This is a genomic window from Actinoplanes sp. NPDC051346, from assembly GCF_040682215.1.
Lineage (GTDB): Bacteria > Actinomycetota > Actinomycetes > Mycobacteriales > Micromonosporaceae > Actinoplanes.
This window is the reverse complement of record NZ_JBFBAJ010000007.1, coordinates 265,686-323,121: the sequence shown is the minus strand read 5'-3', so window position 1 is coordinate 323,121 and position 57,436 is coordinate 265,686. Positions and strand designations below refer to the sequence as shown.

Genomic DNA, 57,436 nt, shown 5'->3' with positions numbered 1-57,436 from the left:
TCACCACCCTCAACCTGCAAGGCGTGCTGAGGGTCCGCGACCGACTTCCCGCCGACTTGCGCGAGCGGATCGAGGTCGCCACGTACGACCAGACCATCCGCTTCAACATCACGATCATCGACCAGAAGCTCTGCGTCGCCCAGCCATACCTACCTCATGCCCGAGGCGTCGAGTCCCCGACATTGGTGATCAAGAGGCGGTCGCCCACCGGAGGTCTCTACTCCGTCTTCGAGCGCACCTTCGACGAGCTTTGGGACGGTGGACAGCCCAGATGACCGACTACGCCGACCTGCTCCCCATCGCCCACCAGGCCGTCGATCTTGCCCACAAGATCATGACCACCATGCAGCCTGGCGTCCTCACCGCCAAGGGTGATCGAGACATGGCCTCCGAGGTCGACTACGCCATCGAGGAGCGGATCCGCGCCTTCCTCAGCCAGAAGACCCCCGACGTCGGTTTCCTCGGCGAGGAGAACGGCATCAGCGGAGCGACGGATGGCCCGATGTGGGCGCTCGACCCGGTGGACGGCACGGTCAACTTCGTCCATGGCTCGCCCCTGTGCGCCATATCGCTGGGCTTGATCGTTGGTTACCGACCCGTGCTCGGTGTCATCGATCTTCCCTTCCTCGGTGAGCGGTACTCCGCCTTCGAAGGCGGCGGAGCCACGGTAAATGGCCAGCGCGTCAACGTCAGCCTGGTGTCGAAGGTTTCCGATGCTGTAGTGGCCATCGGGGACTACGCCGTGGGTGACAGGGCTGCGCAGAAGAATAGCGAGCGGTTCGCGATGACTGAACGACTCACCGCGAACGTCCAGCGGATCCGCATGCACGGATCGGCCGCCATTGACCTGGCTTGGCTGGCCGCTGGCCGGGTAGACGCCATCGCGATGTTGTCCAACAAGCCCTGGGATACCGCAGCAGGAGTGGTCATTGCCCGCGAGGCTGGAGCGCAGGTGGTCGACCGCGACGGCGCCTTCCACGACACCCGCGTCCAGTCGACCGTCGCCGCGCACCCTATTCTGCTGCCGACGATTCTTGCCCTGGTCTCTGGCGCTTGAACGGTCAGACGGCAGCGATTCGGAGCCCGATCGCTGTGAAGCTGGTGCCTGCTCGTGAGCACGCCGCCGTTGGTTCGAAGTTTCTATTCCTAGTCAAGGGCGGCCGGCGGCCGCCGCGCGAGCCATCTCGCCGGCCGTCCGCGCCTTGCCGCTTCGCTCCCGGCGCGGGCCGGCGGTGGCCACCGCGAGTCCGGCGGACAGGCGGAAGCCCCGATCACCCGCACGAGCGCTGACCGGGGCTGAGACAGCGTTACTACAACGACGGACCAGCGGTGCCCCTGGAAGGCGCTTGGCGACTTAGCGGGCGACCCCCAGCGTGAAGAGCTCCGCCTGCACCGGTGGCGGGGAACGTGTCTCGACGTAGATCCAGCCGCCCAGTATCAGCGCCACCAGCAAGATTGCACCGCCGATCAACAGCGGGCGCTTTCGGTCCCTCGGCTCCAGGTCCCGCACATGGCGCGCGAAGCGCCGGATCCATAGCCCGGCGACAACCATGGCCGCCGGCATCAGCGCTAGACCGGTCTCGACGGCACGGGCCTGCCACCCGTCGGCCGACAAGCACACGAACGCGACAGAGGTCAGGTAGGCACCGACCAGAGTGTGTCGCAACGCAGCAGCGATCGGGCCTCTGTGTGCCTGACTGACCGCGTGCATCCGGCAAGTACACCACGCCGTAGAACGCGCTCCTACAGCCGAAGGGCCAGCTCACAGACGACTCGGCGGTGGTCGGCGCTGTGCATCGGCGGCGCCGAGCACGTACGAGAGTGCCTCCGGCGGGTAGGGCCTCCGGCCTACGACCTGGACCCAGCCTCCAGCGGCCGGGGTTCCGCCCCTGGACCCGGGCGAATCCGGGATGCCCGGCCCGGCACCGCGACCCATCGCCGCGCGGTCAGCACCTAAGTGGGAGACCGACGCGCGGGATCGCGTCCGAACGGCCGTCCGGCGCTTCAGCAAACCCCTTGCCGATCTGTCTTGAAAGCCGGTGCAGGGTTCCTGTATGTAGGGAAGGCGGCCTTGGGGCCGCAGGCCTGAGCCGCTTCGTCGGTCGGTCATGCTTGCCACTTCGCTCCCGGCTCAGCCGGGATGCGCGATGCCCGAGGGACGCGGCTCGCGCCATTGGCATGCCCTTAGGTCGGGCCGCCGGGGGGGCACTCCAGGCCATTCGGTGCTGCCCCTGCCCGACGAGGCGGCCCGGCTCATCTCGGGCCGTGCCGCCTCGTGGACGTGGTCGAGATCAGATGACGGTGGTAGCACGCCGGCGACGTACCAGCACGAGGCTGGCGGTGCCCGCGCCGATCAAGGCCAGGCCGGCGGCGATGTACAGGGCGATGCCGGGGCCGGTGAGCGGCAGGCCGGTCCCCTTGTCGTCGTCTCCGCCCGTGGTGTTCGAGACCGGGGTGGTGTCCGTGTCGGTCGTCTCGCCGCCCGTGGTCGGAGTGGTAGCACCGTTGCCGGGCGCCGTGCCCGGGTTCGTTCCGGTACCCGGGTTGGTTCCGGTGCCCGGGTTGGTTCCGGTGCCCGGGTTCGTTCCGGTACCCGGGTTGGTCCCGGTACCCGGGTTCGTGCCCGTGCCGGGGTTCGTGCCCGTGCCCGGGTTCGTGCCCGTGCCCGGGTTCGTTCCGGTGCCCGGGTTCGTTCCGGTGCCGGGGTTCGTGCCCGTACCCGTGCCCGGGTTCGTCCCCGTGCCGGGGTTCGTGCCCTTCGGGGCCACGCACACGCCCGTGATCTTCAGGGCGATCGGCTTGACGGCCTCCTCGAGGCTCTCGCCGTCGGCGAGGTTGCGGTTGTCGAGAGCGGCGTTCGCCCCGGCGAGGGTCCAACCGGTCGGGAGGGTCAGCGCGACGGCGTCTCGATCGGCGCCGAAGGTGAGCGTCATGGCACCGTTGAGGGCCAGTTCGGCGGGGAGCGCGCCGAGGTCGCCGGTGAAGATGACCTTGCCGGGTGTGGTCGGGTCGATGCCCCAGCCCGCCGCCGCCACCTTCGTGATGTCGGTGGCCTTCACGAAGGAGGCGCCGAAGGTCTTGAACTTGCCGTTCTGCGCGGTGTCGAACTTCCAGGTCTCGAATCCGGCCTTGGGTGCCGCGACACCCGAGCAGTCGGCGGGAAGGTCCGTGGCCGCCACGGGTTTGGTGCTCGCGAAGACCGCGAACACGGGCACCTCCGGGCCGGCAGCGGCCGCCGCCGACGCGGAGAGGGACATACCTCCGGCGATGGCGACGCCTGTGGTCCACGCGAAAGTGCCGAGACGGCCGAACTTCATGATTCCTCCGTGACATCGATGATCATGCGCAATTTGGCAGTGTGGCCGCACTGGCGCAAGACCCGCAACCGTCGGCGATAAGCTGCGAATCGGATCAAGGTGGACAGGGTCAATGCACCGTCCGATACCTTGACCGACGTGCGAAAGCACTGGTCAGTCCCCACACCGGGAGCCCACTAGCCGGAGCGCGATCGTCCATGCACGGCTGGCTCCGCCCTTTCGGTTCGCCGGAACTAATAGGCGAAGCCCCTATGCTCGCGGCGCGCGACGGGTAGGGCGATCGCTACGCCCCAGTCGAAGGGCCGACCCCCGAAGTGAACACATGACCCGGTCGCCCGTGCCAGGCGCCGGCAACGACTGGGTCGAGGGCGAGCTCGGCAACGACCTGGTCTACGGCGGCCCAGTCCTGATGCCCCGGGTTCAGCCGATCGAGAGGAAGACGTTGTCGATCTGGCCGGCGTACTGGTCGTTGCCCTTGTTGGCGCCCTTGCCGCCCACGCGCAACGGTTCCGCGTTGGCGATCGACAGGCCCGGCGGGACGGGCACCGAGGCACGTCGCACTCCGTCGACCGCGAGTTCGAGGCGGTTCGCCGTGCGGGTGCAGACCAGTTGGTGCCACGTTCCGTCGGCCACGTCGATCAGGGGTTCCGCGCGGAAGATGCGGTTGCGGCCGGCGATCACGCAGCTGGGGTGGCCCTGCCGGTGGTCGACCTGGAGCTTGAACTGGCTGATGCCGCCTACCGAATAGCCCTTCTGGAAGACGTTGGCGCCATCCGCGAGGTCGCTGTGGGTCATCAGGATCGACGCACCGTACTGCATCGGGCGGGTGCCGGGGTTGAGGCCGTCGTCGCGGATTCCCTCGAGGATCGCTCGGGGGCATTCGCGTTCGCGGATCAGCGTGCACCGGTTCGGGTACTGCACGGCCAGGCCGGCGCCCTGCGGCACGAGGCTGAGGGTGCCGCCGTTCTGGCCGAGGGGGCGCAGCTCGAAGCCGCCGCGTACGTCGGTGATCGGTTCCGTCACGCCACCGTCGAAGGTGTATCGGACGGTGACCGGGAGCACCGCCACGCCGATTTTGCCGGGCTGTGGCGGGGCCGCGAAGCCGAAGGGGGCGGGGGCCAGGACGCCTCCCGACGGGCGGGGCATGACCATCGGCGCGAGCCGGGGTGCGGCGGCGCTGCGCTGGGCGAAGTGGGCGACGGCCAGCAGGCCCGCGCCGAGGACGGCGGCGGCCGTGAGCGCGCCGAACGGGCTGAACCATGACCGGCGAGTGTCGAACATGCGGTTATTGTCCGAAACTCGGGGGAAAGTAGTGCGTCCAAACTCCGGGTCGGCGCAAAAGTGGCGGAAACCACCCCAGAGGGGGTAAGCCGAACGGCCCACATACCGGCCGTACCCGTAACGAAGTCAGGCGGCTCGCGGAGCCGCGGCTTCTCCGATCACGGCGTGCAACACGTCGTCCAGGGCGATGACGCCGAGCGGCCGACGGCCGTCGCTGACCAGCACGATGTGGCGTCGGTCCCGGCGCATGGTCAGCAGCAGATCGGCGAGGTTGCGGTCGGGCGGCACCACGGCCAGCGGTCGGATGATCTCCGCCGGAATGGGCAGGCGGCGCTGCGCGCCCGCATAACCCAGAACATCCTTGACGTGTACGAAGCCGAGCACGCGCCTCGTCTCGCGCTGCACTACGGGGAACCGGGACCGCCCGCTGCGGGTCGCCACGGCCTCGATCGTGGCCGGCGACGCGTCGTCCGCCACCGTCGTCACCCCGGACCACGGCCGCAGGGTGTCGGCCGCCGTCCGCTCGCCGAGGCCCAGCGCCGCGTGGATGCGCTCGTACTGTTCCGTGCCGAGCAGCCCCTCCGCCCTGGCCTGCGTGACCATGCCCGCCAGTTCCTCGGCGGTGAACACCGTCTTGACCGCGTCCGTCGCCTCGATCTTCCACAGGGCGAGCACCATGCGCGACGCCCAGCGCATCGCGCTCAGGACCGGTCGGGTCGCCGTACAGAAGGCAAGCATGAACGGGCCCAGGATCAGCGCCGAGCGTTCCGGGCCGGCCAGGGTGATGTTCTTCGGCACCATCTCGCCGACGACGGTGTGCAGGAAGACCACGACGCCGAGGGCGAGGACGAATGCGACCGGGTGGATCGCCTTCTCCGGCAGGCCCGCCGCCTCGAACGGGCCCTCCAACTGATGCGCCAGGGCCGGTTCGGCGATCGCGCCGAGGCCCAGTGAGCAGATCGTGATGCCGAGCTGCGCGCCCGCGATCATCAACGGGATCTGGTTCATCGCCGATAGCGCCCAGCGCGCCGGGCGCGAGGTCTCCGCGAGCGGCTCCAGGGCCGTACGCCGGGACGCGATCAGCGCGAACTCCCCGCCGACGAACAGCGCGTTGCCCAGCAGCAGAACCACCGTGATCACCAGCTCAGCCATCGGACGGCTCCGGCGGCGCGTCCACCCGCACCTGCTCGATCCGGTGCCGATCCACCTGCATCACGGTGAACTCCCAGCCCTCGTCCTCGAGCGATTCGCCCGCCTTCGGGATGTGACCCAGGCGGGCGAGCAGAAATCCGGCGAGGGTCTCGTAGGGGCCCTCGGGCAGACGGAACCCGGTCTGCTCGGAGAGCTCGTCCTCGCGCAGCACCCCGTCGACGAGAAATGTACGGCCACCGTCGGGCGCGGTCAGGTCGACGCTGCCGGCCTCGGCGACGTCCACGTCGTACTCGTCGGCGATCTCGCCCACCAGTTCCTCGATGAGGTCCTCGACGGTGACCACGCCGTCGGTGCCGCCGTACTCGTCGACCACGATCGCCAGGTCCGCGTCGGCGGCCCGCAGCGCCGCGAGGACCTTGTCCAGGCTGAGGCTCTCCGGGACGTACACCGGCTCACGGGCCACCGCCGACACCGGCGTGGCGGCCCGATCATCGGGTGCGACCCCGAGCGCGTCCGGCACGCCGACGACGCCCACGACGAGATCGAGCGTCGACTCGTACACGGGGAAGCGGGTGTGTCCGGTCTCGCGCGCCACCATGATCAGATCCTCGACGCTCGCGGTGGTCTTGAGGCCGACCACGTCGACGCGCGGGGTCATCGCCTTCGCCGCGCGTTTCTCGCCGAAGCGGATGGTGCGGCGCAGCAGCGTCGCGGTCTCGTCCGGCAGGGCGCCCGCGCGGGCGCTGATCGCGGCGAGCAGCCCCAGTTCCTCGGGCGAACGGGCGCTGGCGAGCTCCTCCTGCGGCTCGATCCCCATGCGACGGACCAACCAGTTGGCGGAGCCGTTGAGCGCGCTGATCAGCCATTTGAAGAGCTTGGAGAAGGCACGCAGCGGGGCCGCGGTCGCGAGGGCCACCTTCATCGGGCGGGCCAGGGCGGCGTTCTTCGGTACGAGCTCGCCGAAGAGCATCGACACGAGCGTGGCCAGCACCAGCGCGAGCAGGTGGGTGATCGTCTCGGTGTGCCGTCCGCCGATCGGCGCGATGGCCGGCGTGAAGAGCCGCGACAGCGCGGGCTCGGCCAGGTAACCGGTCAGCAGAGCCGTCAGCGTGATGCCGAGTTGCGTGCCGGAGAGCTGGAAGGAGAGTTCATGCAGCGCGTCACGGACGGTTCCGGCCCGGCGGTCGCCGGCGTCGGCGCGCTTGGCGATCTCCACGCGATCGACGGTGACCAGCCCGAACTCGGCGGCCACGAAGAACGCGTTGCCCAGGGTGAGCAGCGCGAAGGCAGCCAGCGGGAGCACCGCGGTCAGGATCAGGCCGTCCATGATCGGTTCACCTCGGCCCTCATTGTGCCGGAACCTCCCATCCCGCAATCGTCCGCGGTGCCCGGATGCGCGCCGGAGTTAGCGTGGACGCATGAACATCGCCGAGGAATTCACGTTGCTCGCCTATCGCAACGACGGGTCTCCGGAGATCGACTCGACCCGCCTGAACTACGGGCTGGGTGGGGCGTTGCTGCTGGAGCTGGCTCTCGCCCATCGGATCGACGCCGAGGACAAGAAGGTTGTCGTCCGCGATCCGGCTCCGCTCGGCGATCCGCTCCTCGACGAGGCGCTCGGCCGCATCGCCGCCGAGCCGAAGGTCCGCAAGCCGGGCCACTGGGTCTCGGCGTTCGCCAAGGACACCCGCCGGCGGACGCTGGACGCTCTGGTGGACGCCGGGGTGCTGACGCGGCAGCAGGACAAGGTGCTGCTCGTCTTCGACCGCACCCGCTATCCCGCGACGGACGGCGTGGAGCCGGTGCCCGAGACCGAGGCCCGGCAGCGTCTGGTCGCCGCCGTCTCCGGGACCGGGCCGGTCGAGCCGCGAACGGCCGCCCTGTGCGCCCTGGTGGGCGCGACCGGCATGGACCGCAAGGTATTCGGCGACCTCAACCGTCAGCAGACCAAGAAGCGCCTCAAAGAGATCTCCGAGGACTCCTGGGCCGCGACGGCCGTCAAGAAGACGATCGAGGAGATCCAGGCCGCCGTGGCGCTCTCGGCCTCGATGACGGCAACGACCGTCGTCCTCACTGCCTCGTGAGTCGGCCTAAGCCTGCGCCTTGTCGCCCTTGATGCTGCGGAGCAGCACGCTGGCCACGTCGACGACCTCGACGTTCTCCTGCTCGCCCTTGCCGGTGACGCCGTCGCCGATCATCGTGTAGCAGAACGGGCAGCCGACCGCGATGGTCTTCGCGCCCGTGGCCAGCGCCTCCTCGGTGCGCTCCACGTTGATCCGCTTGCCGATCTTCTCCTCCATCCACATGCGGGCGCCGCCGGCGCCGCAGCAGAAGGAGCGCTCCGAGTTGCGCGGCATCTCCGTGAGGCCGCCCTCGATGGCGCTGCCGAGGACCTCGCGGGGCGCCTCGAAGACCCGGTTGTGCCGGCCCAAGTAGCAGGGGTCGTGGTAGGTGACCCCGCCGTCGACCGGCTGCACCGGGGTGAGCTTGCCCTCGGCGACCAGGTGGGCCAGGAGCTGCGTGTGGTGCACGACCTCGACCTTGAGGCCGAGCTGCTCGTACTCGTTGCCGAGGGTGTTGAAGCAGTGCGGGCAGGTGGCGACGATCTTCTTGACCTGGGCTTCCTGCAGCGTCTCAACGTTCTGCTGGGCCAGCATCTGGTAGATGAACTCGTTGCCGATGCGTCGGGCCGGGTCGCCGGTGCAGGTCTCGCCCTCGCCGAGGATCGCGAAGTCGACGCCGGCCTCGTGCAGCAGCGTGGCGACCGCGCGGGTCGTCTTCTTGGCCCGGTCCTCGAACGCTCCGGCGCAGCCGACCCAGAACAGGTACTCGAAGTCGGCCTCGCCGACCCGCTTGACCTCGAAGTCGAGGCCCTTGGTCCAGTCCTCGCGGGTGTTCTGCGGCGCACCCCACGGGTTGCCCTTGTTTTCCAGGTTGCGGAGCATGACGCCGGCCTCGGCCGGGAAGTTCGACTCGATCAGCACCTGGTAGCGGCGCATGTCGACGATGTGGTCGACGTGCTCGATGTCCACCGGGCACTGCTCGACGCAGGCGCCGCAGGTGGTGCAGCTCCAGAGCACGTCGGGGTCGATGATGCCGTTCTCGTCGGCGCCGCCGATCAGCGGCCGGTCGGCCTCCGCGAGCGCCAGCACGTCGACGCCCCTGAGCTGCTCCTCGGTGGCCTTCTCCTCGCCCGTCAGGTCCTTGCCACCGCCGGCGAGAAGATAGGGCGCTTTCGCGTACGCATGGTCGCGCAGCGACAGCACCAGCAGCTTGGGCGACAGCGGCTTCGCGGTGTTCCAGGCCGGGCACTGCGACTGGCAGCGGCCGCACTCCGTACACGTGGAGAAGTCAAGCAGGCCCTTCCAGGTGAACTGCTCGACCTGGGCGACGCCGAACTGGTCCTTCTCGGGGTCCGCCTCCTCGAAGTCGAGGGGCTTGCCGTCGCTCATCATCGGCTTCAGCGCGCCGAGGCCGGAACCGGCCGGCTTCTCCGGGCTGCGCTTGAAGAAGATGTTGAAGAAGGCCAGGAACCGGTGCCAGGCGACGCCCATCGTCACGTTGAGCGAGATGGTGATCAGCCAGCCCATGGAGATGCAGATCTTGACCAGGCCGACCCAGGTGGGTCCGTCTTTCGCCGCGGGCAGCAGCGCGCCCACGCCGTGGCTGAGCGGGGCGGCCCAGGCGGGGTATTCGAAGTGGTCGTTGGCGACCTTGAAGCCGCGGATCAGGAAGCCGCAGATGAGGACTCCGACGATGATCGCCTCGACGAAGTACGCCTGCCACATCGTGGAGCCGGAGAAGCGGGACAGCTTGCGGCGGCCCGGCTTGTTCAGCTGGCGGATCACGATCAACACCAGGATGCCGGCCAGGCCGAGGATGCCGATCCACTCGGTGACCAGTCCGTAGACGACCCAGTGGCCGACGAGCGGCAGGCCGCCCTCCGGGTCCACGATCTCGAAGTACGCCTCGACGACCAGCAGGAACAGGATCATGAAGGAGACCATCACGAACCAGTGCGCCGCGCCGACCACGCCCCACTTGAGCATCCGGGTGTGGCCCAGCGTCTCGACGAGCATCGTCTTCGTCCGGGTGCCCTTGTCGTCGAAGCGCGACGGGTCGGGCTTGCCCTGACGGATCACCGCGGTCATGGAGATGACCGCCCGCACCGCCAGGACGACCGCCACGAGGGTGACGACGCCCGCCAGGACGGTGGCGACGATCTGCGCGATGCCCATCTGCCTTGTGCCTCCTCGGTCGGTGGTGCCGACCTATGTTACCCACGGGTAATCACTCTGCATGCGGGTGTGGACGGTTGAGTTCGTCTCACCCGGCGCCCCGCGGGCCTGTCGATGCCAGCCCAGCCGAAAGCGCACCCCGCGGGCAGAACGGCCCTGGGGGTGCGCTGTCGTGCTGAAGCAGACTTTACGGCGACTATCGCCAGCGGGAGAGAATTCCCAGAGAGGCCACCATGCAACCGAAGCCGACGGCCAGGTTCCAGAACTCCCAGGCGGCGACCGGGTACTGCTGGCCCGAGAGGTAATAGACCACCAGCCAGGCGATGCCGAAAACGATCAAGAAGACCGCCGAGGCGGGCACCCAGACCGGGCTCGGCTTCTTGGACGCGGCCGCTACAGCCGGGCGGACATCCGTCGGCGGCGTGTAGACCTTCTTCTTGCGAACCTGTGACTTCGGCACGGCGCTCTCCTGAGGGCGACAAGTGGTGAACAACCCACCCCTGAGCGGCTCCGGGGACCCCGAACGCTGCCCGTGGCGAATACTGTTCGACAGCTAGCGTAGTCAAGCCGGCGCGCACGCAAGCACCCGCCGGTGGGTTTTTCGGACCAACACGAGAGGAAGACCGACGTGGAGTACACCACGGGGACGCCCTCGTGGCGACTTGTCCTGCGCCGAGCCCTCGGCGGGCTCCGGCCGCGGCGGCGGGGACAGCGGCAACGGGGATGGTCGGTGGGCGTCCCGCTGATCGCGCTCGCGGCCGGCTTGCTCTTCACCACGTCCGCCACCACCGCCGACGGAACGGCCCTGCGCGACGATCGCAGGCCGCAGCTTGCCCAGCTCATCACGGACAAGCGCGTACGCCTGGACACCCGCGAGCGGCAGGCCGCGACCCTGCGTACGGCGGTCGACCAGGACGCCGCCCGGCTGGCCGACGTCGACGAACCGGTCAAACAGGCCCGTCAGCGCGCCGACGGCATGCGGCAACCGGCGGGCTTCACCGGCCTGCGGGGCCCCGGCCTCACGGTGACGCTCAACGACTCGGCCCGCCGAGCCACCGACGGCGGCACGAACGCACCACAGAATGACGATCTTGTCGTCCACCAGGGTGATGTGCAGGCGGTCGTGAACGCCCTCTGGGCTGGTGGGGCCGAGGCAATGGCGATCATGGATGTCCGCGTCATTTCCACGAGCGCGGTACGCTGTGTGGGCAACACGCTGCTCCTACACGGCCAGGTTTTCTCGCCGCCGTTCAAGATCACGGCGATCGGCGAACCCACGGCGATGCGTCGGGCGTTGGAGTCCGCAGAGGGAGTCCAGCAATTTCGCGCCGCCGTCGCCGATTTTGGCCTCGGCTACACGGAGACCGTCGAGAGGAACGTGACTGTGGGGGCTTACGACGGGTCGAGTGACCTCCGATCCGCCGAGGTCACCGAGTGATGGTGCCGCCGGACAACCCCGAGAGCACGGCGAATTCGGGTCGGCACCGCGCACCGGACGGCGACGCACAGACGGCATTCATCCCCCGCATCACGGACGCCTCCGCCGACGGCGTGCCCGGCGGACCCCTGGAGCCGCCGGTGGGCCTGGGAAGCCCGGCCATCCGCGCCGAGGCGCCCGGCAACGGCGTGGCCCGGGCCACAGCGCGTCAGCAGGCTCGGTCGGCTCGAGCGAGCGCGCGCCCGGCCGCGGCGGGTGCCGCGGCCGGTGCGGCCGACCAGTTCGCCGAGCACGGTCAGCGCGGCAATTCCCGGCGCGGGGCCCGGCAGGAGCCGTCGGAACGGCACGAGGCCGGCACTCGGCCGCGTCGCAACGACCACCTGAGTAGCGCCCCGCAGAGCCCGGTGGGCGGCCGGGGCGTCGCTCCGCAGCGGCGGGTGCCCGCTCAGGCGAACGGCGGCGCGCTGGAATCCACCGGCGCCGCGCAGGACCCGGCCGCGACCGCGGTGATCCGCTCCGACGACGTGCCGACCGGCATGCTGCCCCCCGTACGGGAAAAGGCACCGCGGGCGACGGTCCCGGTGGTCGCCGCGGCCGTGCCGGGCGTCGGGGCCGGAACGGCGGCGGAACAGGCCAAGCCCAAGCGGGGCGAGAAGGTCGTCAAGCTGCGGCCAGAACAGACCGACGAGGGCTACAAGAGCGTGTATTCCGAGTTGACCCGACCGACGCTCGGCTCACGGATCCGCGCCGGCGTCCGCGTCACCGGCGAACTGATGATCACCTTCGGGTTGGTCGTGCTGCTCTTCGCCGGATACGAGGTGTTCGGCAACTCGGCCAAGGTCGAGAACGAGCAGGACACCCTCGCCAGCCAGCTCGACGAGCAGTGGAACGATCCGACGGTGGCGCCGAGCGCCGGGCCGACCGCGAAGGCACCCGCGGCGCCGGGCAAAGACCTGGTGGGACGTCTCTACATTCCCAAGTTCGGCATGAAGTGGGTCGTCGTCGACGGCGTACGCCCCCAGGACATCCGCTACGCCCCCGGCCACTACCCGGACACCGTCCAGCCCGGCAAGATCGGCAACTTTTCCGTGGCCGGACACCGCATCCGCAAGATCTTCTGGCGGCTGGACGAGCTCAAGCCCGGCGACGTGATCGGCGTCGAGACGCGCAACAACTGGTACGTCTACAAGGTCACCCAGAGCGAGGTCGTCAAGCCGAGCCAGGTCGAGGTGGTCGCTCCGGTGCCCGGCCAGCCCGGCAAGAAGCCCACCAAGGCGCTCCTGACGCTCACCACGTGCAATCCGAAGTTCGACAACTATCAGCGGCTCATCGTGCACGCGGAGCTGGTGGACACCGTCAAACGGGACCCCAAGCTGCCCGACGCCGGCAAGCCTGCCGAGATGAAGGCGTAGGGAGGGCCCATGTACGCCTGGATCTGGCGCAAACTCCCCTTCGGCCTGTGGGGCAAGCTGACCGGCTCGCTCGTGCTGACCCTGACGGTCGGTGCGCTGCTCTGGTATGTCATCTTCCCGTGGGCGACCCCGCTGCTGCCCTTCGACGACGTCCAGGTCGGCACGGGCACGGAACAGCAGGGTCCGAACTCGGTGCCGGGTGGCGGCGCCGACCTCGGACCGGACGAAATCCCGTACAACGAGCACACGAACAATCCCGAACCGTCGGCGAGCTAGGTGGTCCGCTTGCGCATTCTCGTGATCGACAACTACGACTCGTTCGTCTACAACCTCGTGCAATACCTCGGCCAGCTCGGCGCCGAGTGCGAAGTGCGGCGCAACGACGAGATCTCGGTCGCCGACGTCGGCGACTTCGGCGCCGCGGGGGTCCTGCTCTCCCCCGGACCGGGTACGCCCGAACGCGCCGGCATCACCATGGACGTGATCCGCGAGTACGCCGGCAAGCTGCCCATGTTCGGCGTCTGCCTCGGCCACCAGGCGATCGGTGCGGCTTTCGGCGCCACGGTCACCCGCGCCCCGGAGCTGCTGCACGGCAAGACGTCGACCGTGCGCCACAAGGGTGAGGGTGTGCTGGCCGGGCTGCCCGACCCCTTCACCGCGACCCGCTACCACTCGCTCGCGGTGGTGCCGGAAACCCTGCCCGACGAGATCGAGGCGACAGCCTGGACGGAGTCCGGCGTGGTGATGGCGATGCGCCACCGCACGCTGCCGATCGAGGGCGTCCAGTTCCACCCCGAGTCCGTGCTGACCGAGGCCGGGCACACCATGCTGGCGAACTGGCTGGCCGCGTGCGGCCTGCCACAGGCACTGGAACGGGCCCCCGAGCTGGCGGCCGAGGTCGAGACCCGCCGGCGGGCCGCTTTCGCCTCCGCCTGAACCGCACGTGCGAAAGGCCCGGACGCTCCAAGGAGAGTCCGGGCCTTTCGCCGTACGGGTCTAGTTGCGACCGATGATGTCGCCGAGGCCGCCGCCGGTGCCGGTCCCGGGCTCGTCGGGGTTCGGCGACTCCGAGCCGTCCGGGTCGGGCTCCTTCTCGGCGGCGATGAACAGCGTGATCGTCGTCGACTTGGGCTTCTTCTGCTTGGCGTCCGGCGTCTGACGGACCACCTTGCCCGGCTCGCCGACCTCGTTCGTGGTCTCCACGTTGACGTTGGTGAATCCGCTGTTCTTGAGGACCGCCCTGGCGGCGTCCTCGCTCAGCGTCCGCACGTCCGGAACCTCGACCAGATTCCCCCGGGACACCTTCACGGTGATCCTCGTGCCGGGGTCGACCCGCTTACCCTCGGACTCGACCTCGAGCACCTCGCCCTCGCGGCGGGTGTCGTCGACCAACACGATGACCGGTTCCAGCTCGAGTGCTTCCAGTGCCTTCTTGGCGCCGTCCGCGAAGCCTCCCACCAGATTCGACGGGACTTCGACCTGGTCGGGGCTCGCGCACATGGTGATGGTGACGGGCTGATCGACCGCCAGCGAGCTGTTCGCCGACGGGTTCTGCTCCTCGACCTTCTTCTCGCAGTCGTTCGTCGTCTTCGGCGTACCGAGCACGATGTTGTTGAAGCCGGCCCCCTTCAGCCTGACCTTGGCCTCATTCTCGGACAGACCGGTTACCTTCGGCACGGGCTTCACCGCGGCCGGCGTATTCTCGTTGCCTTTGTCCTTGTTGTAGGACAGGGCCAGGCCGACGCCGAGCGCGACCACGGCGAGAACGCCGAGGGCCGCCAGCACGGCCATCACCCACGACGACGTCTTGCGCTCCGGCGGCTGCGGGCCGCGGGGTCCGGCCGCCGCGGCCGGGATCGGGCGCGTCATGGCGGTCTGTTGACCCATCGAGCCGGTCATCGCCATGGTCTCGGCCTCGTTCATCACCGGCGTCGCCATGACGGGACGGCCGGAGACGGCGCGCAGAGCGTCCGCGCGCATCTCCTGCGCGCTCTGGTACCGGTTGAGCGGGTTCTTCGCCAGCGCCTTGAGGACGATCGCGTCGACGTCCGGGGACACCTCACGGTTGATGTCGCTGGGCGCCTTCGGATCCTCACGGACGTGCTGGTAAGCCACGCTGACCGGGCTGTCGCCGACGAAGGGCGGGTGTCCGACGAGGAGCTCGAAGAGCACGCAGCCGGCCGCGTACACGTCGGAGCGGGCGTCGACGGACTCGCCGCGAGCCTGCTCCGGGGAGAGGTACTGGGCCGTGCCGATGACGGCGCTGGTCTGCGTCATGGTGGTGGCGCCGCTGGCCAGGGCCCGGGCGATGCCGAAGTCCATCACCTTGACCTGCCCGTTCTGCGTGATCATCACGTTGCCGGGCTTGATGTCGCGGTGGATGATGCCGTGCCGGTGGCTGAACTCCAGCGCGGCGCTGATGTCGGCGATGATCTCGAGGGCGCGGCGCGGCTGGATGCGCTGCTCGGCCGCGAGCACCTCCTTCAGAGTGCGCCCGTTGACGAACTCCATGACGATGAACGGTTGCTTCTCACCGGTGGACGACGTCTCCTCGCCGGTGTCGTAGACGGCGACGATCGCCGGGTGGTTGAGCGCCGCGGAATTCTGCGCCTCCCGCCGGAACCGCTCCTGGAAGGTGGCGTCGCGGGCAAGATCGGAACGCAGCATCTTGATCGCCACGTCACGACCGAGCCGGAGGTCACGGCCGCGGTGCACCTCGGCCATGCCGCCGTAACCGAGCAGCTCGCCGACCTGATACCTGCCACCCAGCAGGCGGGCCTGCGCCGTCATAGCGTCTGTCGTCCTTCGGTCGCGGGATTCGGGCATTGCGGAACGCAAGCCTGCTTCGTAAGACGGTACGACGATGCCGCCCCATGTGGTTCGACGGTTCCCAGGGAGGAAGCGTTCCCCTCCCTCAGCAGGAAGGAGATCACACCGGCGCAGAGCAGGACCAACAGTGCCAACACGACAGCCAGCACGATCAGAACCTGTCGTCCGCCCGAGTTGTCGGCCTGCTTGCCCGGCACCATCGCGGGATGCTGCATCGGCGGTGCCGACGGATGCCGGTACGGCTGCTGGGCCGGCGGCACGGACGCCGCCCCCCGCGCGCCCTGACCGCCCGACACCGGCCGGGGCACCGGCGGGTACGGCGGTCGCGCCTGGCCCGAAGCCGGATGCCCGGGAGGGCCGGACGTCGGTGCGCCCATCGGTCGGTTGGCCACCGCTGGACCGCCGGACTGCGGCCGGTTCTGCATGGGTCCGGGCGACATCGGATGGCCGGGAGGGGCGGAGCCGTTGATGGGCGACTGATGCACCTGAGTGGTCAGAGACGACGCGGCCTGCCGCGCCACCGAGGCCATCGCCGACGCCGTGGGCCAGCGCGCGCCCGGATCCTTGGCCATCGCCCGGTCGACAATCGCGCGTACGGCGGGCGGGATGTCGCCCGGCAGCGGCCGCGGGTTGTCCCGCACGTGCTTCATCGCGATCTCGATCGGCGTGGCACCGTCGAACGGCCGGTGCCCGGAGAGGCACTGGTACGCGACTACGCCGAGCGCGTACACATCGGACGCTGCCGTCGCCGTGGCGCCGGAGGCCTGCTCAGGAGAGATGTAGGAGGCGGTGCCCAGCACCGAGCCGGCCACGGTCAGCTGCCCGACGAGCGCCGACCGGGCGATGCCGAAGTCGGTGAGCACGAGCGTGCCGTTCGGGCGAACCAGCAGGTTGCCGGGCTTGACGTCGCGGTGCACGATCCCGTTCGCGTGCGCGGCCTGCAACGCGTCCGCCGCCTGGGCGACCAGCGCCATGGTGCGCGCCGGGGTGAGGCGACCGACCCGGCTGAGGGTCCGCGAGAGCGCGTCACCCTCGACGTACTCCATGACCAGGAAAGCGAGCTGCTGGTCGCTGCCGTAGTCGTAGACGTCCACCACGCCGGGGTGGTTGATGGTGGCCATGGTCCGGGCCTCGCCGCGGAAGCGCTCGGCGAAGCCGGGCTCGTCCAGCAGGGCGGGCAGCAGGATCTTCACGGCGACCGTACGGCCGAGCACCTCGTCGGTGCCGCGCCACACGTCGCCCATGCCGCCGCCGGCGATCCGCTCGTCCAGGCGATAGCGGCCACCGAGGGTCACCCCAGGGCTGATCATCTCAGTCCCCTCCTCCGCCGGCAGCGGCCTTCATGATGAGGCCGCCGATCCGGGCGGCCTCGCCGCTGCCATGGGCGGCAGGGACCCGCTCCATCATGACGCACACCGCGGAGACCGCCTGACCCTCGTCGTCGAAGGCGAAACCGATGAACCAGCCGTGCGGGTCCTCGCCCTCGCCGTTCTCCGCCGTACCCGTCTTGCCGCCGACCTCGAACCCGTCGATCTTCGCCTGGATGCCGGTGCCGTTCTCGACGACGCTGACCATCATGTCCTTGAGATCGCCGGCGACCCCGTCGTTGATCGGCGTCCGCAGCGTCTCCGGGTTGGCGTTGTAGATCGCCCGCCGGTCAGCACCCAGGAGCTGCTGGACGAGGAAGGGCCGCATCTGCCGACCGCCGTTGGCGACCGTTGCGGCCATCAGCGCGCCCTGGACGGTGGTCATCCGGACCTCGTTCTGCCCGATCGACGACTGGGCGAGAGCCGCCTGGTCGACGCTGCCGTCCGGGTTCCGCATCTCACCCATGCGGCTGGCCGCCACCGGCAGCCCGCCGCCCTTCAGGTTGCCGATCGACAGGTCGTCCTGCTCGAAGCCCCAGTCCTCGGCTTCCTGCTTGACCTTGTCGCCGCCGAGCTTGACGCCCAGGCGGGCGAAGCCGGTGTTGCAACTCTCGGTAAGCGCCTGCTTGAGGGTCACCTGGTCTTCGGGACACACGCTGGGAGCGGCGTTGCGGATCGGCTTGCCCGCCCCCGGCGCGGTGTACTCCGGGCCGGCGTCGATCGCGGTGCCCGGCTTGTAGCCGTTCTTCAGCGCCACCGACGACATGATGACCTTCATGGTGGAACCGGGCGGGTAGTTCTCGGAGGTCGCCCGGTTGAGCAGCGGCTTGTCCTTGTCCTTGAGGAGCTCGTTGTAGGCCGCCGCCGCCGCTTTGTTGTCGTGGGAGGCCAGGGGGTTGGGGTCGAAGCTCGGCATCGACACCATGGCCTGGACGGCGCCCGTGCGCGGGTCGATCGCGACCGCGGACCCCTTCGTGGCGCCGGACTGGTTCTTGGTCAGCTGCTTCCAGGCGACTTCCTGCGCCTTCGGCTTGATCGACAGCAGGACGTTGCCGCCGCCGGGCTGCTCGCCGGTGAACATGGCGCTGATCCGATCGGCGAGAAGCTTGTCGCTGGCGCCGGAGAGGAAGTCGTTCTCGCTGCGCTCGATGCCGACCTCGCCGATGTTGACCGGCTTGTAACCGACGATCGGCGCGTACACCTGCTTCTCCGGGTACACCCGCAGGTACTTGAGGGTGCCGTCGGTCGGCTTGCTCGAGGCCAGCGGCCGGCCGCTGGCCTCGATCACCCCGCGGGGCACCTCGTACTCGGCGACCTGCACCCGGCCGTTGTAGTCGCTGGTGCGGTAGTCGTCCGCCTTGTAGGCCTGCACCCAGTTGAGATTGGCGAAGAGCAGGCCGAAGAGGACGAGGATGACCACGCCGGCCTTACGCAGGGGAGCGTTCACGGCTTGATCACCTCCGTCATGGCGCCGTGCAGCTGAGCGGGCGGCTTCTTCGGCCCGGCGGGCTGTGCCGCCGGGCCTCCGGTGACCGGCTTGCGACCGGCGTCCGAGATCCGCAACAGCATCGCGACGAGCAGCCAGTTGGCCATCAGGGACGAACCACCAGCGGACAGGAACGGCGTCGTCTGGCCGGTCAGCGGGATCAGACCGGTGATGCCACCCAGGATGACGAAGACCTGCAACCCGAGCGTGAACGCCAGGCCGCCGGCCACCAGCTTGCCGAAGGAGTCGCGTACGCCCAGGGCCGCCCGCAGGCCGCGCTCGACGAGGAGCAGGTAGCAGACGAGCAGGGCGGACAGGCCGAACAGGCCGATCTCCTCGCCCAGGCCCGCGAAGATGAAGTCGGTACGCACCTCGGGCACCAGCCACGGCGAACCCGCACCCGGCCCGGAGCCGAACATCCCGCCCGTTCCGAGGCCGAGCAGGCCCTGCACCAGCTGGAAGCTGCCGCCGAACTCCCGCTCGTAGAACTCCTTGGCGAACGGGTCCAGCCAGACCGAGGCCCGGTCGTAGAAGTTGAGGAAGGGCCCACCCACCGACTCGCCCAGCAGGTAGGCCACGTAGACGCCACCGAAGAACATCAGCAGACCGATGATCAGCCAGCTCGCGCGTTCGGTGGCCACATAGAGCGTCACCACGAACAGCCCGAAGTACAGCAAGGCCGTACCGAGGTCCTTCTCGAAGACGAGGACCAACAGCGACAGCAGCCAGACGGTGACGACCGGACCGAGGTCGCGGCCACGAGGAAAGTCGATGCCAAGGAACCGGCGGCTGGCGAGCGAGAGCACCTCACGCTTGCGGACCAGGTAATACGCGAAGAAGGAGACCAGCGCCAGCTTCGCGAACTCACCGGGCTGGATCGAGAAGGAGCCGATCCGGATCCAGAGGCGCGCGCCGTTGATCTCGGAGATGCTCGCCGGCAGGATCGCCGGCAGCATCACCAGGACGATACCGACCAGGCCCAGCGTGTACGCGTAGCGCGAGACGACCTTGTGATCACGGATGATCAGCAGGAGCCCCGCCGCCAGGATCAACGCCAGGAGCGTCCACATGAGCTGCTTACCGCCGGTGCCGGAGAAGATGCCCGGAATCGGCAGCTTCCGGGCGATCGCCTGCTCGATGTCCATGCGGCGCAGGAAGGCGACGCCCAGGCCATTGATCAGAGCGACGGCCGGAATCAGCACCGGATCCGCGTGCACCGCGGTGAACCGCACGACGAAGTGCAAGCCGACGAAGAGGATGCCGAGCAACACCGGCGGCACCCAGAACGTCGAGGTGAGAGTGTCGAGCTGATGAGCCTCGACGGTGGCGCCGAAGAGCGCCACGATCACCATCGCGAACAGGAGCAGACCGAGTTCCGCGTTGCGTCCCGTACTCGTGCCCGAGATGCGCGGCATCTCACCCGTGGCAGCGGGTGTGGGTGCCGGGAATGCGGGCGCGGTCAAGAGGTCCCCAGACTTCAGTCAGGCGGGCGCTCAGTCCACGGGCCGGCACCCGACCGGGTCGTTGGTGACCGGCGGGGGCGAGTCCGAGGGCTGGGCATCCGGAATGGTGGCAGGCGCGAGGGCGGGCGCCGACGAGGCGCCGCCGCGGGCAGGAGCCGAGGGCTTGGTCGTCGGCGTCACCGAGGGGTTCGCCGCCGTCGGGGTAGAGGACGGCACGGCGCTCGGAGCGCACACCGGCTTGAGGTTCGGGTTGGACGCGTCCTCGCTGGTCAGCTCGAGCAGGCGGCGCTGCGCGTCGGGCTTGTTGTCGGCGTGGATGCCCTGCTTGACCCGGTCCTGCGCGACCGTGGTGAGGTCGTCCAGACGGGCGGTACTGGTCTCGTCGACACTCGACAGGTCGAGGCCCGCGATCTGCCCGGGCACGCCCTGGAAAATCGCGAGCTGTCCCTGGTCTGTGGCGCCGACGTAATACTGCTCCTGGGTGTACTTCCAGCCCGTCCAGAGGCCGCCGCCCAGAAAGGCGAGAAGCAGCAGGACCAGCATGGCGGTACGCACCGGGTGCCGCTTGGGCCGCTCCGGCTCGTCACGTTCGTACGCCGCGCCCTCGGGCTGAGCCGGACGGGGCGGCGCCTGCAACGCGGCCGCACGGGCCGCCGCACTGGAACTGTCAGCCACGGTCGAATTGCCGCGATCGCGGGCGGCCGCGCCACCGACGATGGGCGCCTGCTCGACGATGTCCGCGTCAGTCGCGTCGGCGACCACCACGGTGATGTTGTCCGGGCCGCCACCGCGCAACGCCAGCTGCACGAGCCGTTCCACGCAAACCTGCGGATCCGGGATGTCCCGCATGCTCTCGCCGATCGTCTCCGCACTGACCACGCCGGACAAACCGTCGCTGCAGATCAGATAACGGTCGCCCTTGAGCACCTGGCGAACCGAATACTCCGGATCGATGTCGCGGCCGTCGAGGGCACGCGTAAGCAGGGAGCGCTGCGGATGGCTGCTCGCCTCCTCCGGACTGATCCGGCCCTCGTCGACGAGCATCTGGACGTACGTGTCGTCCTTGGTGATCTGGGAGAACTCACCGTGACGCAACAGGTAGGCACGGGAGTCACCGATGTGCACCATGCCGATCTTGCTGCCGGAGAACAGCACGGCCGTCAGCGTCGTGCCCATCCCCTCCAACTGAGGATTGGCGTCGACGGTGTCCCGCAGCTGCTGGTTGGCCGCCCCGACCGCGCCGCGCAAGGCGTCGACGAGGGCATCGCCCGGCACGTCCTCGTCCAGCGGAGCCATGGCGGCAATGACGATGTTGCTGGCGACGTCACCGGCGGCCATACCGCCCATGCCGTCGGCGACGGCGAGCAGCCGCGGTCCGGCGTAGACGGAATCTTGATTTCCGTCTCGGATCAGACCGCGGTCACTCTGGGCGGCATAGCGCAGGGTCAGGGTCATGGCCGTAACTCGAGAGAAGTGCGGCCGATCCGGATCGGCACGCCAAGGGGGACGGGAGTAGGTCCGGAGACCTTACCGCGATCGAGATAGGTCCCGTTCGTCGAGCCGAGATCCTCGACGAACCACTGCCCGTCGCGCGGAACAAGCCGGGCGTGCCGAGCGGACGCGAAGTCGTCAGTGATGACGAGCGTGGAGTCCTCGGCACGCCCTATCGTGATTTGCGCCTCACCGAGCGTGATCCGCGTGCCGGCCAACTGCCCGGCGGTCACGACCAGCTGCCGCGCCGCCTTACCCCGCTTCGCCTTCGCCGGCCGGCCGGGACTCATCACCCCGCCCACCCCGCGGGGCGAAGCGACGATGCTCTTGGACCGGACGCCGGCGAAAAGATCCTTCCGGATGACCCCGACCACCGTGAACACGAAGATCCACAGCAGGATGAGGAACCCGAAGCGGGCGACAGTGAGGACGAATTCGGGCAAGGTGACTAGCCGTCCACTCGGAACGTCAACGTGGTCGTGCCCAGCTGAATCATGTCGCCCGGATTCAACGCCACCGCCGACACGCGCTGGCCGTTGACCATCGTGCCGTTGGTCGAACCAAGATCGGTCAACACCACCTGGCTGCCGTCATAGTCCAGCCGGGCGTGGCGACGCGAAATGCCGACATCCGGCAGGCGCAGATTCGCCTGATCACCGCGACCGATGACCGTCGAACCCATCTGCAACGGATAGGTACGCCCATCGCCCGACACCAGGCCGACATTTCGGCCATTGTGCCCGTGCTGCTGGTACCCACCCTGCTGCTGCTGGTCATACGGCGAATACGCGGGCTGGGCGTCATACGCCGGCTGCTGCACCGGAGCGACCTCGCCGCCCGTATACACCTCCGCCGTCACCCGGAACATGCCCGTGTCGAGCCCATCGCCCCGCTCGATCTCGACGATGACATCGCCATAGACCGTCCAAGCCTGCTCGCCGATGAACTCCGCCTGCGACTGGGCCAACTCCTGGGCCAACGCGGCGGCATACGGCGCCAGCCTGCTGTGGTCGTACGGCGAGAGATCGATCACGTAGCGGTTAGGCACCAAGGTGCGGCCACCCGCGAGGATAGCCTTGTGCGCCTCGGCCTCCCGCTGCATGGCATTCAGAATCTCCACTGGGTGCACGACACCCTTGAACACCTTCGCGAAGGCCCCCTCGACCAGGCCTTCCAACCGCTTCTCAAAGCGCTGCAGCACGCTCACCGGCTCCTCCTCGGGTTCCGAGGACATGATGGTATCCGGCCGCCGCTTGCGCATCTTCGCGACGAGCGACCGGTCGCTCCTGACCCTCGTATAACGGCCCACACCGCCGTGCTAATCTTCCCTGGCGTCACGGGCAGTACCTGCTCGCGATGTAACGAGGGACAGCGTAATCTGTTCCGGCTGATGCAGTGCCACGGGGATGTGGCGGAATGGCAGACGCGCACGGTTCAGGTCCGTGTGTCCGAAAGGACGTGGGGGTTCAACTCCCCCCATCCCCACGAGCGACAGGCGACCTCTGTCCGCGGAAAGCGCGGACCGGGGTCGCTCTTTTTGTCTGCTCCGGGGGCCGAGCCCCCGGAGGCCCCACGGTGCGGTGGTTGCTGTGGGTGGGTTTCTTGCGGTTGGTGACTTGTGCGGCTGCGCCGCCCTCGATTTGCGGGGGCGGCTTCGCCGGGTGGGGTGGGGCGGCTCGCTTCGCTGCGCCTGGCTACGCGTCGCTGCGCCTGGCTACGCGTCGCTGCGCCACGCTGCGCATCACCCCCGCCTAGCTGCGCACCACCCTGCCTAGCTGCGCACCACTCCGCCTTGCTGCGCACCACTCGCTTGGTGCGCACCGTTGCGCCTGGCGGCGCGTCGCTTCGCTTGGCTGTCGGCTTCGGTCGCGCTGGGTTGCCCTTGCCTTGGCCCCGCCGCTTTGGCGACCCGTCTTGCCCTTGCCTTGCCCTTGGACCTCGCATTGGCCCCTCGCCGTTGATCTCTCGCCCTTTTGACACCTCCCTCTCGACGCCCCCCTTCACCCCTCCGCCTCGACCCCTGTGCCTTTGGCCCTTCCGCGTCGACTCTTTTGGGGGGTGGGGTTTGGGGGGGTTGGGGGGACTTCGTTTGGGTGACAAGGGGGTGGGGGGTGGGGGCGGGTTATGCTCTCGACTGGTTTTTTGGTGTCGAGATCTCTGGAGATTCGCTCGTGGCCGTTGCTCTTGTTACCGGATCAGGTGGGCTCATCGGGTCCGAGGCGGTGCGGCACTTCGCCGGGCTGGGTCTCGATGTGGTCGGGATCGACAACGACATGCGGCAGGAGTTTTTTGGGGCTGAGGCCTCTACCGCGTGGAATGTGCAGCGGCTGACCGCTGATCTCGGGGGCGCCTACGAGCACCATGGGGTGGACATCCGGGACCGGGACGCGGTGGCGCGGATCTTCCAGCGATACAGCAAGGACATCGCGGTCGTGATCCATGCCGCGGCGCAGCCTTCGCATGACTGGGCGGTGCGGGACCCGTACACGGACTTTGATGTCAATGCCGGTGGCACGCTGACGATGCTGCAGAACACGCGGGAACACTGCATCGAGGCGCCGTTCATCCACTGCTCCACCAACAAGGTGTACGGCGACACCCCGAACCGGTTGCCGCTCGTCGAGCAGGAGACGCGGTGGGAGCTTGACCCGGCGCATCCCTACTACGAGGGCATCACCGAGGACATGTCGATCGACGGGTGTCTGCACTCGATCTTCGGCGCTTCCAAGGTCGCGGCCGATGTCATGGCCCAGGAGTACGGCCGGTATTTCGGAATGAAGACGGCGATCTTCCGGGGTGGCACGCTCACCGGGCCGGCCCACTCCGCGACCGAGCTGCACGGCTTCCTCGGGTACGTCATGCGCGCCAACATGGAGCGGCGCACGTACCGGATCTTCGGCTACAAGGGCAAGCAGGTCCGCGACGCCATCCACAGCCACGACGTGCTCAGCGCCTTCGAGGCGTTCTTCCGCAACCCCGGCTCGGCCAAGGTCTACAACCTCGGCGGCGGCCGCCACTCGAACTGCTCCAACCTCGAGGCGTTCGCCATGGCGGCGAAGATCAGCGGCACCGAGATGATCACCGAGTACGTCGACGACAACCGCATCGGCGACCACCAGTGGTGGATCGGCTCGATGGCCGCCTTCCAGGCCGACTACCCGGACTGGAAGCAGGTCTACGACGTACCGATGATCCTTCAGGAGATCTACGAGGCCAACGTCGACAAGTGGGTCCCGGGGTCATGATCGATCGGGGCAAGCAGAACGTCCTCGGCGTCCTTGTCGACGCCGTCGACTACGACGCTGCCACCGCCAGAATCATCGAGGCCGCCCGGGAGCGCCGGCACTACGCCGTCACCGCGCTCGCCGTGCACGGGGTGATGACCGGCGTGCAGGACAAGGCGCACAACGCCCGCCTCAACTCGTTCGACCTCGTGACGCCCGACGGCCAGCCCGTCCGCGGCGCACTCAACCTTCTGCACAGGGCCGGCCTCGGCGATCGTGTCTACGGCCCGGAGCTCACCCTGCGGGTCCTGCGCCAGGCGGCGGAAGAAGGCCTGCCGATCTACCTGTACGGGTCGACCGACACCACCCTGGACAAACTGGTCCCGGCGCTGGAGAAGATGTTTCCGGCCCTGAAGCTCGCCGGCGTCGAGTCCTCCAAGTTCCGCACCAACCGCCCCGGCGAAGAGGTGGAGATCGCCGACCGGATCAAGGCTTCCGGTGCCCGGATCGTCCTGGTCGGCCTCGGCTGCCCACGGCAGGAGATCTGGGCGCACGCCATGCGCCCGTTGCTGGACATGCCGCTGCTCGCGGTGGGTGCGGCCTTCGACTACCACGCTGGCCTGCTGAAAAACCCGCCGCCGTGGATGCAGAAGTACGCACTCGAGTGGCTGTGGCGGCTCGGCCTCGAACCCAAGCGGCTGTGGAAGCGCTACATCCTGCTGAATCCGGCCTACGTGTCGCGGCTCGCCGTGCAGAAGGCGGGCGTCTGGAAGGCGGCGCCGCCGGCCGCGTCGAGCGAGCCGGTCCAGAACTTCGCCGTCTGAGGACGGCGCTCTCGCCGTGACCGGCGGTGCCGGCTAGCGGGGAGGTTCGCGATAGCGGGCGTGCCGGGCGGCTAGGCAGCGCCGGGTGGCTGGGCAGCACCGGGCGGCTGGGCAGCACCGGGCGGCTGGGCAGCACCGGGCGGCTGGGCAGCACCGGGCGGCTGGGCAGCACCGGGCGGCTGGGCAGCACCGGGAGGCTGGGCAGCACCGGGAGGCTGGGCAGCGCAGGGCGGCTGGGCAGTGCAGGGGCGGCTGGGCGAGGCCGGGTGGCTAGGCGGCGCCGAGTGGCTTTGCGGTTACCCGTAGCTGAGTGGTTCGGGATGGCGGGCGGTGCCGGGATCCCCGCCGCGTCGCGGGTGGGATCCCGGCCGACCTCCCCAGGTCGTGCTCGTCGCCACCGGCGTGCGGCCCCTTTGATCCCTCCGCGTCGCCGGGCTTCTGGCCCCCGACACTAGGACAGACGTCACGGTCGCAACAGGGGGCATTGTCCGCTTCGCCCATTGGAATGAGAGCGCACAGTAACGGTCCAAGCACACCATGTCATGGGGGTGGCCCCTAGGGGGCGGGGATCCGGCTATCTCCCGGTTTCGCGGCTTGCGTGGGTGGTGAAGTGTGTCGATGTGAACACCACGACGGACGTCATCCTCGTCGGCACCCTCGCCGCGGCCTGGCTCGCCGCCGGCCTGCTCGTCGAAACGCTCCCGGGCGCCCACACGGCTCGCGAGCTTCGCCGGCGGGCCCGGGCGCTGTCCATCGTGGTCGGTGCGGGGGTCGTGGCGCTCCTCGCCGTACCGTTGGTGACCGGTCTTCTGCCCGGCGAGTCGATGGCGCCGGCGGCCGCGCTGCTTGCCGCCGTACCCGCAATGATTGTGGTGACGGTGACCGCGCGCCGCCTCGCTCAGCTTCGGCGCGGTGTCAATGCGTTCGCCACGGCGCCGATGGCGCCGGCGCCGCTGGCGCTGCTGGCTGCCGCCGCCCATCCGCTGGTCGCCGCACCACTGCAGGCGACCGGGCTGGCGGCCGCGATCGGTGTGGCATCCGTGGCCGGGATCGTCGAGGTTTCACGGACGGACGTCAGCGGCGTCGCGCTCACCGCGGCCGCCGTGATCGTGACTGTGATCGCGCTCGCAGCACGGCACGCCGCGCGGCACAGCCGGCTCAGCCTGGCCGTGCTCGCGCCGCTGTCCCGTGGCGGATTGCGTGCCCGCCCGGAGGCACAACCACAGCTCGAGGCAGCTGTCCCGCTGCCGGCGCCGGCCATCCGGGAGGCGGACATGATCGGCTGAGCCGCCCCGGTCGCCGGATTACTGACGCTTGGCTTCCTGCACGTAGAGCAGCTCGAGAATCGAGCGGGCCGCCTCGAACCAGCGGTCCAGCCACTCCGACGGCGGCATCGTGCCCCGGGTCGGGAGTTCCAGCAGCAGGCCGCGCAACAGCGGGTGATCCGCCATCGACTGCGAGGGCGCCGCGTCGACCCAGGCGCTCGGCGAGAAGACCGGCTCGGTCAGGCCTTGCATGTCCAATGAGGGCAGCTTCGCGGCCCGGTCCAGCGCGCTGGTCGGCTCGATCGGGGTGCGGGTCGGCAGGCCCGACGAAGACAGGCTCGGTCCGCTGCCACGCGACACCAGTTCGCCGTCGCCGTTCTCGGCCGCGAGTGCGGCCTCGCGCCGGTTCTGCCGGTACGCGCTCACGCCACCGCTGAAGCGGTCCTGCGCGGTCGACGTCCCGTTGCTCAGATTGTCGGAACCCATCGTCATCGTTTTCGCCTTGCCTCGCTCGTTGAGTTGACCCTGCCCGCACCGTCACGCGAGGGGGACGGTCAGCCGTACGGGCAGAGCAGCGGTACGCCGGCGCGGTCCGGCCCGCGCTTAAGGCGTTCAACGAGGAGACTCCCCGAGGAGCGACGGTGCAAATCCGGCGAAATACGACGAACGCCTTCGCCGGTCGCCGCGGCACTGGGCCGCGCGTCGGTGATCCGGTCGATGGACGGCGGCGTTTGCCGAGCACACGCGGGCGCCGGGATGCGGCCGAGACGGAGCAGCTGATCGGCGGTCCTGCCCGGGGCGGGGGTGCGGCCGATAGGCGGTCGCGCCGGGCCGGAATGAGACAGCGGGCCTGCCCGGGCGGAGGTGCGGCCGGAGTCAGACGGCGATCATGCTCGGAGGCGGGGACTGGAGTTGATCAGCACTCGCCGGAGTGGGAATGGCCGGGACCGGTCGGCGACCACGCTCCGTTGCGGGAGCGAGAGCGGTCGACGAGCCGGTCCGGCACCATCCCCCGCGGGGCCGTCCCCGATCCGGCGTCGCGCACCGCTACAGGTCGAACTCACCGTCCTTGGCGCCGCCGACGAAGGCGTCCCATTCCTCGGCGGTGAAGATCAGTGCGGGTCCCGTCGGGTTCTTCGAGTCGCGTACGGCGATGGCCTCGTCGACGAATGCCACCTCGACGCAGTTGTCGCAGTTGGGGCCACTGCGCGTGCTCTTGAACCACTCCGCGCGGCTCAGATCGATCCGGAAACCCTTGGTCTCGACTTCCACAATGGCTCCTCTGCCAGCATTACGATCATGTTCTGGGACTCCTCGGGTGAGAGGGCCGTCGCCCGGATGGTGTCGAAGATGGAGTTGTACTTGCGGAGTTCGTCGGTCTTCTCCAGGAACAGACCGCCCGTCGCATTCTCGGCGAACACCACATTCGGGTCCTCGGCATCGGGAAAGTCGAGGATCGCGAAGGTGCCGTCCATGCCGGCGTGGGCGCCCACCGCGAACGGCAGGATCTGGAGGGTCACGTTCGGCAGCTCGGTCATCTCGGCCAATCGCAACAATTGATCGCGCATGACCTCGTCGCCGCCGACCGGCCGGCTCAGCACCGCCTCATCGAGCACCACCCAAAGATCGATCGGATCGTCCTGAATCAATAACGCTTGGCGAGCCATTCGGACTCGTACCCGTTGCTCTATTTCTTGCTCGCTGTCACCCAATCGAGCGGATCGAATCATGGCAATTGCATACTTGTCGGTCTGCAGGAGTCCGGGCACGACCTGCTGCTCGTACGCCCGGATCGACTTCGCCGCCGCCTCGAGCCCCACATATGCGCCGGTAAGCACCGTACTGAAGGGGTGCCACCATCCCTTTTGCCGGGCTTCTCGGGCAATCTGCACCAATTCATCGGATTCGGCGCCGTTAATGCCGTAAATGTCCAACATGTCTTTAACGTCGCGGGGAGTGGCGCTGGTGTGCCCGGTCTCGATCCTGGACACTTTGGACGGTGAGCAGCCCAGCCGGTCGGCGACCACTTCGATCGTCACGCCCGCCGTGTCGCGGTATCTGCGCAGCTCAGCACCGAGTCGGCGGCGTCGGATGGTGGGGCTGCGGCGGGGATTCACGCTTACCTCCGAGGGTGCGACGGGACCGACGAGGCGCTCCGCCGTACGGTGCTTGTCGTTCTCAGTCTCTCTGTTGATCTCTTGATCCTTCAAGCGTCGACAGTGATCACTTCGTCACGGACGGCTGACATGCAACTTGCATCGATTCGAGGCGTGGTGCAATCTTTCGGTATGGCGGAAGTCACTCAACGCTCCCCGGTGATCACGCCTGGCCCAACGCACCGCTGCTCGCGGGAGTCGGCTCCGATCGAATGTCCTACGTGGACTTCGCGAAGACGCGGGGTCCCGGCGGGGACCGACGGCGGCGCTCCGGCACTGTTGTGATGATTTGGCACCCTCACAACCTTGCCAAGGCGTACGAGCCGGGCACACTGGACCATCTGTGTTCGCTGTACGGCAAAACGGTGTTTGCCCCGAGACTGGTTTCAGGACAGGAGTTGACGTGCTTCCTCGTTCCGGCGATGTCATACATGTGACGAAGGCGGCGAGCGTTCAATTCTCATCGCCGATGCTTTTCCGGGTCATCCGCGTTCACGACTGGCCGACGTACGAGGGTTGGATCTGGCTGGACGGCTACGAGCTCAACTCCTCGGGCGACGCGGTGGAGCGCCGATCGATCTTCGTGCAGGTGAGTGGCCTTCGCCAGGTGGGCAAGGCACCCGATCCCCGTACCCGTAACGGCCGGCAGCCGGGCGTGAACTCAGGCGTCCTCCCGGCTCGGGCCATGCGCGCCAACCGCTGAGGTCCGCCGCCCGCGAATTGCCTGGTCAGTCCTCGTCCGCGCCGTCGCTCGGCGCGGACGACGGCGTCGGCGCCGACGCGACGATCAGGTTGATGATCGTGTCGCCGGGCACCTGCTTGCCCTCGCTCGGGTCGCTGTCAATCACCGTCCCGGGCGGCGCTTCCGTGCTCGTCAGGTACCTGAGCCGGTAGTTCAGGCCGCTGCGATTGAGCGCGCCCCTGGCCTCGTCCACAGACAGCCCACGCAGCGCCGGAATGGTGATGTCGCTCGGCGTGCTCGGCGGGGCACTCGTCGGCGGCACCGTGGTGGGCGCGGTCGACGGCGGCTTGGTGGTCGGTTTCGTCGTCGGCGCCGGTGCCGCCGAGGTCGTCCTGACCGGCACCGGGAGCTCCTCATCGTCGTCGCCGGTGGACTGCAGGATCAGCCAGACGCCCCAGCTCAGCATGCTGAGCAGCAACAACGCCACCAGGCCCACGGCGATCGGCATCCACCACTTGCCCCGCGGCTCGTCGCGGGGCACCAGGGCCCAGTCCGTACGCGTCGCATCGCTGGCCGGGTCCGGCCGGCGAACCCCGGCGCGACCCGCCCAGACCTGGTCGTCGTCAGCCCACCCGCCGCCCGCCGCCGGTTGATGCACGGTGGTCGCGTCATCGCCGCCGGCCCGATAGACCGCCGTGGCGTCGTCAGCGTCCGATCCATGGACCGCCGTGGCGTCGTCAGCGTCCGATCCATGGACCGCCGTGGCTTCGTCAGCGTCGGATCCATGGACCGCCGTGGCGTCGTCGGCGGCCGGGAGCGTCTCGGTGTGGTCGGATTCCGCCGGCGTCCGCGGCGACTCGCCGGTTGAATCATCCCCCTTTCGGGGGCGCCCGTTCGGGTGTTTTTTACCCTCATCGGAGGCTTCATCGCGGAAAGGAAAGAACTCGCCGGTGTCGTCGGACATCGCCGTACCTTTCCCTCGCCGGGTTCCTCAGAATCAACTTAACCAATCTTGAAGCATCGGCTCATCAATTCGCAGGCATCGTCCTCGGCGGCTACAGTGCCCCGCATGGCCGCGAAGGGCTGGACAGCGCAGGTGGGAGCCGCGGCCGGAGTGGCCGCGGGGACCGGCGCCGCCCAACTCGGTCTGGGCTACGGCCTGGGCGTGGTGGTCTGGCCCACGAGCGCCACCGCCGACGACAGCGTCTGGCTGAGCAGTCTCGTTTGGGCGACGTGGACGGCGGCGAGCGCCACCGTGTTCGGCGCGGTCATCGCGGGTCGGCTCGGCCGGGCGGTCGGCGGACCCTGGCGCTTCGCGCTTGCGGCATCCGCGGCGGTCGGGGCACTGCTGACGGTCGCGCTGATCGCGCTTCCCGCCCGAGCTTCGGTACGGGCGGACACGTTCTCCCCAGAGACGGTGGCCGGAGGGTACGCCGTCATCGGCGTCCTGGTGGGACTCCTACTCGCGTACTGGGCGGTGGTCTCGCGCCCGGCGGCGGCCAACCTCATCGCCACGGCCTGCTGGCTCTGGGCCCTCGCCGTCGCGGCGGTCGCGGCGGACGTGTTCTGGCACCGGCCGACAGCGACCTACCTGTCGAGCTGGCAGTTCGTCCCCGTCGACGGCGGCACGTACGGCACCATCCGCTGGCCGGAGGCGCTGCTCACGCTGCTGGTGGCCTTCGTCCTCGGCGTCATCGCCGCCGGGCCGGCCGCCCGGCGCGGAGACCTCGGCGTGGGCGCGTCCTCCTCCGGAGCGGTCGGGCCACTGCTGGTCGCAGTCGCCTTCTTCGTCCTGGCGCCACAGCTGACGCCGGACCTCGGCCCGCTCGCCTCCGCATATCTGACGGCACCATATACGGTCCTGACCGGACTCGCGGGCTCGGCGATGACGATCGCTCTCGCCCAGCGGCGCGCCGCTCGACGCGCGGCCCGAGCCGCGGGCGCCGCCGGCATCCCGGGCCAGCGCGCCGCACTTCCGGCCACCCGGGACACGGCGCGTTCCACACTTCCGACCAACCGCGACACCGCGCGTTCCGCACGGACCGGCTCGCCGAACGACCGGCCCTCCGCGGCTGGCGCCGGCAAAGCCGGGCGACCTGGCGCGACAAGCACTGACAAAGCCGGTCGAACTAGCAGCGCCGGCGCCGATAAAGCTGGCGTCGCCGGAACTGGCGTCCCCGGAACTGGCGTCGCCGGAGCTAGCGGAACCGGCAAAGCTGGCGTCGCCGGAACTGGCGTCGCCGGAACTGGCGTCGCCGGAGCTGGCAAAGCTGGCGGAGCCGGTAAGGCTGGCGGGGCTAGCGCGGCGGAAGCTGGCAGAGCCGAGCAGGTGGGAAAGGCCGAGCGATCCGCGCAGGTCAGCGCGGCACAGGCGGAGCGACCCACGGCCGCCGGCGGGGGCAAAGGCAGGAACAAAGGCGGGGACAAAGGCCGGCCGGATCCCGCCGTGGTGGAGACCGCCGACCGGAAGAAGCCGTCGCTGTGGAGTCGGATGCGCGGTGGCCGGGAGCAGACCGAGGCGTCGGGCGTCGACCCGGCCTCTGTGGCGACCGGGCGTGCACAAGCACCTGCAGCTGCTCGATCGTCCCCTCATTCCCCGGCATCCGAACTAGGCGCCGTGCCGGCGAACGGGCCGAGCGCCGCAGCCCCGCGTGCGACGCCGCGTGGGTCGGTCGACGCGTCTGCGCCTTCTGCGACCAGTCGGCCAGTCGCGTCCCCGTCCCCGTCCCCGACGGCGAGGGGGTCGGTTGCCGCGACGCCGCCTCCGAGTGGACCGCGGATCCCAACGCCTTCGCCTGCGCCGAGTGGGACTCGCGCCACGCCTCCACCGCCTACGCCGAGTGGGCCGCCCTCGCCGGCGGCGCCGAAACGGGAGACGGTCGCTCGGCCGCCGGCCAGTCCGGCCGTCGCGAAGATCAACCCGTCGGGTGCGCCGAGGCCACTCTTCTCTGACACCGGCGCCACCGACGCCACCGGCGTTAGCGACGCCGGGTCGGGCGCCGCAAATCCCGGGTCGGGTGCCGCAAATCCCGGGTCGGGCGCCGCAAATCCCGGGTCGGGCGCCGCAAATCCCGGGCCGTCTTCGGCCGCCGGCCCCAGGCAGGCGCCGAGTAAGTCCGCGGCGGCCAAGAAGGCGCCGGCCAGGAAAGCGAGCGGGACGAAGCCGGCCTCGCGGGCCAAGCCCGTTCCCAAGGACACTCCCCCGAACGACGATCCGGCTTAGCGCGACAAAGGACCGAGAGGTCTAGTCGACCGGCCAGGTGTGCACCGGTTCGTTCGTCTGCTGATGCGCGCTGTAGCGCAGCAACATGTCGTGCAGCGCACCGTAGCGGTCGAGGCCCTTGTGGTGCTCGGCGTGCCAAACGGCCTCCGTCTGCCAGGTGGCGCCATTGCGGCCGGTGCGACAGCGGCCCTCGATGATGCCGAGCAGGCGGTCCCGGTGGGAGGCGGCGACGCCGAACTTCGCTAGGCCCTGGTGTGCCTTGGGGAGGAGGATGTCGCGGACGAGGTCGGTTACGGGGCTTTCGCCCGTACCCGGCCAATGGATTGTGGTTTCCATGCCGCGACGGGCCGCCGCGTGGAAGTTGTCCTCGGCCGCGGGGAACGGGAGCCGGCTCCAGATCGGCCTCTCCTCCTCGGCGAGTTGGCGGGTCAGGCCGTAGTAGAAGGCGGCGTTGGCCAGCATGTCGACGACGGTCGGGCCCGCGGGCAGCACCCTGTTCTCGACGCGGAGGTGCGGACGGCCGTTCATGATGTCGTAGACCGGCCGGTTCCAGCGATAGACCGTGCCGTTGTGCAGGCGTAGCTCGCCGAGGCTCGGGACCTCACCTCGTTGCAGGGCCGCGATGGGATCCTCGTCGTCGAGGATCGGCAGGAGCGGCGGAAAATAGCGGACGTTCTCCTCGAACAGGTCGAATACCGAGGTGATCCAGCGTTCGCCGAACCACACGCGGGGGCGCACGCCCTGCGCCTTGAGCTCCTCCGGCCTGGTGTCGGTGGCCTGTTCGAACAGCGCGATCCGGGTCTCGGCCCAGAGCTGCCGACCATGCAGGTACGGGGAGTTCGCCCCGATCGCCACCTGGATCGCCGCCACCGCCTGGGAGGCGTTCCAGAGCGCGGCGAACCTGTCCGGCGGGACCTGCATGTGGAACTGCACGCTCGTGCATGCCGCCTCGGGCGCTATGGAGTCGTTGGCGGTCTGGAGACGTTCGACGCCGCGGATGTCCACACTGAACTGTTCGCCGCGGGCGCCGGCGATCTGGTCGTTGAGTGCGCGGTAGCGCTCGTTCGCCGAGAGGTTCGCCAGGACGAGGTGGTCCGGTGTGAGGGTCGGGAGGCTGCCGATGAGCACGATGGTGGCGTCGGACTTTCTGGCCCGCTCCTCGGCGCGGGCGAGGCTTTCGAGCAGGTCCCGCTCATAGTCGGCGAAGCCGTCGCCGCAGATCATCCGGGGGCGGGCGTTGAGCTCGAGGTTGAACTGGCCCAGCTCGGTCTGGAACATCGGGTCGGCCAGGTCGGCGAGGATCTCGGCGTTGCGCATCGCCGGTTCGGCCGCGGCGTCCATGAGGTTGAGCTCGATTTCGAGGCCGGTCATCCGGCTGTCGGCGTCGAAGGGAATCGGGCTCGGTGGCTCGTCCAGTTGCAGGACCGAACCCGGTCGCTGACTCAAGCGCACAACCGCACCCGGTCGCTCGGCGCCGGGGGTTTCGCGCCGGTCCAACATCAGGGCGAGGACGTCCAGGCAACGCCGAACCTTCTGCCGATAGTGGACCCGGTCCTCATTGGAGAAGACGGAACCGGAGAGGTCCTTACCCATCGATCCTCCTGGCACGTTCGCGTGACGCTCTCACGTTATGTGGACCCGGTAACCGTGGCCAGGGACGAAACGGACACTCATCAGCTCTGGGTGAGCGTACGGAAGCGCTCGGTCCACCATCGCACTCCAGGGTCGTCGACGCCACTGGAGTGCCACAAGGTGGCGGCACGAGGGCAAAAGTGCTGGTCGGAGGAGGCATAGGTGGAGCGGGGAGCGCAGGGGCGGGAGCTCGAGCGCAAGGACGCTAGCTCGCCGAAACCGGTTACGGCCCGCATCGCCATAGCAGGCAGATTCCTTGCGATCGGTGGGGTAATCGCCCATCTGGCGGGATACGCCCGGAGTGCGAACGCGCAGGCGCAGGGTCGGCGGCCGGCAGACGTGGGGGCGCACGACTCAACGGCTTTTGACGCGCGAAAGGCGCCGCCCGCGTTCGGGTGGCGCCTTTCGTCGGCGGCTCCGTAGGTGCCGGCCCGTCTCGAGCCGACGCGGAGACCGGGGCGTCGAGCCCCGGTACGGGGTCAGGCCTGACGGATGGCCTCGCCCTCGATCTCGATCTTCACCTTCTTGCCGATCATGACGCCGCCGGACTCGAGCGCCATGTTGTAGGTGAGGCCCCAGTCCTCGCGCTCGATCTCGGTGGTCGCGCTGAAACCGAAGACGTGCTGACCGTACGGGCTGACCGTCGCGCCCTCGAATTCGACGAGGAGTTCGACCGGCTTGGTGACGTCCTTGATGGTGAGCTCGCCGTCGAGGACGATCTCGTTGCCCTCGAAGGACTTGATGCCGGTGCTGCGGAACTTCATGGTCGGGTACTTCTCCGCCTCGAAGAAGTCGCCCGTGCGCAGGTGGTTGTCGCGGTCCGCCTGGCCGGTTTGCACGCTGGCGGTCTGGATGGTGGCGACGACCGAGGACTCGAGCGGGTTCTCGGCGATGGTGATGGTCGCGGCAGCCTCGGCGAAGTTGCCGCGGACCTTGCTGACCATCAGGTGACGCACCATGAAACCGACCCGCTTGTGCGCGGCGTCGAGCTCGTAGGTGCCGGCGGCCGGAATCTGGAGACCCTGGAACTCGCGGGTACCCGTGGCGGCGGTGTCGGTCATGACGTGTCCTCTCGAGGGATGAGCTGTGTTTGTCTGACGTAGCAACTATAAGCCATGCAATATTCCCCGTGTCAAGTGATTGCTGGTAGCATGTTGAGCGTGGGAACCAACTTCGATGACCCCCGATTCACGGCCTACGGCCTCTTCGCCGAGGCCTACACCGGCCTGACCAACCGCTTCGCCGCGCAGTTCGAGCAGCATCGGCTCTCCTCGGTCGAGTTCGAGGTGCTGCTGCGGCTTGCCCGCTCCCCGCAGCACCGCCTGCGGATGACCGACCTGGCCGGGCAGACCGCCCTGTCGACCAGCGGCGTCACCCGCGTCGTGGACCGGATGGACCGCGAGGGCCTGGTCCGGCGGGAGGCATGCCCCAGCGACCGCCGCAGTTCGTACGCGGTGATCACCGAGGCCGGCCTCGCACGCCTGGACGAGGTGCTGCCGGGTCACCTCGAGCTCATGCAGCGGTGGTTCATCGGCCAGCTCTCGCCGGCACAGCTCGACGACTTCACCGAGTCGCTGCGCACCATCCGCGACGCGGTGAACCCGTGCGCGACGGCGGGCACCACACACCCCCCTGAAGGCGGAAGCCACGCTGCGTGACCCATACGTAACCGGTGCGTAAACGCCGTTCCACGCTTTTACCCACCACTGGGTGAGGAACCGGCAGAAGTACCGGCAGAATCGCCGACGTCCCCCGGTCGAAACCCGCCTATCTACGCATATCCGCAGGTCCAGCCCGCTAGGGTGATCTCCACAGGGGGACGCGGCGCGGCCGAGGCCGAGGCGAGGCAAACGGGGGAGTCATCGTTCTCGCCGCGTTACCGGGGCGTTGCGACGACCGGCGTTGTGGGGGGCACGGAAAGCGCCGGTCGTCCACGCCGCACCGCTCACTCCGCGGGCGCCTCGATCAGCTTTCGGTCCCGGGGCAGGAGCGCGATCCCGCTCGTACGGCACATCTCGTGCAGCCGGTGCACCAGCTTGGCCCGCTGCTCGGTCTCCCGCGTACACCGGATGAGCCCCACCAGCGCCTCCACCATGTCGCGGGGATCGTGGCCGCCCTCGTACGCCGCCGCCGCGGTCTCGAAGAGCTCGGCCGCCTTCCGCTCGTCTCCCCGCAGCAGAACCAGCGCACCCTCGACCACGGCAGCCGGGCCGTCCGGCGGCACGCCCGCGTCCGACGGTCGCAGCTCGGCCAGCACACCCTCGGTCTCCCGGGCGCGACCGGCCGCGGCCAGCGCCAGCCCGATGGTGGCCAGGACGCGCCGCCGGTGGCCGGGATCGCCGACGTCCTCCAGCTCCGCGATCGCGTGCCGGCCGAGCCGGGCGGCCTCCTCGTGACGGCCGTCGAGCCGCTCCACCTCGGCGAGGTTGGCCACGGCGACGGCCCGGAGCCGGTGTTCGCCGCATCGGCTGGCCAGCTTGTCGACCTCCGCCAGCCGGCGCCGGGCCGCGGGCAGGTTTCCCTCGCGGATCTCATGCCAGGTCAGGTTGTTCTCGGCGACCGCCATGTCCCGGAGGCGGCCGCTGCGCCGGGCCAGCGCCAGCGCCTCCTCGCCGTGGGCGCGGGCACGGTCGTATCCGTGTGCCGTCATCCACAGCGCGGCGAGCTGGCTGTGGGCCGTCAGCTGGCCCGGCACGTCGCCGAGCACGGTGAATTCGGCCAGAGCCGCCTGTGCCGAACCGAGCTCCTCGGCGCCCGAGCCGTGCTCCAGGGCGAGCTGTGCCAGCCCCACCTGGGCCCAGGCGCGGATGGCCGGGTCCGCGTCCGCCGTGCGCGGGTCCTCCACCAGCCGCCGCAGCCACTGCCTGCCGGTCACGTCCCGGCCCCGGAACCGCCACCAGCGCGGCAGGCAGGCCGCCAGGCGCAGGGCCGTGTGCGGATCTTCCTTCGCCGCGTAGGTGAGCGCCGCACCGATGTCGCCCGAGACGTCGTCGAGCCGGGCGGCCGCCTCGGGGAGATGGGCGCCTTTGAGGTCCGGCGCGATGGACAGTGCCAGGTCGGCCATCACCTCGGCGTGGCGCCGGCGGGCCGCCGGCAGGTCGCCCAGGGCCGCCGCTCGCTCACAGGCGTAGTCCCCCACCACGTCGAGCAGCCGGAACCGGAAGGCCCGGGCGCCACGGGCGCTGAGCAGGCCGAGCTCGAGGAAGCGGTCCAGCAGGTGCACCACATCGACCTCCGGATCGCGGTCGATGATCTGCTCGGCCAGGTCCAGCGACCACCGGTTGCGGAACGTCGCGAGGCGGTGCAGCGCCTTTCGCTCGGCGATGGAGAGCAGGCGGTAGCTGGCCGCCACCGCCTCCCGAACCGAGACGACGCCGGTGTCCGCCGGGCGGCCCCGCAGAGCACCGCCCACGCCGCCGTCGGCCGGGCGGCCGGAGAGGTCGAGCACGCGGTCGCCGTACCGGTCGAGGATTTCCGCGAGGGTCAGCACGCGCCCGCGTGCCGCCGCTAGTTCGAGGGCGATGGGTAGGCCGCCGAGGCGGTGGACCAGCGCGACCAGGGGCTCCACTTCGTCCGGCTCGACCTGGGCGCCGCGGACCTGTGCGAGCCGGTCGAGGAAGAGGGCTACGGCCGGGTATCGGGCCGCGTCCTCGAGGGTCGTCACGGCGCCGGTGGGCGGCGCGACCAGCGGAGCCACCGGCTGGACGCGTTCCGAGGGCAGGCCGATCGGGTGCCGCCCGGTGGCGAGGAAGCGCAGCGTCGGGTGTTGGGCGAGAAGCCGGCCGAGCGCTTCGGCGAGCGCCTCGGGCGCCCGTTCCACCGCGTCGATGAGCAGCAGGGCCGAGCGGCCGGCGAAGCGTGGGGCGAGGTCGTCGGGCCGGCCCACGCCGAAGACCGCGGCCACCCCGGCGAGCACCTCCCCGATGGTCGATCCGTCGGTGACGACGACCCCGGCGACTCCGCCCGGGTAGGCCCGCGTCACCCGGTGCGAGACGGTCAGCGCCAGGCTGGTCTTGCCGACCCCGGCCAGCCCGACGAGGGTGATGCCGCGGGATCCGTCGCCCGGCGGCCGGGACAGCCGGGTGACCAGGTGGGCCACGTCGTCGTCGCGACCGATCAGATCGCTGGCCGGCGGCAGCCGCACGTAGCGCGGCGGTTGCGCACCCGCCGAGTGCCCGCGGGCCGCCGCGAGGAAGGCGAGGCGGTCGGCCCCGACGAGACCCAGTGCGGCGGCGAGCAGCTCGGCCGTGGTGCGTTGCGGCCGGGAGGCCCGGCCGCGCTCCAGATCGCGGACCGTACGCACACCGACCGCCGCCCGCGCCGCGAGCTCTTCCTGGGTCAGGCTCGCTCGCAGCCGGTAACCGCGCAGCACGCCGTCGAATCCGGGACCCTCTCGGTCCGCCCCGTGATCTGACGTCATGAAGACGAACCTAGGCAGACATGGCGATGAATGCCGAGTTCACGTGCCCGACTGTCGACAAACCGACTGTCTCGCGGCGGCGAGCGTTACAGTCCGAGCCCCCGGGCGATCAGCATGCGCTGCACCTCGGAGGTGCCCTCGCCGACCTCGAGGATCTTGGCGTCCCGGTAGAAGCGTCCCACCGCGGACTCGTTCATGAAGCCGTAGCCGCCGTGGACCTGGGTGGCCCAGCGGCTGTTCTCCATGGCGGCGTTGCTGGCGTTCAGCTTGGCCGCGGCCGCGTACCGCTTGAAGTCCTCGCCGGCGAGCATGCGGGTCGCCGCGTCGTAGTAGCCGAGCCGCGCGGTGTACGCCCGCATCTCCATGTCCGCGATCATGAACTGGACGGCCTGGTAGTTGCCGATCGGCTGGCCGAACGCGTGACGCTCCTTGGCGTACTTCACCGACTCGTCGACGCAGCCCTGGGCGAGTCCCGTGGAGAGCGCCGCGATCGCGATCCGGCCCTCGTCGAGGATGCGCAGGAACTGGGCGAAGCCTCGACCCCGCTCGCCGAGCAGGTTCGCCGCGGGCACGCGGACGTCATCGAACGCCAGCTCGTGGGTGTCCGAGGCGCACCAGCCGACCTTGGAGTATCCGGGCGCGACCGTGAAGCCGGGCGTGCCGGACGGGACGATGATGGTGGACAGCTCCTTCGAGCCATCGGGCCGCGTCCCGGTGACCGCCATGACCGTGACCAGGCAGGTGATGTCGGTGCCCGAGTTGGTGATGAACGCCTTCGAGCCGTTGATGACCCATTCGTTCGTCGACTCGTCCAGCACCGCGCGGGTGGTCGTGCCGGCGGCGTCCGAGCCCGTGCCCGGCTCGGTGAGACCGAACGCGGCCAGGGCCTCGCCGCTGCAGAGCTGCGGGAGCCAGCGGGACTTCTGTTCGTCCGTACCGAAGCGGTAAATGGGCATGGCACCCAGCGAGACGGCCGCTTCCAGGGTGATCGCGACGCTGCTGTCGATCCGGGCCAGTTCCTCGAGGGCCAGGCAGAGGGCGAAGTAGTCGCCGCCCATGCCGCCGTGCTCCTCGGGGAAGGGCAGGCCGAAGAGGCCCATCTTGCCCATCTGCCGGATCACGTCGTAGGGGAACGTCTTGCGCTCGTAGTGCTCGGCGATCACCGGCGCGACCTGCTCGCGGGCGAAATCCCGGACGCTGTCGCGCAGTGCCTCCTGCTCCTCGCTGAGCCGGAAGTCGACCATGGCGTGTCCCTTCGAGACGGTGGAACTAGACAGGGGTGACGCCGTGGCGGCGACGGGAGAAGGTGCGGTCCTTGCCGCGGGCGGCGCTGAACCGCCGGACGAGTTCGCCACGCAGGTCACCCGGCTCGACGATGTCGTCGATCACGAGCTCGCTGGCGAGCCGCAGGATGTCGATGTCGCGCTCGTACTCGGCGCGGCGCTCGGCGATGAAGGCGGCGCGGTCCTCCTCGGGCAATGCCGCGATCTTGTTGGCGTAGACGGCGTTCACGGCCGCCTCCGCGCCCATCACCGCGATCTTGGCGGTGGGCAGGGCGAGCGTCGCGTCCGGCTCGAAGCCGGGGCCGGCCATCGCGTACAGGCCGGCGCCGTACGCCTTGCGGACCACGACGCAGATCTTGGGTACGGTCGCCTCGGAGATCGCGGTGATCATCTTGGCGCCGTGCCGGATGATCCCCTGCTTCTCCACGGCCGAACCGACCATGAAGCCGGGCACGTCGGAGAGGAAGAGCAGCGGCACGTTGAAGGCGTCGCAGAGCTGCACGAACCGGCTCGCCTTGTCGGCCGAGTCGACGAACAGCACGCCGCCCTTGAACATCGAGTTGTTGCCGACAACGCCGATGACCTCGCCGTTCAGCCGGGCGAAGCCGACCGTCAGCTCCTTGGCCCACAGCGCCTGGATCTCGAAGAACGAGTCCTTGTCGACGATGCCCTTGATGTAGCGGCGCATGTCGAACGCCTGCCGCTCGCTCTCCGGAACCAGCGCGCCGAGATCCACTTTGGCGGGTGCGCCCGCTTCCGCGGCCGGCGGCTGCTGCGTGTAGTTCGACGGCAGATACGACAGGTACGAGCGGACGGCCTCCAGGGCCTCCTGCTCGGTCTTGCAGAGGAAGTGCCCGACACCGGACTCGGCGCAGTGCACGCGCGCGCCGCCCATCGCCTCGAGCGTCGTCTTCTCCCCCGTGACCATCTCGACCATGCGGTCGGAGCCGAGGTACATGCTGGCGTTGCCCTCGACCATGGCGACCACGTCGCAGAAGGCCGGAATGTAGGCCCCGCCCGCGGCGGACGGTCCGAAGAGCGCGCAGACCTGCGGGATCGAACCGGACGCCTTGACCTGGTTGTGGAAGATCTTGCCGGCTCCGCGCCGGCCCGGGAACAGGTCGACCTGGTCGGTGATGCGCGCGCCCGCGGAATCCACGAGATAGACCATGGGTACGCCGGTCGCGTACGCCCGCTCGATGATGCGGATGATCTTCTCCACCGTACGGGCGCCCCACGACCCCGCCTTCACGGTCGAGTCGTTCGCCATGATGCACACGTCACGCCCGTCGATCCGGGCATTTCCGGTGATCACCCCGTCTGCCGGCAGTCCTTCGGCAAGGCTATTGGCGAAGAGCCCGTCCTCGACGAAGGAGCCCTCGTCGACGAGCAGGGCAATCCGCTCCCGGGCGAAGAACTTGCCCTTGGCGGCATTCGCGGCGTGGTACTTCTCCGCGCCGCCGGCAGCCGCCCGCTTGCGCGCCTGCGCGAGCGCTTCCTCGTCGAATGCCACGTAGCCCCCTCGAACGTTTCCTGAACGATCGTTAGGCTAGCGCATTCCAGACTCTGGGACCAGACACGCCGAACGGGAGCCCCCGCGTGGTGCGGGGACTCCCGTCCGATTCATGCCGGCGCTGTGGAGGAGCACCGGTATTCATTTCCCTGCTCGGCGCCGTGCGGCGCCGCTCGGGTCACGCCCGGGACCGGCGCGACCCGGGTCTTACTTGAGCAGCTTCGAAACCTCGAGGCCGCCCAGGTTGACGCCACCGGCGTTGGTCAGGCTCTGGGTGAGACCGTCGACCGCGGTGGCCTCGGTGTGACCCGCGCCCTTGTGGCCCTTGCGCGGAGCGTCGCCGTAGGCCGCGTCGTCGTCGTCACCCATCGAGCCGCCGTCGCCCGCGACGTCATCGTCGTCGCCGGGGTAGCCGCCGTCGCCGTCACCGTCGTTGTCGCCGTCGTTGCCGCCGTCACCGTCGTTGTCGTCGCCGTCGTGGTGGTGGCCGTTGCCGCCGTCACCGTTCGAGCACGCCGCCGCGGCGTCGGCCACGCCGAGCACGGCGAGCGCGTTGCCGCAGACGTTGATCGGGACGGTGATCGGCGCCGCGATCTGGGTGCCGTTCAGGATGCCGACGTTGCCGTTGCTGTCCTGCTTGATGCCGCCGCCCTGGTGGCCCGACTCGTTCTGCGAGGCGCCGGCCGCGTTCGCCAGACCGAGGACGCTGAGCGCGTTGCCGGTCACATTGATCGGCACGTGCACCGGCAGCGCGATCTGCGTGCCGTTGGCGATGCCGACGTTGCCGGAGGTGTCCTGCCGGACGCCCTCGGTGCGCCGTCCACCGTTCATGCAGGCGGCCTGCGAGTTGGCCAGGCCCAGGATCGACAGCGAGTTGCCGCAGACGTTGATCGGCACGTCGATCGGCGCGGCGACCTGGGTGCCGTTGAGCACGCCCACGTTGCCGGACGAGTTCTGGTCGACCTTGGTGCCCTCGGTCTTGCCGCTCTCGGTCTTGTTGACGCCGGAGCCGGCCGCGTTCGCCACACCCAGGACGGAGACCGCGTTGCCCACGATGTTCACCGGCACGGTGACCGGGACGAGGATCTGCGTACCGTTCAGCACACCGACGTTGCCGTGGCTGTTCTGGGAGTACTTGCCACCCTTGCCGTGCTTGCCGCTCTCGACCCAGTTGATGCCCTGGCCCGCGGCGTTCGACTCGCCGGCGACGCCGATCGAGTTGCCCACGACGTTCAGCGGCACGGCCACCTTGGTCAGCACCTGCGTGCCGTTGGCGATGCCGACGTTGCCGGACGTGCTCTGGTCGGCGTGCGCGGCAGCCGGGGCGAGCAGCAGGGCGCCCGCGGCCAGGACACCGACGCTCAGAGTCTTACGAACCCAAGTCTTCATGGAAAGAAGATGCCTTTCGAAAATGGTCAGAAATGGTGAGTCGCGTATTCAGTTGAATGGTGCTTCCGGGCGCAGCGGTGCCCTGGCTATTTATCGGCTGCCCTGACCCCGCTCGTCGACGTGCGCCCATTGCGTACCGGCGCTTTCGCTCGCGGTGTGTGTGACGGCCCGGGCCTGGTGATGATTCGCCGCTTGTTCGCAAACGGTTCCAGGAATCGGGCCTCATCGCCTTCGGGCGCTTATGCGCCCCGGCGTGCCGCCACTAGTCAGGTGAGACGGTCGGTGCCTCGGCGTCGTGGCGCCGGACCTCGACATCGGTCGCGATGGGCAGCCGGCGGCAAGCCGTCGTGCTGTCCGCGACCGCTGACGGAAGGACGGCCGCAGAGGGACCACCGTCCGTCGCTGTTCCCGATCCGGGGGCCGGGAACCCCTTCGCTGCCCCGAGGTCAACCCGCAGCGGCGCGGGTCCATCACCATCGGGTGTTTCGCGGACCGTCTCCGGCACACCGGCCGCGACGGTCTTTCCCACCTTGTGCCACACCAGAACCGGTGTGGATTTCTTCTCGCCCATTGCCACGTCCGCGCCGGGCCTGCCGGCTGCCGGTGCCGTGACGACCGGATCCGTGAGCACGGTGTCGGGCTTCGTGGCGCCCGCGTCCGGCTCCGGACGGTCCCGCTGCGATGCCGCCGGCTCCGGCTCTGCCACGTCACGCAGCAGAACGGTCACCGGAGCGGTCACAGGGGCGAGTGGACCGGTGTCCACCGCCTCGCCGGTGAGGCGAACTGGGGCGGTGATGCCCCGGACGACACGGTCAACTCCGCCCAGGGCGGCGCCCGTGTCCTTGCTGACCTGCGCAACTTCGCCGACCGTACGCACAATCGCCGGGATTGTGGTCACCACGCCGAGGTCTCGCGCCGGCTGCGTGAGCAGCCCACCGGAATGAGCTCCGGTGCGGTCGCCGCCGGATTCCAACGGCTTCGCGGCCGTCTTCAGGACCCGGTCGACTGCCGGCCCGTCCGCTCCAACGCCGTGAACCACGGCACCGAGCAGCGACGAACCGGTCGAGAGCACATCGGACGCCGGGTCATGGTCGGCGGCGTGGGCGGCGGCTCCGGAAAGCAGCCATGCCGCGCCGGCGAGACCGCCGACGACCAGTGCGCGCAGACCCCATCGGGATCCGGACCGGCACCCCCGTCGCCGCTCCGCCCCCTGGCTGTGGGGCGGCATGAGCGCGGGGCCGGTGGACAAGACGGCCGACGGACGGCATGCCGGGCGCGGCTTGCGCTCGACCCTCCACCCCGTCATTGGTCCCGCCCCTCGTCGTCGACTCGTGACCGGCGGCCGATTGATCGGCCACTCGGTATTGGTAACGAAGCGACACAGTCAGGGTCACGCGGACGAATGGAGAAAATCGATCGGACGTTTTCCGGCGGATTTCCTCAGAATACGACCGGTGATCAGACCAATCTGGTACGCGGACCGGCCCGAAGAACACCCGACGGGAGTGTGCGACCAAGCAGACCTTCCGCCAGCTCAGCCACGCCGATCAGCGACTCCAGGTCGATACCTGTGGCGATGCCCATGTCCTCGAGCATGTGCACGACCTCCTCGGTCGCGATGTTTCCGGAGGCGCCGGGCGCATATGGACACCCCCCGATCCCGCCGACGCTCGCATCGAACTCGGTCACGCCGAGCTCCAGAGCGGTCAGGACGTTCGCCAGCCCCGTGCCCCTGGTGTTGTGGAAGTGAAGGAGCTCCGGCCGTACGGCGGAAAGCAGGTCACGGACCCGGCGCGGAGTCGCCATGCCGGTGGTGTCGCCGAACGCGACGCGATCCGCGCCGTCGGCGCGGACCCGTTCGACCATCGCCGCAACCCGATCGGGGTCGATATCCCCCTCGAACGGACAGCCGAAGCTCGTCGCGACAATGACCTCGAGCGTCGCCCCGGCCTCATGGACGAGCGGGATGAGCCCGGCGATGTCGTCGAGCGACTCCTCGGTCGACCGGTTCAGATTGCGGCGGTTGTGCGTGTCGCTGGCGGAGACCACGACCTCGATCTCCCGGAAACCAGCCTTGATCGCCCGCTCGGCGCCGCGGGTGTTGGGGATGAGCGCGGAATAGCGGATGTCCGGGTTGTGCCAGGCCCGCGCCCACACCTCGTCGGCGTCGGCCATCTGCGGAATGGCCTTGGGATGGACGAACGAGACGGCCTCGATCCGCTTGACACCCGTCCGGGAGAGGGCGTCGATCAGACGCACCTTGTCGTCGGTCGGGATGGGCTCCTCGTTCTGGAGTCCGTCGCGCGGAGCCACTTCCCGGATCGAGACCGCCGTCGTCATGCTCTCCACCTCGTTCTTTCTTGCTCTTCCGTCTCGCCGGCCGGCTCGGCTTTCGTCGGCCGGCTCAGCGCATGCGGCCGACGATGCCGGTGTCGTAGTCGCCGGAGAGGAACTCGTCGTTCTCGAGCAGCTCGGCGAAGAACGGCAGGTTGTTCTTGGGTCCGACGATCTCGAAACCGGCCACCGCGGTTCGCGCCTTGGCGATCGCGTCCGCCCGGTCGGTGCCGAAAACGATCAGCTTCGCCATCAGCGAGTCATAGAAGGGCGTGACGGTGGTGTCGGGTGCGTAACCCGAGTCCACCCGAACGCCCTCGCCGACCGGCTCGACCCAGGTGCTGACCTTGCCAGGACCCGGAAGGAACCGCTTGGGATCCTCGGCGTTCACCCGCAGCTCGATCGCGTGACCACTCGTCACCGTCGCGTCGACGTCGAACGAGGGCGCCTCACCGGAGGCGATCCGCAGCTGCTGCTCCACCAGGTCGATGCCGTGGATCAGCTCGGTGATCGGGTGCTCGACCTGCAGGCGCGTGTTCATCTCCAGGAAGAAGAACTCACCGGTCGCGGGATCGAGCAGGCACTCGACGGTGCCGGCGTTGCGGTAGTTCACGGCCTCACCGGCCTTCACCGCCGCCTCGAGGAAACGCGCGCGCAGCTCGGGGCTGACCGCCGGGCTCGGCGCCTCCTCGACCAGCTTCTGGTTGCGGCGCTGCACCGAGCACTCACGCTCGCTGAGGGCGATCACGCGGCCATCCGCCAGACCCAGGATCTGCACCTCGACGTGGCGTACCCGCGGGAAGTAGCGCTCGATAAGCACGGAGCCGTCACCGAACATGCGCTCGGCGAACCCGCGGACCTTGTCATACTCGGTGCGCAGGCCGGCCTCGTCGTTCGCGACGGCCATGCCCATGCCGCCACCACCCGCGGCAGCCTTGACCATCACCGGGTAGCCGATCGAGGTCGCGGCCTCGATCGCCGCCTCCACGGAAGCCGCCGGGTCCTGCGTACCGGGCGCGACCGGCACCCCGGCCGCCGCCATCAGGTTCCGGGCATTGATCTTGTCGCCCATGGCGACGATCGCGTCCGCGGAAGGCCCGACCCACACCAAACCATGAGCTTCGACGGTACGGGCGAAGTCGGCGTTCTCACTCAGAAAGCCGTAGCCGGGGTGGATAGCCTGCGCACCGGTCGACTTGGCGGCGGCGAGAATGGCCTCGGTGTTGCGGTAGCTCTGGGCCGGATTCGCCGGTCCCACACACACCGCCTCGTCCGCCTCGGTGACGAACGGCATGCCCGCGTCCGCCTCGGAGTAGACCGCGATCGACCGGATCCCCAGCCGCTTGGCGGTACGGATGATCCGGCGGGCGATCTCGCCCCGGTTGGCGATGAGCAGCGACTCGATCATTTCGCTCTTTCTCTTGGGTCTCTAGCTGATGGGTTGCGATGCTGCGGGGTGGTGGCCGGTTCGGCTTGCTTCGGCCTTTGGGTTTCTACGCTCTTGGAGTTTGCGCCGTGGGATGGGGGTGCGGGAGGGTCGTCGCTCCATCCGGGGTTCCGTCCGGGCCGGTCGTGTCCGCTCGGGTCGCCGTGGATTGCTCCACTCGGACTGGCGGGGACTTCTCCACCCGTCGCTTCATCCACCGGCACGATCCCGCCCGCGGTGTCCTCGAGGAGTCCGGCAGCCGGACAGGCATGGCTGCCACCGCCCGGGCTGAGATGGATCGCTTCGCGCGGACAGGCATGGGTGCCACCGCCCGGGCTGGCATGCTCAGCGGCCGATCAGGGCGTGAACGGTGGCTTCGCGGAGAAGAGCGGCCCGCCGGCGCCGGTCCACCTCGCCGCCGAGGAACGGGGTCGAGTTCATGAGGCCGAAGGCGGAGTGGGCGAGCACACGCGCCTCACCCGCATCAAGCTCGGGACGCAGCGTGGCCAACACCGCCACCCACTCCTCGACATAGAGGCGCTGGAGGCGGCGAATCTGCCGGCGCGGCTCCTCGGGCAGCCGGTCAAGCTCATGCAGGTGCAGGGCGATCACCGCGGGATGCGCCAACGCGAACTCGACATGGAACTCGATCAGATCGGCGAGCGCCGCCCGCGCGTCCTCGGGATGCCGGGCGACCCGATCCTTGCCGCCATGCAGGAGGCTCTCGCTCACCGGAATGAGGGCGGCCACCAGCATGGCCTCCTTGCCGGCAAAGTGGTGGTAGAGCGCCGGGCCGGTGACACCTGCGGCCGAGCCGATGTCATCCATCGACACCCCGTGATATCCGCGGGAAGCGAACAGCCCGACCGCAATCTCGAGGATCTCGTCCCGCCGAGAACGCCGACGCGGCGCCGGCGGTCCGGGACGCTGCTGCTGATCTACCGTCACCTCGCAACTCTAACCCGCTGTCAAGCGACCCCCTTAACGGCCGTTCAGGCAATTCCGCCCGTGGTGGGTCGTCCAGGAGTGGATCATCATCGATGAATCCGCGTTGAGGGCGCGGTTTCGGCACAACTACCGGTGGGATGGGCCGCCCGCCAGGTACCGCCCGACCAGATGGCGTTTGGGTGGGGAAACACTGTTTGTGCTGAGGAACACAGCGTTAGGGTGCCGGACACACGCGTCGGTTGAGTGCCTTCGTCCTGCGATCCGCGCCCGGTCAGTGTTCGTCATCGCACAGGTGCTCGTGGCTGCGGCTGACGCCCTGATCGCTTCCGCTAACCCGAAACCGCCCGCCTACCCCGGCACCGCTCGTGGCTCGTGGCTCGCGGACGGATGGTGACGTCGGGCCGGCGCGCGGCAACTCCTGCGCTGACGCCACCCACCACCGCCGGGACACCGCCGCGGCCAACACTGCTCCAAGCGTGTTGACGAGCACGTCGTCGACGCTCGACACCCGGCCGATGGCAAGCAGCCATTGCAGCGATTCGATGCCGACGGAGGTCGCCACGGCAGCGGCAAGGATCCGGGCAAACGACGCCATGGCGGCGAATCGCATCGGCAGGAAGAATCCGAAAGCGGCAAGGACGAGTAGGTTGCCGACAACTTGCGCGGCCGCCGTCCCGAGGTCACCGGCCAGCCAAGAGGGAAGGTCGTGCAGCGGGACGAGATCTATCGACCGCCCCGCGGGTTGCGGTGTGAAGAGCATGACCGCCCACGGCAGCGAACCGGCGAACAGCCCCACCTCCGCCACCGCAAGCCGCCGTGGAAGACGGCGGCACCGCCAGCGGTATGCGGCAAAGCTCAGAGCGGGTAGGAGCAGGAGGGCAGCGACGATCGTGCTCCCATGATCCCGCCACGCCGCACCCATACCGCCGCAATCTAGACCGCCGCCGCAACACCGCGATCACTTGCCCGACCAGTGCACGGTCACCGCCTCACTGGGCGCGGCCACCGCCCACCGAGCACGATCGCTTGGCCCCGCTCAGCACAGCCAGCCACTTGCCGGGCGAAATAGTCGCCCAACCAAGGGGCCGCCCCGCCAGGCGCGGTCCCCCGTTCGCCAGGTGGGCCGCTCACCGCCCGCCAGGCAGGTCACCGCTCCCCACGCGGGGCGTTCACCGCCCCCCAGCCAGGCGGTCGTCCCGCCAGGCAGGTCGCTCTTTTCAGGCAGGATCGCCGCCCGCTAGTGGACTGCGGGCGGCAACCAGCTACGCCACGCCCCCACAAAACCGTGCGGCCACGTCGTCCGACCTGACCGCACGGCGTCGCCTCACACGGTCGATGCAACCAGCTGCGGGCGCCGCTCGGATCGGGAGGTCAGGCGAGCCCGCCAGGCTCCGATCCCTTGGCGATCGGGGCACGCACCAGGTTGCCCCATTCGGTCCACGAACCGTCGTAGTTGCGGACCTGCGGATAGCCGAGCAGATGGCGCAGCACAAACCAGGTATGGCTGGACCGCTCACCGATCCGGCAGTACGCGATGATGTCGTCGCTGCTCTCGAGGCCCAGCTCGTCGTGGTAGATCTTGGCAAGCTCGTCGGCGGGCTTGAACGTGCCGTCCTCGTTGGCCGCCGACTTCCACGGCTTGCTGACGGCGCCCGGAATGTGACCGCCGCGCAGCGCCCCCTCCTGTGGGTACGCCTCCATGTGGGTCAACTCGCCGGTGTATTCCTGGGGGGACCGAACGTCGACCAGGGGGCGGCCGCTCGAGACGTGCCCCATGACCTGGTCACGGAACGCGCGGATCGGACCATCCTCACGGATAGGCACCGGGTACGTCGCTGGTGGGCGTACCGTCTTCTCCCGGGTCACTTCGCGGCCCTCAGCCACCCACTTCTGCCGACCGCCGTCCAGTAGGCGAACGTCTCGGTGCCCGAAGAGGCTGAAGACCCAGAGCGCGTACGCCGCCCACCAGTTGAAGTTGTCGCCGTAGAACACGACCGTGTCGTCCCGGCCGATGCCCTTGGCCTCGCAGAGCGCCGCGAAGGCCGCCGGGTCGAGGTAGTCGCGGGTCAGCTGGTCGTTCAGCTCGAGGTGCCAGTCGACCTTCACCGCGCCCGGAATGTGCCCGGTGTCGTAGAGCAGCACGTCCTCATCCGACTCGACGATCACCAGGCCGGGGTGGTCGAGATGGGCGGCGAGCCACTCGGTGGTGACCAGCTTGTCGGGGTGGGCGTACGCCTGCAGAGACGACGCCGGATCGTTCGCAACGGACATGGCGTTCACGCTATCGCTTCGACGGGGGTGAGCTCGGGACGCTTCGCCGTGACGGCATCGCCGGACGACGCGCCGGCCAGACGCCGCTTGATCCAGGGAGCGAGGTGCTGCCCGGCCCAGCGCAGGTCGGCGCCGCGCGCCAGGAGCCACGGGGTGGGCGCCGGCATCGGCGGCACGAGCAGCCATTCCTCTTCGACGCCGACGCCCAGCGCATTCAGCACGTGTCCGGCGACGCGGCGGTGCCCGGCGGCCGACAGGTGCAGGCGATCGACGCTCCACAGCAACGGGTTGTGGAACGTCTTGTCGGCGTACAGATCGATCAGGAAGGCGCCGTGACGCTCGGCGACCTGGCTGACGCCGTCGTTGAGCACGGCGGCGCGGGGACCGACGATGCGCTGACCGGGCAGAACCGCGGTGACGTCGGCGAACCGGAAGAGGATCACGTCGGCTCCGGCGCCTCGCAAGCGACCGACCGTGGAGTCGATCTTCTCGACCAGGGCGGATGGCTCCACCTTGCGACGCAGCACGTCGTTGCCGCCGGCGGCGAGGCTGACGAGGCTCGGTCGCATCGCGAGGGCGGGCTCGACCTGCTCACCGATGATCTGGTCGAGGAGCTTGCCGCGCACGGCGAGGTTTGCGTACCCGAAGTCGGGGCCGGCGTCGACGGCCAGGCGCGTGGCCACCAGGTCGGCCCACCCGCGATAGGTGCCGTCGGGGTAGCTGTCATCCATGCCCTCGGTGAAGCTGTCTCCCAATGCGACAAAATTCTTCCAGGTCATGGCACCTCCTGAACGCCTGCTCCTGCCCGATCAAGCCGAGTTTTCCACTGCAAGGCCTTCGATGGGACGTGACGATGGCGACATCGATGCGCCTGTGGATAACCGGATGTTCCTGTCGGAGCACCTCTCTAAGCTTTCGAACATGATCCTGCGAATGTCCACGATGCTGCTCAGGACCCTGCGCGAGGAGCCGGTCGAGGCGGAGGTGCCGAGCCATCGGCTCCTCCTGCGTGCCGGCTACATCCGTCGCGCGGCACCGGGCGGATTCACGTGGCTGCCGCTTGGCAAGCTGGTGCTCGACCAGGTGACGCGGATCATGCGCGAGGAAATGACCGCCATCGGCGGCCAGGAGGTCAGCTTTCCGTCACTTCTGCCGCGAGAGGCCTATGACCTCAGCGGCCGCTGGACGGAATACGGCGACGGCATCTTCACACTCAAGGACCGCCGTGGAGCCGACCACCTGCTCGCGCCCACGCACGAAGAGATGTTCACGCTGCTCGTGCAGGACATGACCAGCTCCTACCGCGACTATCCGCTGACCCTCTTCCAGGTGCAGACGAAATTCCGCGACGAGGCGCGCCCGCGAGCCGGTCTGCTGCGGGGGCGCGAGTTCCTGATGAAGGACTCCTACTCGTTCGACCTCTCAGAGCAGGGACTGATCGAGGCGTACGGGAGGCATCGCGCCGCCTACCAGCGCATTTTCGAACGCCTCGGGCTGGAGCACACCATCGTGTCCGCCATGTCGGGCGCCATGGGCGGCTCGGCCTCGGAGGAGTTCCTGGCCTCTGCGGAGGTTGGCGAGGACACGTTCGTCGGCTGCACCACATGTGACTATGCGGCCAACACCGAGGCCGTGTTCACCCCGGCGCCGCCCGCCACCGACCGCGAGCACGCCCCGCTGACCGTGCATGACACTCCCGATACACCCACGATCGCCGCTCTCGTCGACCTCGCCAACGCCCGCGCGCTTGACGGCCGCACAGACTGGACCGCTGCCGACACGCTCAAGAACGTCGTGGTCACGGTCCACCACCCCGGCAAAGAGGACGAGATCCTCGTGATCGGCGTCCCCGGCGACCGCGAGGTCGACCTCAAGCGGTTGGACGCGGCACTGAGCCCCGCCACCGCCACCATGTTCGACGACTTCGCATCGCGTCCCGAACTGGTCCGCGGATACATCGGCCCGCAGGGCATCAAGGCGCGTTACCTCGCCGATCCCCGAGTCGCGCCCGGCACCTCCTGGCTGACCGGCGCCAACGAGCCCGGCCGCCACGCCACCTCGGTCGTCGCCGGCCGCGACTTCACCCCAGACGGCACCATCGAGGCGGCCGAGGTCCGTCCCGGCGACCCGTGCCCCCACTGCGGCGACGGCGAGCTCACCATGCGCCGAGGCATCGAGATCGCGCACATCTTCCAACTCGGCCGCCGCTACACCGACGTGTTCCAGGTCGACGTGCTCGGCGCCGACGGCAAACCGGTGCGCCCCACCATGGGCTGCTACGGCATCGGCGTGTCCCGCGCCGTCGCCGCAATCGCCGAACAACACCACGACGAACACGGACTCGTCTGGCCCGACGAGGTGGCACCGGCAGACGTCCACGTCATCGGCGCGGGCAAGGACGGCCAGATCGAGGCAGCCCTCACACTCGCGACCGAGCTCGCCGCAGCCGGCCTACGGGTGCTGGTCGACGATCGACGAAACATCTCGGCCGGCGTGAAATTCACCGACGCCGAGCTGATCGGCATCCCCCGCTGCGTCGTGGTCGGCCGCCGTCTCCCCGACGGGTACGCCGAACTCCGCAACCGCCGCACGGGCGACCGCCGCGACGTTGCCCTCACCGAAATGACCAGCGAGCTGCTGTCCGCCGCACCGGACCACTCACAGAAGTAGCCAGCATCGACGTCCGCCACCGACGCTCTCCGGGAGCACGATGCTCGCTTCCGGGGAGCATGGCACCGCTCGCTTCCGGGGAGCATGGCACCCACGCCTGTTGGTGGCACGACGCTCACGCTCCCCGGGAGCACGCCGCTCCGGCTCCCCGCGAGCACGGCACCCACGCTCCCCCGGAGCACGACGCCCGGCGGGCGCCTTTCCGCCAGGCCGGCAAGCCGGACGAGCAGCGACCAGCGCGGCCACACCGGCAAGCCAGTCGGACAGCAACCAGCGCGGCCACACCGCCACACCGCCACACCGCCACACCGGCAAGCCGGTCGGACAGCAACCAGCGCGGCCACACTGACGGGCCAGTCGCACAGCGACCGACACCGCCCTACCGGCGAATCAGCCGAGCGGCGATCAGCGCCGCCTCAAGTGCTCCAAGCGCAGCCCCGGGTGTAAGCGACCCAACGGTCGGGTACCGCGTAACGGGCGAGACCGAGCGCGGGGAGGTGCGGCATGGCCAGGACGGCAGTGGCGGATGTGATGACCAGACAGGTCGTCTATTTGCCGGGCGACACGACGCTCGACGAGGCCGCACAGGTCATGCGCGACCAAGGCATCGGTGACGTGGTGGTCACCAACGGACCGACGATGGCCGGCCTGGTCACGGATCGCGACATCGTCGTTCGGGCCATCGCGGAAGGCCTCCCACCCCGCACGACAACCTTGGCGTCCATCGCGTCACTCGAACTCATCATGGTGGAGCAGTCGGCCACTGTGGAGGAGGCGGTCCAGGCGATGCGCGAACGAGCAGTACGGCGGCTGCTCGTCTGCGACCCCGACCGCAAAGTGGTCGGCATCATCAGCCTCAGCGACGCGGCGCTCCTCCCCACATCCACGCCGGCCTGAGTGGCCCCTTCCCGGTCAAGCATGAACGCCGGCCCCTGGAACGCCGGCCGAGAAGCGCGTCAGGCACTCCCTGCCACGCTTCGGCGGTGTCGAACATCGGCGACGGCCTTCCGACGGTGAGCCGCCCGCAGCCTGCTCAGCGTGTGCGGCCGACTCTGCGCCCAGGCTCGCCGTTGAGCCGCCCGCACGGGTTGCCCACACTCCAGCACCCAGCCCACCGGAACGCACCCCCACCCCGACACCAGCCCACCAAAGGCGACCCCGCCCCGCATCACGACCCGACCCACTCACGCCGGCAAATGAGCACCATCAACACACCCTTTAACCCCCGCCGAGCATCCAACGGAACCGACAGGAGTGGTCCGCGACGCGTAGGGTCGCAACCGTGACTGACATGCCACCGAAGCTGGCCGCCATCGTCAGCGAGTTCGCCTCCGCGCCCCGTGAAGTCGCGCTCGAAATGCTGTTGGAGTTCTCCGACGCGGTGCCGCCCCTGCCCGAGGCGCTCAAGGCACACGACGGCATGGAACAGGTTCCGGAGTGTCAGACTTCGTTCTTCCTGCGTGCCGAGATGCAGCCGGACGACACCGTGAAGGCGTGGTTCGACTGCCCGCCCGAGGCGCCGACGACGCGGGCTTTCGCTGGCATCCTCGCGGAAGGCCTCGAAGGGGCCTCCGCCTCGGAGATCCTGGCGGTACCAGACGATCTCTACAGCCGGATGGGTCTAGCCACGGCGATCAGCCCGCTGCGCATCCGCGGCGGAACGGCGATTCTGGCCAGACTCAAGCGCCAGATCCGCGAACAGAGCCAGATCCGCGAACAGGAGGACACCCGCGCGTGAACATCGAAGTCTGGTCCGACGTCATCTGCCCCTGGTGCTACCTCGGCAAGCACCGGCTCGAAGAGGCAATGCGGGGCTTCGGGGGCGACGTGACCGTTACCTTCCGCGCGTACCAACTGGATCCGTCGCCGGTCCCGGAGCCGACACCCCTGAAGCAGTGGCTCGCCGACAAGTTCGGGGGCGTCCAGCGCGCCGAGGAGATGTTTGCGCACGTCACCGCCGTAGCCGCCGGCGACGGGCTGACCCTCGAGTTCGAGCGCGCCATCAACGCCAACACGTTCGACGCGCATCGGCTCATCGCCTGGGCCGCCGGCCAGGATCTGCAGCTGATGATGATCGAGGCGGTGCAGCGGGCACACTTCGCCGAGGGTGAGGACATCGGCTCGCATGCGACCCTCGCTCGACTGGCGGGGTCCATCGGGCTCGATGAGCAGGCCGCGCTCGCCTACCTGGCATCTCCGGCCGGCACCGATGCGGTCAACGCCGACCTGGCGGAAGCGCGCGAGCTCGGCATCACGAGCGTGCCGACGTTCGTGATCGACCGGAAGTACGTGGTGCAGGGCGCCCAGGAGGCGTCAGTTCTTCAGTCGGCGCTGGAGGAGATCGCCCGCAGGGGAGCCGTCGACGCCACTCGATAACGTTCCACGTGAAACAACATCGACGAAACGAGATCCGTCACACGGGTCGACACATGGCGATCCGCTCCACCGGGTCCAACCCGTGCTCGGCTTCCTTGTCCATCAGCCGTGCCAGCTCCGGCCCCCGCGCCTCGGCCGTCAGCTCGACGAAGCCCAGCCGCGAGTAGTAGGGCCCGTTCCACGGCACATCCCGAAACGTCGTCAGGGTCAGGGCCGGCAGGTCACGGTCGGCCGCCCAACGACCGACGTGGTCGATCAGCGCACGACCAAGACCATGCCGAGCGTACGGAGGGTCGACACTGACCTGCTCGATGTGCGCGAGCCCGTCGACCAGCTCGACCAGCACGAAGGCGACGGGCACATCCGCGTCCTCGACGGCGACCCAACTCCGGCCCGCGCGCACGAACCGCGCCAGCACCTCGGCCGGCGGCACCGGATGCGCCGCGATGTCCGACATGCCGACGTCATGGAAGAGCGCCCCGGCGCGTACCTCGATCTGCCGGACGACCTCTAGATCATCGACGCGCATCGCCCGAATCTTCACCAGGCGAGGGAATCAGTCCTGCACTGCGCCGTCCAGTGATTAACACCCTCGGGATCGACTAGATCTCCCGCGCCAGCCCTTCCAGCACCTCCGCACCGGGCAACGCCCCCAACGCCGGCCCGGCAATAGCGATCTTGCTGTGCCGCACTCCCGAACCGACGATCACGTGGGGCATAGCGACCACCCGGGCATCGACCAGCACCGGCCAGTCCCTCGGCAGCCCGATCGGGGTGATCCCGCCGTACTCCATGCCGGTCAATCGCACCGCGTCATCCATCGGCGCGAAGCTGGCCTTACGAGCGTCCAGTTGCCGGCGCACGATCCCGTTCACGTCGGCCCTGGTCGTAGCCAGCACGACACACGCCGCATAGCGGATCACCTCGCCGCGCCGGCCCGCCACGATGACACAGTTGGCGGACTCCTCGAGCCCCACCCCGTACGCCTCGCAGAACGCAGCGGTATCCGCCAGTTCCGCATCGATCGGCGCGACCAGCACCTGGTCCCCGTCGATGGGCGCCTCCGCGGACCATCCCTCGAGCGCCGCCGCCACGGGTGGGGCGAGCAGGTCCGGCCGAGAGATCGCGGGTTCGAGCTTCAGAGATCCGATCACGCCCGTCATCCTCTCCCGATGCCCGCGACCTGACCATTCGAACCACTCGCGAGCCCGACGCCCTCAGTCCGCCGGCTCAACGGCGACGACCGACCGCCCCCGTGGACGCGACCGGTGCGCGGCTGCCGATTGCGGCCCTCGCCGCCAACGAGCCTGGCCACGGTGAAGCGATTCACCCGCCGCCGGGATGTGACCCAGGCGCGCCAGCAGAAACGACTAGCCCACGCCGAGGAAACGAGCACAGCACCATCCCCACAACGAGCGCCAAGAACGACCGAGTACTCCCGCCAATGCGGCGAACAGCCACGCCGACAATCCCAGCAGCCACATCACCCGCAGCGGGCATCGGGAGGACCAAGCACCTCAGCCAACGGCGCGGACAGCCAGCGCCCGATGAGATTTGCGAGGTGCGGCGGCTGCGACCTCGGACGCCGAGTCGGCGTCACATCGCCCCGGGCGAGCCGTAGAGCCGACCGGGCCCGCACCGACAAAACAGTCGAGATCACCAAGCGCCGAGAGCGGACGCACCAACGAACACCAGCACCATGAGCCACACCGCCGCAACGCAACGATCGTGAAACCGCCATCCGGCTCAGCCATCGCGCGATCTTGCCGACCGTCAGGGGGTGTGAGGGAGAGACGCGGCGCACGGATCGGCACCGTCAGCGGCCTCGCCGTGCTCGTCGGCGGCACCGCGATCACAGCCGTCGCCGGCGGCGCTCACTCGATCTTCGCCACCCTCCTGCTCGGCATGCTCGCCACCGGGCTCGGCCACGCCCTCCTGACCGAGATCCAGCGCCAGGCACGCCGGCACACCGTGAGCTGGACGACCCCGGACACGATCAACGCCGTCCTGCTGGCAGCCTGGGCGGTGGTCGCGCTGGTCGGCACGATCCTGGCCGTCGTCCCCCTGCCGGTCCGAGCCGTCGGACTCCTGCTTGCTTTCGGGTACGCCCTGAGCGCCGCCTACTTCATCACGGAACGCCGCCGCACCATCACCCGCATCGCCGCCCCCGCCACCGGGGTACCCGCGGCCGCCGAATCCAGCTGAAGCCACCACCACCAGGATCCCCGCAGCCGCCGAATCCAGCTGAAGCCACCACCACCAGGATCCCCGCAGCCGCCGAATCCAGCTGAAGCCACCACCACCAGGATCCCCGCAGCCGCCGAAG

Annotated in this window: 50 protein-coding genes, 1 tRNA gene and 1 pseudogene (1 of these 52 running past the window's edge); 18 read left to right on the top strand and 34 right to left on the bottom strand. The window is 69.2% G+C overall.

Features of this window, described 5'->3' with window-relative positions; translation table 11 throughout:
- Both AB0M36_RS19845 and AB0M36_RS19840 read left to right on the top strand, forming a co-directional pair.
- Nucleotides 1-275, top strand: a pseudogene (locus tag AB0M36_RS19845) (DUF5919 domain-containing protein); it begins 228 nt to the left of the window's first position.
- Nucleotides 272-1,057, top strand: coding sequence for an inositol monophosphatase family protein (locus tag AB0M36_RS19840; protein ID WP_364159451.1), 786 nt, complete (start codon nt 272-274; stop codon nt 1,055-1,057). The pseudogene AB0M36_RS19845 and the gene AB0M36_RS19840 overlap by 4 nt, the downstream one beginning before the upstream one ends.
- A 297-nt stretch (nt 1,058-1,354) precedes the next feature.
- Here AB0M36_RS19840 and AB0M36_RS19835 read toward each other — a convergent pair whose 3' ends face one another.
- The 5 genes from AB0M36_RS19835 to AB0M36_RS19815 all read right to left on the bottom strand — a co-directional run bounded on the left by AB0M36_RS19835 (nt 1,355) and on the right by AB0M36_RS19815 (nt 7,077).
- Entirely contained in the window at nt 1,355-1,711 is a 357-nt protein-coding gene (locus AB0M36_RS19835; protein ID WP_364159449.1) for a hypothetical protein, read from the bottom strand.
- 580 nt (nt 1,712-2,291) lie between these two features.
- Nucleotides 2,292-3,317, bottom strand: a complete 1,026-nt coding sequence (locus tag AB0M36_RS19830; RefSeq protein ID WP_364159447.1) for a hypothetical protein — start codon at nt 3,315-3,317, stop codon at nt 2,292-2,294.
- A 420-nt stretch (nt 3,318-3,737) separates the two neighbouring features.
- On the bottom strand, nt 3,738-4,598 hold the full coding sequence (locus tag AB0M36_RS19825; RefSeq protein WP_364159445.1) for a LamG-like jellyroll fold domain-containing protein: 861 nt from the start codon (nt 4,596-4,598) through the stop codon (nt 3,738-3,740).
- A 126-nt stretch (nt 4,599-4,724) separates the two neighbouring features.
- Nucleotides 4,725-5,750, bottom strand: a complete 1,026-nt coding sequence (locus AB0M36_RS19820; protein WP_364159443.1) for a hemolysin family protein — start codon at nt 5,748-5,750, stop codon at nt 4,725-4,727.
- Complete coding sequence (locus AB0M36_RS19815) at nt 5,743-7,077, bottom strand: hemolysin family protein (RefSeq protein ID WP_364159441.1); 1,335 nt, start codon at nt 7,075-7,077, stop codon at nt 5,743-5,745. The genes AB0M36_RS19820 and AB0M36_RS19815 overlap by 8 nt, the downstream gene beginning before the upstream one ends.
- A 91-nt stretch (nt 7,078-7,168) precedes the next feature.
- On the opposite strand from AB0M36_RS19815, the gene AB0M36_RS19810 reads away from it, so the two are divergent.
- Nucleotides 7,169-7,834 carry a GPP34 family phosphoprotein gene (locus AB0M36_RS19810; RefSeq protein ID WP_364159439.1) on the top strand — a complete coding sequence of 222 codons (666 nt, stop codon included), beginning with the start codon at nt 7,169-7,171 and terminating at the stop codon, nt 7,832-7,834.
- Between the two features lie 6 nt (nt 7,835-7,840).
- Here AB0M36_RS19810 and AB0M36_RS19805 read toward each other — a convergent pair whose 3' ends face one another.
- Both AB0M36_RS19805 and AB0M36_RS19800 read right to left on the bottom strand, forming a co-directional pair.
- Nucleotides 7,841-9,988: a (Fe-S)-binding protein gene (locus AB0M36_RS19805; RefSeq protein ID WP_364159438.1), complete on the bottom strand. Its 2,148-nt coding sequence runs from the start codon at nt 9,986-9,988 to the stop codon at nt 7,841-7,843.
- Between the two features lie 196 nt (nt 9,989-10,184).
- On the bottom strand, nt 10,185-10,448 hold the full coding sequence (locus tag AB0M36_RS19800; RefSeq protein ID WP_364159436.1) for a cell division protein CrgA: 264 nt from the start codon (nt 10,446-10,448) through the stop codon (nt 10,185-10,187).
- 168 nt (nt 10,449-10,616) lie between these two features.
- Between AB0M36_RS19800 and AB0M36_RS19795 the strand changes: the two genes are divergently transcribed.
- From AB0M36_RS19795 to AB0M36_RS19780, 4 genes are read left to right on the top strand one after another with little or no spacing between them, the layout of a single operon-like run.
- On the top strand, nt 10,617-11,426 hold the full coding sequence (locus tag AB0M36_RS19795) for a DUF881 domain-containing protein (RefSeq protein ID WP_364159434.1): 810 nt from the start codon (nt 10,617-10,619) through the stop codon (nt 11,424-11,426).
- Complete coding sequence (locus AB0M36_RS19790) at nt 11,426-12,838, top strand: class E sortase (protein ID WP_364159659.1); 1,413 nt, start codon at nt 11,426-11,428, stop codon at nt 12,836-12,838. The genes AB0M36_RS19795 and AB0M36_RS19790 overlap by 1 nt, the downstream gene beginning before the upstream one ends.
- 9 nt (nt 12,839-12,847) lie before the next feature.
- The gene (locus AB0M36_RS19785; RefSeq protein ID WP_364159433.1) at nt 12,848-13,114 is read left to right on the top strand and encodes a hypothetical protein; all 267 of its coding nucleotides are present in this window, start codon (nt 12,848-12,850) and stop codon (nt 13,112-13,114) included.
- 9 nt (nt 13,115-13,123) lie between these two features.
- The gene (locus AB0M36_RS19780; RefSeq protein WP_364159431.1) at nt 13,124-13,774 is read left to right on the top strand and encodes an aminodeoxychorismate/anthranilate synthase component II; all 651 of its coding nucleotides are present in this window, start codon (nt 13,124-13,126) and stop codon (nt 13,772-13,774) included.
- A gap of 60 nt (nt 13,775-13,834) precedes the next feature.
- Here the strand turns inward: AB0M36_RS19780 and pknB are convergent, their stop codons facing one another.
- The 7 genes from pknB to AB0M36_RS19745 all read right to left on the bottom strand — a co-directional run bounded on the left by pknB (nt 13,835) and on the right by AB0M36_RS19745 (nt 22,708).
- Nucleotides 13,835-15,628: a Stk1 family PASTA domain-containing Ser/Thr kinase gene (pknB, locus tag AB0M36_RS19775; RefSeq protein ID WP_364159429.1), complete on the bottom strand. Its 1,794-nt coding sequence runs from the start codon at nt 15,626-15,628 to the stop codon at nt 13,835-13,837.
- Entirely contained in the window at nt 15,625-16,977 is a 1,353-nt protein-coding gene (locus AB0M36_RS19770) for a protein kinase (protein ID WP_364159427.1), read from the bottom strand. Before AB0M36_RS19770 ends, pknB begins: the two co-directional genes overlap by 4 nt.
- 1 nt (nt 16,978) lies before the next feature.
- Nucleotides 16,979-18,481 (bottom strand): penicillin-binding transpeptidase domain-containing protein, encoded by a 1,503-nt coding sequence (locus tag AB0M36_RS19765; protein WP_364159425.1) that lies wholly within the window; start codon nt 18,479-18,481, stop codon nt 16,979-16,981.
- Nucleotides 18,478-19,935 carry an FtsW/RodA/SpoVE family cell cycle protein gene (locus AB0M36_RS19760; protein ID WP_364159423.1) on the bottom strand — a complete coding sequence of 486 codons (1,458 nt, stop codon included), beginning with the start codon at nt 19,933-19,935 and terminating at the stop codon, nt 18,478-18,480. Before AB0M36_RS19760 ends, AB0M36_RS19765 begins: the two co-directional genes overlap by 4 nt.
- A 78-nt stretch (nt 19,936-20,013) precedes the next feature.
- On the bottom strand, nt 20,014-21,438 hold the full coding sequence (locus tag AB0M36_RS19755) for a PP2C family serine/threonine-protein phosphatase (protein ID WP_364159421.1): 1,425 nt from the start codon (nt 21,436-21,438) through the stop codon (nt 20,014-20,016).
- Nucleotides 21,435-21,917, bottom strand: coding sequence for an FHA domain-containing protein (locus AB0M36_RS19750; RefSeq protein ID WP_071804040.1), 483 nt, complete (start codon nt 21,915-21,917; stop codon nt 21,435-21,437). The genes AB0M36_RS19755 and AB0M36_RS19750 overlap by 4 nt, the downstream gene beginning before the upstream one ends.
- Before the next feature lie 5 nt (nt 21,918-21,922).
- On the bottom strand, nt 21,923-22,708 hold the full coding sequence (locus AB0M36_RS19745; protein ID WP_364159419.1) for a DUF3662 and FHA domain-containing protein: 786 nt from the start codon (nt 22,706-22,708) through the stop codon (nt 21,923-21,925).
- Between the two features lie 168 nt (nt 22,709-22,876).
- On the opposite strand from AB0M36_RS19745, the gene AB0M36_RS19740 reads away from it, so the two are divergent.
- The 4 genes from AB0M36_RS19740 to AB0M36_RS19725 all read left to right on the top strand — a co-directional run bounded on the left by AB0M36_RS19740 (nt 22,877) and on the right by AB0M36_RS19725 (nt 26,808).
- A tRNA-Leu gene (locus AB0M36_RS19740) sits at nt 22,877-22,959 on the top strand.
- Between the two features lie 686 nt (nt 22,960-23,645).
- A complete protein-coding gene (locus AB0M36_RS19735) occupies nt 23,646-24,719 on the top strand; it encodes an NAD-dependent epimerase/dehydratase family protein (protein WP_364159418.1) in 1,074 nt (357 codons plus the stop codon).
- Nucleotides 24,716-25,522 (top strand): WecB/TagA/CpsF family glycosyltransferase, encoded by an 807-nt coding sequence (locus AB0M36_RS19730; RefSeq protein WP_364159657.1) that lies wholly within the window; start codon nt 24,716-24,718, stop codon nt 25,520-25,522. Before AB0M36_RS19735 ends, AB0M36_RS19730 begins: the two co-directional genes overlap by 4 nt.
- Before the next feature lie 620 nt (nt 25,523-26,142).
- Nucleotides 26,143-26,808, top strand: a complete 666-nt coding sequence (locus tag AB0M36_RS19725; protein WP_364159417.1) for a hypothetical protein — start codon at nt 26,143-26,145, stop codon at nt 26,806-26,808.
- An 18-nt stretch (nt 26,809-26,826) separates the two neighbouring features.
- Here AB0M36_RS19725 and AB0M36_RS19720 read toward each other — a convergent pair whose 3' ends face one another.
- From AB0M36_RS19720 to AB0M36_RS19710, 3 genes are all read right to left on the bottom strand, one after another.
- A complete protein-coding gene (locus AB0M36_RS19720) occupies nt 26,827-27,279 on the bottom strand; it encodes a hypothetical protein (protein ID WP_364159415.1) in 453 nt (150 codons plus the stop codon).
- Nucleotides 27,280-27,834: 555 nt separating this feature from the next.
- Entirely contained in the window at nt 27,835-28,059 is a 225-nt protein-coding gene (locus tag AB0M36_RS19715; RefSeq protein WP_071804030.1) for a DUF397 domain-containing protein, read from the bottom strand.
- Nucleotides 28,023-28,904: a helix-turn-helix transcriptional regulator gene (locus AB0M36_RS19710; protein ID WP_364159655.1), complete on the bottom strand. Its 882-nt coding sequence runs from the start codon at nt 28,902-28,904 to the stop codon at nt 28,023-28,025. The genes AB0M36_RS19715 and AB0M36_RS19710 overlap by 37 nt, the downstream gene beginning before the upstream one ends.
- Before the next feature lie 442 nt (nt 28,905-29,346).
- Between AB0M36_RS19710 and AB0M36_RS19705 the strand changes: the two genes are divergently transcribed.
- The gene (locus AB0M36_RS19705; protein ID WP_364159413.1) at nt 29,347-29,646 is read left to right on the top strand and encodes a hypothetical protein; all 300 of its coding nucleotides are present in this window, start codon (nt 29,347-29,349) and stop codon (nt 29,644-29,646) included.
- A gap of 25 nt (nt 29,647-29,671) precedes the next feature.
- On the opposite strand, the gene AB0M36_RS19700 is transcribed toward AB0M36_RS19705, so the two are convergent.
- From AB0M36_RS19700 to AB0M36_RS19685, 4 genes are all read right to left on the bottom strand, one after another.
- Nucleotides 29,672-30,589 carry a PASTA domain-containing protein gene (locus AB0M36_RS19700; protein WP_364159411.1) on the bottom strand — a complete coding sequence of 306 codons (918 nt, stop codon included), beginning with the start codon at nt 30,587-30,589 and terminating at the stop codon, nt 29,672-29,674.
- A 188-nt stretch (nt 30,590-30,777) separates the two neighbouring features.
- Nucleotides 30,778-31,140 carry a hypothetical protein gene (locus tag AB0M36_RS19695; protein ID WP_364159409.1) on the bottom strand — a complete coding sequence of 121 codons (363 nt, stop codon included), beginning with the start codon at nt 31,138-31,140 and terminating at the stop codon, nt 30,778-30,780.
- A 1,729-nt stretch (nt 31,141-32,869) separates the two neighbouring features.
- Nucleotides 32,870-34,441, bottom strand: a complete 1,572-nt coding sequence (locus AB0M36_RS19690; protein WP_364159407.1) for a glutamate-cysteine ligase family protein — start codon at nt 34,439-34,441, stop codon at nt 32,870-32,872.
- A gap of 518 nt (nt 34,442-34,959) precedes the next feature.
- The gene (locus AB0M36_RS19685) at nt 34,960-35,541 is read right to left on the bottom strand and encodes a YceI family protein (protein WP_364159405.1); all 582 of its coding nucleotides are present in this window, start codon (nt 35,539-35,541) and stop codon (nt 34,960-34,962) included.
- A 99-nt stretch (nt 35,542-35,640) separates the two neighbouring features.
- On the opposite strand from AB0M36_RS19685, the gene AB0M36_RS19680 reads away from it, so the two are divergent.
- The gene (locus tag AB0M36_RS19680) at nt 35,641-36,138 is read left to right on the top strand and encodes a MarR family transcriptional regulator (protein WP_364159403.1); all 498 of its coding nucleotides are present in this window, start codon (nt 35,641-35,643) and stop codon (nt 36,136-36,138) included.
- A 287-nt stretch (nt 36,139-36,425) separates the two neighbouring features.
- Here the strand turns inward: AB0M36_RS19680 and AB0M36_RS19675 are convergent, their stop codons facing one another.
- From AB0M36_RS19675 to AB0M36_RS19625, 11 genes are all read right to left on the bottom strand, one after another.
- A complete protein-coding gene (locus AB0M36_RS19675) occupies nt 36,426-38,900 on the bottom strand; it encodes a helix-turn-helix domain-containing protein (RefSeq protein WP_364159401.1) in 2,475 nt (824 codons plus the stop codon).
- 86 nt (nt 38,901-38,986) lie between these two features.
- Complete coding sequence (locus AB0M36_RS19670) at nt 38,987-40,144, bottom strand: acyl-CoA dehydrogenase family protein (RefSeq protein WP_364159399.1); 1,158 nt, start codon at nt 40,142-40,144, stop codon at nt 38,987-38,989.
- Nucleotides 40,145-40,169: 25 nt separating this feature from the next.
- Nucleotides 40,170-41,696 carry an acyl-CoA carboxylase subunit beta gene (locus AB0M36_RS19665; protein WP_364159397.1) on the bottom strand — a complete coding sequence of 509 codons (1,527 nt, stop codon included), beginning with the start codon at nt 41,694-41,696 and terminating at the stop codon, nt 40,170-40,172.
- A 207-nt stretch (nt 41,697-41,903) separates the two neighbouring features.
- Nucleotides 41,904-43,085 (bottom strand): chaplin family protein, encoded by a 1,182-nt coding sequence (locus AB0M36_RS19660; RefSeq protein WP_364159395.1) that lies wholly within the window; start codon nt 43,083-43,085, stop codon nt 41,904-41,906.
- Nucleotides 43,086-43,347: 262 nt separating this feature from the next.
- Nucleotides 43,348-44,391 (bottom strand): hypothetical protein, encoded by a 1,044-nt coding sequence (locus AB0M36_RS19655; RefSeq protein ID WP_364159393.1) that lies wholly within the window; start codon nt 44,389-44,391, stop codon nt 43,348-43,350.
- Between the two features lie 152 nt (nt 44,392-44,543).
- Nucleotides 44,544-45,425: a hydroxymethylglutaryl-CoA lyase gene (locus tag AB0M36_RS19650; protein ID WP_364159391.1), complete on the bottom strand. Its 882-nt coding sequence runs from the start codon at nt 45,423-45,425 to the stop codon at nt 44,544-44,546.
- A gap of 64 nt (nt 45,426-45,489) precedes the next feature.
- Nucleotides 45,490-46,827, bottom strand: coding sequence for a biotin carboxylase N-terminal domain-containing protein (locus tag AB0M36_RS19645; protein WP_364159389.1), 1,338 nt, complete (start codon nt 46,825-46,827; stop codon nt 45,490-45,492).
- A gap of 363 nt (nt 46,828-47,190) precedes the next feature.
- On the bottom strand, nt 47,191-47,793 hold the full coding sequence (locus tag AB0M36_RS19640) for a TetR/AcrR family transcriptional regulator (RefSeq protein WP_364159387.1): 603 nt from the start codon (nt 47,791-47,793) through the stop codon (nt 47,191-47,193).
- Between the two features lie 271 nt (nt 47,794-48,064).
- The gene (locus AB0M36_RS19635; protein WP_364159385.1) at nt 48,065-48,589 is read right to left on the bottom strand and encodes a VanZ family protein; all 525 of its coding nucleotides are present in this window, start codon (nt 48,587-48,589) and stop codon (nt 48,065-48,067) included.
- Nucleotides 48,590-49,164: 575 nt separating this feature from the next.
- A complete protein-coding gene (locus AB0M36_RS19630) occupies nt 49,165-50,064 on the bottom strand; it encodes a sulfurtransferase (RefSeq protein ID WP_364159383.1) in 900 nt (299 codons plus the stop codon).
- Between the two features lie 5 nt (nt 50,065-50,069).
- The gene (locus AB0M36_RS19625) at nt 50,070-50,843 is read right to left on the bottom strand and encodes an SGNH/GDSL hydrolase family protein (protein WP_364159381.1); all 774 of its coding nucleotides are present in this window, start codon (nt 50,841-50,843) and stop codon (nt 50,070-50,072) included.
- Nucleotides 50,844-50,985: 142 nt separating this feature from the next.
- Between AB0M36_RS19625 and AB0M36_RS19620 the strand changes: the two genes are divergently transcribed.
- From AB0M36_RS19620 to AB0M36_RS19605, 4 genes are all read left to right on the top strand, one after another.
- Nucleotides 50,986-52,734, top strand: coding sequence for a proline--tRNA ligase (locus tag AB0M36_RS19620; RefSeq protein WP_364159379.1), 1,749 nt, complete (start codon nt 50,986-50,988; stop codon nt 52,732-52,734).
- Between the two features lie 504 nt (nt 52,735-53,238).
- A complete protein-coding gene (locus AB0M36_RS19615) occupies nt 53,239-53,631 on the top strand; it encodes a CBS domain-containing protein (protein WP_364159377.1) in 393 nt (130 codons plus the stop codon).
- Between the two features lie 385 nt (nt 53,632-54,016).
- Nucleotides 54,017-54,472 carry a SufE family protein gene (locus AB0M36_RS19610; RefSeq protein WP_364159375.1) on the top strand — a complete coding sequence of 152 codons (456 nt, stop codon included), beginning with the start codon at nt 54,017-54,019 and terminating at the stop codon, nt 54,470-54,472.
- Entirely contained in the window at nt 54,469-55,110 is a 642-nt protein-coding gene (locus AB0M36_RS19605; RefSeq protein ID WP_364159373.1) for a DsbA family oxidoreductase, read from the top strand. The genes AB0M36_RS19610 and AB0M36_RS19605 overlap by 4 nt, the downstream gene beginning before the upstream one ends.
- A gap of 37 nt (nt 55,111-55,147) precedes the next feature.
- On the opposite strand, the gene AB0M36_RS19600 is transcribed toward AB0M36_RS19605, so the two are convergent.
- Together AB0M36_RS19600 and AB0M36_RS19595 are read right to left on the bottom strand one after the other, a co-directional pair.
- On the bottom strand, nt 55,148-55,639 hold the full coding sequence (locus tag AB0M36_RS19600) for a GNAT family N-acetyltransferase (RefSeq protein ID WP_364159371.1): 492 nt from the start codon (nt 55,637-55,639) through the stop codon (nt 55,148-55,150).
- A 73-nt stretch (nt 55,640-55,712) separates the two neighbouring features.
- Entirely contained in the window at nt 55,713-56,273 is a 561-nt protein-coding gene (locus AB0M36_RS19595) for a YbaK/EbsC family protein (protein WP_364159369.1), read from the bottom strand.
- A gap of 619 nt (nt 56,274-56,892) precedes the next feature.
- Between AB0M36_RS19595 and AB0M36_RS19590 the strand changes: the two genes are divergently transcribed.
- Nucleotides 56,893-57,315: a hypothetical protein gene (locus AB0M36_RS19590; RefSeq protein WP_364159367.1), complete on the top strand. Its 423-nt coding sequence runs from the start codon at nt 56,893-56,895 to the stop codon at nt 57,313-57,315.
- Nucleotides 57,316-57,436: the final 121 nt, after the last annotated feature.

Bases quoted from the DNA above. Each gene is read 5' to 3' on its own strand.
- AB0M36_RS19840 (WP_364159451.1), top strand. From the start codon at position 272: ATGACCGACTACGCCGACCTGCTCCCCATCGCCCACCAGGCCGTCGAT.
- AB0M36_RS19835 (WP_364159449.1), bottom strand. From the start codon at position 1,711: ATGCACGCGGTCAGTCAGGCACACAGAGGCCCGATCGCTGCTGCGTTG.
- AB0M36_RS19830 (WP_364159447.1), bottom strand. From the start codon at position 3,317: ATGAAGTTCGGCCGTCTCGGCACTTTCGCGTGGACCACAGGCGTCGCC.
- AB0M36_RS19825 (WP_364159445.1), bottom strand. From the start codon at position 4,598: ATGTTCGACACTCGCCGGTCATGGTTCAGCCCGTTCGGCGCGCTCACG.
- AB0M36_RS19820 (WP_364159443.1), bottom strand. From the start codon at position 5,750: ATGGCTGAGCTGGTGATCACGGTGGTTCTGCTGCTGGGCAACGCGCTG.
- AB0M36_RS19815 (WP_364159441.1), bottom strand. From the start codon at position 7,077: ATGGACGGCCTGATCCTGACCGCGGTGCTCCCGCTGGCTGCCTTCGCG.
- AB0M36_RS19810 (WP_364159439.1), top strand. From the start codon at position 7,169: ATGAACATCGCCGAGGAATTCACGTTGCTCGCCTATCGCAACGACGGG.
- AB0M36_RS19805 (WP_364159438.1), bottom strand. From the start codon at position 9,988: ATGGGCATCGCGCAGATCGTCGCCACCGTCCTGGCGGGCGTCGTCACC.
- AB0M36_RS19790 (WP_364159659.1), top strand. From the start codon at position 11,426: ATGGTGCCGCCGGACAACCCCGAGAGCACGGCGAATTCGGGTCGGCAC.
- AB0M36_RS19785 (WP_364159433.1), top strand. From the start codon at position 12,848: ATGTACGCCTGGATCTGGCGCAAACTCCCCTTCGGCCTGTGGGGCAAG.
- pknB (WP_364159429.1), bottom strand. From the start codon at position 15,628: ATGACGGCGCAGGCCCGCCTGCTGGGTGGCAGGTATCAGGTCGGCGAG.
- AB0M36_RS19770 (WP_364159427.1), bottom strand. From the start codon at position 16,977: ATGATCAGCCCTGGGGTGACCCTCGGTGGCCGCTATCGCCTGGACGAG.
- AB0M36_RS19760 (WP_364159423.1), bottom strand. From the start codon at position 19,935: ATGCCGCGCATCTCGGGCACGAGTACGGGACGCAACGCGGAACTCGGT.
- AB0M36_RS19755 (WP_364159421.1), bottom strand. From the start codon at position 21,438: ATGACCCTGACCCTGCGCTATGCCGCCCAGAGTGACCGCGGTCTGATC.
- AB0M36_RS19745 (WP_364159419.1), bottom strand. From the start codon at position 22,708: ATGTCCTCGGAACCCGAGGAGGAGCCGGTGAGCGTGCTGCAGCGCTTT.
- AB0M36_RS19730 (WP_364159657.1), top strand. From the start codon at position 24,716: ATGATCGATCGGGGCAAGCAGAACGTCCTCGGCGTCCTTGTCGACGCC.
- AB0M36_RS19720 (WP_364159415.1), bottom strand. From the start codon at position 27,279: ATGACGATGGGTTCCGACAATCTGAGCAACGGGACGTCGACCGCGCAG.
- AB0M36_RS19700 (WP_364159411.1), bottom strand. From the start codon at position 30,589: ATGTCCGACGACACCGGCGAGTTCTTTCCTTTCCGCGATGAAGCCTCC.
- AB0M36_RS19690 (WP_364159407.1), bottom strand. From the start codon at position 34,441: ATGGGTAAGGACCTCTCCGGTTCCGTCTTCTCCAATGAGGACCGGGTC.
- AB0M36_RS19685 (WP_364159405.1), bottom strand. From the start codon at position 35,541: ATGACCGACACCGCCGCCACGGGTACCCGCGAGTTCCAGGGTCTCCAG.
- AB0M36_RS19675 (WP_364159401.1), bottom strand. From the start codon at position 38,900: ATGACGTCAGATCACGGGGCGGACCGAGAGGGTCCCGGATTCGACGGC.
- AB0M36_RS19670 (WP_364159399.1), bottom strand. From the start codon at position 40,144: ATGGTCGACTTCCGGCTCAGCGAGGAGCAGGAGGCACTGCGCGACAGC.
- AB0M36_RS19660 (WP_364159395.1), bottom strand. From the start codon at position 43,085: ATGAAGACTTGGGTTCGTAAGACTCTGAGCGTCGGTGTCCTGGCCGCG.
- AB0M36_RS19655 (WP_364159393.1), bottom strand. From the start codon at position 44,391: ATGACGGGGTGGAGGGTCGAGCGCAAGCCGCGCCCGGCATGCCGTCCG.
- AB0M36_RS19650 (WP_364159391.1), bottom strand. From the start codon at position 45,425: ATGACGACGGCGGTCTCGATCCGGGAAGTGGCTCCGCGCGACGGACTC.
- AB0M36_RS19645 (WP_364159389.1), bottom strand. From the start codon at position 46,827: ATGATCGAGTCGCTGCTCATCGCCAACCGGGGCGAGATCGCCCGCCGG.
- AB0M36_RS19630 (WP_364159383.1), bottom strand. From the start codon at position 50,064: ATGTCCGTTGCGAACGATCCGGCGTCGTCTCTGCAGGCGTACGCCCAC.
- AB0M36_RS19625 (WP_364159381.1), bottom strand. From the start codon at position 50,843: ATGACCTGGAAGAATTTTGTCGCATTGGGAGACAGCTTCACCGAGGGC.
- AB0M36_RS19620 (WP_364159379.1), top strand. From the start codon at position 50,986: ATGATCCTGCGAATGTCCACGATGCTGCTCAGGACCCTGCGCGAGGAG.
- AB0M36_RS19615 (WP_364159377.1), top strand. From the start codon at position 53,239: ATGGCCAGGACGGCAGTGGCGGATGTGATGACCAGACAGGTCGTCTAT.
- AB0M36_RS19600 (WP_364159371.1), bottom strand. From the start codon at position 55,639: ATGCGCGTCGATGATCTAGAGGTCGTCCGGCAGATCGAGGTACGCGCC.
- AB0M36_RS19595 (WP_364159369.1), bottom strand. From the start codon at position 56,273: ATGACGGGCGTGATCGGATCTCTGAAGCTCGAACCCGCGATCTCTCGG.